This window comes from Blautia hominis (genome assembly GCA_002270465.1).
Taxonomy (GTDB): Bacteria; Bacillota; Clostridia; order Lachnospirales; family Lachnospiraceae; genus Blautia; species Blautia hominis.
On record NQOF01000002.1, the window covers coordinates 57,672 to 115,342 of the forward strand.

The following is a 57,671-nucleotide window of genomic DNA, read 5'->3' on the forward strand; positions in this document are numbered from 1 at the left end:
AAAAAATATTTCAAGACCAGGGAAGTGAGATCCAATGCCGGTCTGGAGGTGCCCATTGTGGCAGTGGGAAAACTGGGATACCCGGATTTGGCGGAGAAAGCCATCCGAGACGGCATGTGCGACCTTGTCATGCTGGGACGTCCCCTTCTGGCTGATCCGGACTGGTGTAAAAAGGCATATGCCGGAGAGGTGGAGCGGATCCGTCCCTGCATCGGATGTCAGGAAGGCTGCATCAATGAGTTTGTGGAGGGCGGCCATCCCCAGTGTGCCGTGAATCCCAGAACCGGATTCGAGGATGTGATCCCCGAGACACTGCCAAGAGCTGAACAGAAAAAGAAGATCGCTGTTGTGGGTGCAGGCCCCTCGGGCATGCAGTTTGCCCTGACCGCGTCAGCCCGCGGACACCAGGTGACTCTCATCGAGCGGGAAAAAGAGCTTGGAGGCAAGGTTGTGCCGGGCAGCAGGCCTAAGATTAAATTTGATTTTAAGAACTATCTGGAATATCTCATCAGAGAAGTCCGTCTGGCAGAGAAAAAAGGCAGTCTTACAGTGTCCACCGGAGTGGAGGCAGATACCTCCTGGCTGAAAGAACAGAACTTTGACGCCATTGTCTACAATATCGGAACCACCAGTGTGGTGCCAAAAATTCCGGGAGTGGACCGGGCACACTGGGTGCAGGCCACAGACCTTCTGGTCGATCCGGGAAAGCTGGGAGAGGCAAAGAAAACCGTAGTCATTGGCGGCGGTGTTGTGGGATGCGAGACGGCATACTGGCTTAAATATGAGAAAGGCTGTGATGTGACGGTGGTAGAGATGCTGCCCTACATTATGAGCGGTGCGTGTACAGCCAACCGCTATCATCTGATCCATTATATGGAAAAGGCCGGTGTCAGGCTTCTCAATTGTGCGAAGGTTACAGGGTTTACAGGGAGCGGAGTCCAGATAGAAAAAAACATCTCAAAAGGCGTACCGGACCCATACAATACCTGGCAGCCCCAGCTTCCCGAGAATATTGCCAATCCACTGGCTAAAAAGATCGGCCCGGAGACAGAGGCTAGGGAGCTTGCCGCTGATCTGGTTGTATTTGCAATGGGCGGAAGGCCGGATGACAGCTTGTATCTGGAGGGGCTTAGAATGCATGCGGCGAAAGAGATGTATAATATTGGTGACAGCTTCTCAGGCGGAAGAGTGCTGGAGGCGGCACGGGCGGCTTATCGTTTGGGGAGGGATATTTAAAGAGAGTGGCTGGTAGGGGGACGGGTTGGAGGGGGAGGCTGCTGTCCTCTTCCGGCAGCCAGCTCCGTTCCCCTTCAACTAATCGCTAACTGCGGCTAAGACGCTCAGCAAAGGCTTCGCGCCAAGTCTCCGTAAGCGATGGATTTTCAGGCTCTCTACCGCAATGTCTCCCGGAAGAGGACAGCAGCCTCCCCCTCCAACCCTGGTGTTCTCTGCCGGAAGATAATAAGAGAATGGCCATACGATAATTTGATAAAAAACAAATATGCACCTCATATGGTTACGGCGTTGTTGTACATGATTTCATCTTATAAGGATATGAGCAAGAATAGAAAAAGCCACAAAAACTGTGGCTAATGAAAAACAGGAAGCGGATGGGGGCGGGGCGGGGTGGGATAAACTTTGAGCGATGTTTCGTGGAGCGCCGCGGAGATCCACCTGCCCCAGTTACTTAATGAAGAGGCCATTGCCGATGAATTTAGGAACTGGGAGCAGGTTAGCTCCGTGGCAGCGGAACGCTTCGCTCAAAGTTTATCCCACCCCCCCCCGCCCCCATCCGCTTCCGTCCGCCTTCTATCCGCCTTCCATCCGCCCTTGATACCATATGATTTTCCGGCATTGATTTTCCAGCATAAAAATTTCTCTTTTAATTTTCATAGGAATTTGGTATAATAACAACCAGGAGATTTTCCTATAGGAGGTTGAAACTATGGCGGAAGACAGAAATATTTATAAGATACATGATAACGGTTCGCTGGGTGAAGTGCAGATTGCTGACGAAGTAGTCGCTATCATCGCAGGACTGGCTGCTACAGAAGTTGACGGTGTTGGCTCCATGGCAGGAAATATCACCAATGAACTGGTAGGTAAGCTGGGCATGAAAAACCTTTCCAAGGGTGTCAAAGTGGACGTGCTTGAGGATGTTGTCTGTGTAGATTTAGCCCTGAATATTGAATATGGTTTCAATATCCTGGAAACCAGCAAAAAGGTGCAGGAGAGAGTAAAATCTGCGATTGAAAATATGACAGGTCTGAATGTTTCCGATGTAAATGTGCGGATTGCCAGTGTGGAGATGGAAAAGACCAAATAAGGTGAAAAACCCTTCAGTACCCTGACAAGTGAAGCACAGCATTTTGAAGTAAAAATGAAAAGGTGTCTTTTACAAAAAGGGCACCTTTTCTTTATAGAAGATTAGAGCGAGTCTGAAATGATTACAAACACAAACGGAGGATAACCATGGGTAGAAGAGAAATGAGGGAGCATATTTTTAAGCTCCTGTTTTTAAGAGAATTTAATCCGTCAGAGGAGATGCCGGATCAGATTCGGATGTATTTTGAATCCCTAGAGGAACTGGCTCCCATAAACGAAGCCTATATGCAAAACAAATACGAGAAGATTCTGGAACATCTGGATGAGATTGACGGCACATTGAACCTGGCGTCCTCCGGATGGAAAGTGAGCCGCATGAGCAAGGTGGATGTGAATATCCTGCGCCTTGCGGTCTATGAAATGAAATACGATGAGGATGTGCCTGTGAAGGTGGCGATCAATGAGGCAGTAGAGCTGGCAAAAAAATTCGGCGGCGATGATTCCTCCTCTTTTGTAAACGGTATTTTAGGAAAGATTGCCAAGGAGCTGTCATGAACAGCGTCTACTCCGTAGGACAGGTGAACACCTACATTAAAAATATGTTCATGCAGGACTTCCTTTTAAATAAAATTTATATAAAAGGGGAAGTATCCAATTGTAAGTACCATACTTCCGGCCATATTTATTTTTCCCTGAAGGATGAGACAGGAGCTATGGCCTGTGTAATGTTTGCAGGAGCCAGAAAAGGCCTGGCCTTCCAGATGAAAAACGGGGACAAGGTAATTGTGGGCGGCAGTGTGAATGTATACGAAAGAGACGGCAAATACCAGCTCTATGCAAAAGAGATCACCCTGGAAGGGGCTGGCCTTTTATATGAGCGCTACCTGGCTCTGAAACGTGAGCTGGAGGAGATGGGTATGTTTGCCCAGGATTATAAACAGACCATACCGAAGCATATCCGTACCCTGGGCGTGGTCACCGCTCCCACAGGGGCAGCCGTGCAGGATATACGGAATGTGGCAGGCAGAAGAAATCCATACGTGCAGATCATCCTTTACCCTGCACTTGTACAGGGGGAAGGCGCCAAAGAAAGCATTGTAAAGGGGATCCGGATGCTGGACCACTATGGCGTGGATGTGATGATCGTGGGAAGAGGCGGCGGTTCCATTGAGGATTTGTGGGCTTTTAATGAGGAGGAAGTGGCGCGTGCCATTTTCAACTGTAAGACGCCTGTGATCTCAGCCGTTGGGCATGAGACAGACACCACCATTGCGGACTATGTGGCAGATCTGCGGGCCCCCACGCCTTCTGCGGCGGCAGAGCTGGCGGTTGGCGATGTGCGTATTTTGTTAAAAACTTTTGAGGATTACCGGGAGAAACTTTCCAGAAGTGTGGAGAACAAGGCTCTGCTTCTTCGGCAGCATCTGCGTCTCTATCAGAATAAACTGCGTTTTTTAAGTCCCGAGAACCAGATTCGGGAAAAACGCCAGCATCTGATGGATCTGGAGGATAAGATGGAGGCTGCCATGAAGAATCAGATCTATATGGCAAGAAGAAGTCTGGATATTTACATTGAGAGGATGAAGGGATTGTCTCCCCTTGAAAAGCTGAATCAGGGATTTTCCTATGTGGAAGATATAAGACACCATGCAGTGACCAGCATAGCGCAGGTAAAGGTGGACGATACTCTGCATATACAGGTCAGCGACGGATGTATATCTGCGGATGTGACATATACGCAGGCTTTGGGCAGAGTTGACCGGGGTGGCTGTGAGAAAGAGCTGCACGCTTGTGCCGCAGGAAAGCCGAAGGAAGATGGTAAATGTGAAACAGACGATACAGAGTAAAAACCGGGAAGAGGTGTGATATTTGGCAGCGAAAAAAGAAGCAGAAGAAAAGACAATCGAAGAATCCTTAAAAGAACTGGACACCATTGTGGAAAAGCTGGAGAGCAGGGAGATTTCCCTGGAGGACTCCTTTACCATGTACCAGCAGGGGATGGAGCTTTTAAAACAGTGCAGCGGCAAAATTGATACTGTGGAAAAAAAGATGCTCAAGATGAATGAGAATGGTGAATTAAGTGAATTTTAAAGAAGAATTACAGAAGAGGACGTATCTGGCTGAACAGGTCATCCGAAAATACCTGCCGGAGGAGTCCGGGTTTTCTAAAAATATGGCTGAGGCAGTGAACTACAGTATGCTGGCAGGGGGAAAGCGCCTGCGTCCTGTTTTTATGTATGAGACATACCGCATGTTCGGAGGCAGGGAGGAACTTGTGGAACCTTTTATGGCAGCTATGGAGATGGTGCATACGCACTCACTGATCCATGATGACCTTCCTGCCCTTGACAATGACGAGTACCGCAGGGGACGAAAAACCACACATGTGGTATACGGGGAATCAGCAGCCATACTGGCAGGGGATGCCCTGCTGAATTATGCCTATGAGACGGCATTTGCCGCTTTTGATATGACCTGCGCATGCGGGGCGCCTATGCAGACCAGAATCGCTCAGGCTCTTAAGATACTGGGCAGAAAAACCGGTATACACGGAATGCTGGGCGGTCAGGGCGTGGACGTGGAAAACGACGGAAAACCCCTTACCAGGGAAATGCTTGACTATATATATGAGAATAAGACATCAGCGCTAATTGAGTGCGCCATGATGATCGGCGCAGTGCTTGCAGGGGCATCCAAAGAGGACGCAGAAAAAATTGAACAGGCGGCAGGCCGTATCGGCATTGCCTTCCAGATCCGGGACGATATCCTGGATGTGACGGGCAGCACGAAAGAGCTTGGAAAAGCTGTGGGCAGCGATGAGAAAAACAACAAGACCACCTATGTGACCCTGGAAGGAATCGAAAAAGCGGGAGAGAAGGTCAGAATTCTGACAGAGGAAGCCATTGGGCTTTTGCAGGAGCTGCCCGGAGAAAAAGAGTTTCTCACAGAATTGCTGATCTCACTTTGCACCCGCAGAAAATAGAGGTGCAGTAAGAAATGCTGTTAGAGCAGATAAAAAAAGAAAATGATATCAAGAGGATCCCCCCTGAGAATTTCCCGCAGCTTGCACAGGAGATCAGGGAATTCCTGCTGGAGCATTTAAGCAGGACAGGGGGGCATCTTGCTTCCAATCTGGGAGCTGTGGAGCTGACGATGGCTCTGCACTATGTCTTTGATTTGCCCAAAGATAAGATTATCTGGGATGTGGGGCATCAGTCCTATACCCATAAGATCCTGACCGGGCGGAAAGAAGGCTTTGACGAACTTAGAAAATTCGGCGGACTGAGCGGATTCCCCAAAAGGTCGGAGAGCTCATGTGACGCTTATGATACAGGACACAGCTCCACTTCCATTTCTGCGGGGGTGGGGTATGTCAGCGCGCGGGATCTGTCAAATGAGGACTACCGGGTAGTCTCCGTCATAGGAGACGGTGCCCTGACAGGCGGTCTGGCTTATGAAGCCCTCAACAACGCAGCGCAGTTAAAAAAGAATTTTATCATTGTACTCAATGACAATAAAATGTCCATTTCCGAAAATGTGGGAGGTATTTCCCAGTACCTGAGTAATCTGCGCACAGCAGACTCCTACACAGGGCTGAAGACGGAAGTAAAGCGCACGCTGAACAAGGTGCCCGGCATAGGACCTGCCATGGTGCATAGGATCCACAAGACAAAGGACAGTATCAAACAACTGATCATTCCGGGCATGTTTTTTGAGGACATGGGGATCAAATACCTGGGACCCATCAGTGGTCATGACTGCGGCCGTATGATCCAGGTGCTCAATGAAGCCAGGAAGGTGGAAGGCCCGGTGCTGGTCCATGTGCTTACAGAGAAGGGCAGGGGATACGAACCTGCCATGCGCCATCCGGCCAGATTTCACGGAACAGCCGCGTTTGACCTGGAACATGGGATTCCCCTGGCTAACAGCGGGAAGGCCAATTACACGGATATTTTTTCCACAGTCATGAGAAAATTCGGCGACAGGGAAAAAAAGGTGGTAGCTGTCACAGCAGCCATGCCGGACGGAACAGGGCTGAAACGGTTCCGCAATATGTTCCCGGATCGCTTTTTTGATGTGGGTATCGCGGAGGAACACGCCGTGACCTTTGCGGCAGGTCTTGCCTTGGGTGGGATGATCCCCGTGGTAGCAGTCTACTCCTCTTTTCTGCAAAGAGCCATGGACCAGGTGATCGAGGATGTCTGTCTCCAGAATCTGCATGTGATATTTGCCGTGGACCGGGCAGGCATTGTGGGAAGTGACGGGGAGACCCATCAGGGATGCTTTGATTTATCCTACCTGTCTATGATTCCCAACATGACGGTCATGGCTCCGAAAAATAAATGGGAGCTTTCCGATATGATGAAGTTTGCGGTGCGCCACAACGGTCCCATTGCAGTCCGCTATCCGCGGGGCGCGGCCTATGACGGCCTGGAAGAGTACAGGGAACCAATGGTGTACGGTAAGAGTGAGATGATCTATAAGGGAAAGGACATTGCACTGCTTCCGGTGGGGAGTATGGTAAAGACTGCGGAGGAAGTATACCATTTGCTGAAAGAGGAAGAGAAAGATCCAACACTGGTAAATGCCAGGTTCGTAAAACCTCTGGATACAAAAATGCTGGACAGCCTGGCTGATGACCACAAGATGCTTGTGACCATGGAGGAAAATGTAAGATCCGGAGGCTTCGGCAGCGCCGTGCTGGCCTATATGCATGAGAGGCATCCTCAGGTACGTGTGGAGATTGTGGCAGTTCCGGATGCGTTTATTTCCCACGGCAGCCCGGATGTGCTGAAAAAAGAAGTGGGTATTGATGCTCTGTCCATATATAAGAAGATCAAGGAGGCATACAAAGGATGAAAGAGCGTCTGGATGTGATGCTGGTAAAACAAGGGCTTGCACCGTCAAGAGAGAAGGCCAAGGCCATAATTATGTCAGGCAATGTCTATGTGGACAATCAGAAAGAAGATAAGGCAGGCTCCATGTTTGCCGATACCGTAAAGCTGGAGGTAAGGGGCAGTACGCTGAAGTATGTAAGCCGCGGCGGACTGAAGCTGGAGAAGGCTATGGAGCGTTTCGGCGTGACCCTGGAAGGCAAAGTGTGCATGGACGTAGGTTCTTCCACAGGAGGGTTTACGGACTGTATGCTTCAGAACGGAGCTGTGAAAGTCTACGCCATTGACGTGGGACACGGACAGCTTGACTGGAAGCTTAGAAATGATGAGCGGGTGGTCTGCATGGAACGGACCAATATCCGCTATGTGGTGCCAAAGGACCTGGGGGAGCGCGCGGGTTTTTCCTCCATAGATGTATCCTTTATCTCCCTGACCAAGGTACTGCTGCCGGTCCGGGAGCTGCTGCTTGAAGGCGGTGAGATTGTCTGCCTGATCAAGCCCCAGTTTGAGGCGGGAAGAGAAAAGGTGGGCAAAAAAGGTGTGGTCAGAGACCCCAAGGTGCATGAAGAAGTGATCGAAAAAGTCATGGAATATGCAAAAAGTATCGGATTTGCTGCTCTGCACCTGGAGTTTTCGCCGATCAAAGGACCGGAAGGCAACATTGAGTACCTTTTGCACTTAAAGAAAAAAGATGGAGAAGAGCCAGCAGAGGATGCCGCTCTGGACGTTCACACAGTGGTAAGCGAGGCGCACAGAGAGCTGGACAAATAGACGAATGGAAAAATTTTTTATCATAGCCAACTGTGAAAAAGACGAGGGACTGAAAATTTCCAAAAAGGCGGAGGCTTATCTCAAGAGCAAGGGAAAAATGTGCACCATCGGGGCAGAGAAATCCTGTGAAAGAGATGCCAATAACCATTATACAGATGCCTCTTCCATTCCGGAAGGGGTGGAATGCGTCATTGTTTTGGGCGGGGACGGTACACTGCTCCATGCAGCCAGGGACGTGGTGGACAGGCAGATCCCTCTTCTGGGTATTAATCTGGGAACCCTGGGATATCTGGCTGAGATCGACCACTCCAATATTGAGTCAGCCCTGAACCACCTGATGTTTGATGAGTATACCATTGAAAAACGGATGATGTTAAGCGGCAGGGTATTCCATGAGGGAGAGCTTGTGGCTAAAGACGTGGCGCTCAATGATATTGTGATCGGGAGAGAAGGCCCTCTGCGTGTCACCCGGTTTCACAATTTTGTAAACGGGGAATTTTTAAACTCCTACACAGCGGACGGCATTATTATTTCCACGGCAACAGGGTCCACAGGATACAGCCTTTCCGCAGGGGGACCCATTGTATCTCCGGAGACCAATATTCTGATCATGACGCCGGTAGCGCCTCATACCCTGAACACCAGAAGCGTGATCTTCCCGGCGGATGACGAGATAACCGTGGAGATCGGTGAGGGCAGGCAGAAAGGTATGGCACGGGCGGTGGCATCCTTTGACGGGGATACCAATGTGATCATGACAACCGGGGACAGGATCGTGATCAGGCGTTCGGTCCGTGATACCCAGATCGTAAAGATCAGCAATATCAGTTTCCTGGAAGTGCTGCGGCGGAAAATGAAGAACTGATAAAATGTTTCGCTGTCTATACGGCTATGGATTGACAGCAGCAGAGTGTTCAAATATATGGAACAAATGAAATTTTATAGAAGGAGGGAACCATGAAGATTGCCAGACATTCAAAGATCATTGATCTGATCAACCAATATGATATTGAGACACAGGAAGAACTGGCTGCAAAACTGCAGGAGGCCGGCTTTGCGGTAACGCAGGCCACCGTATCACGTGATATCCGGGAACTGAAGCTGATGAAGATCGCCAAGCCGGACGGAGGCTCCAGGTATACGGTCATGGGACCCAGGGACAGCCAGAACAGCGAGAAATACATAAGGGTTCTCAAAGATGCTTTTGTATCCATGGAGATGGCACAAAATATTCTGGTGATCAAAACGGTTTCCGGTATGGCAAATGCTGCAGGCGCGGCCCTGGACAATATGAATTACAGCGAAGTGGTGGGCTGTATTGCCGGGGATGATACCATTGCCTGCATCAACAGGAGTACAGATGACACGATCATTTTAATGGATAAGATCAAAAAAATAATCAATGCTTATGAAGAGAGTACAAGGTAAAAAGTATGCTGGTACATTTACATGTAAAAAATCTGGCGCTGATCGACGAGATAGAAGTGGATTTTGCAGAAGGCCTGAATATTCTCACAGGTGAGACAGGCGCCGGTAAATCGGTCCTCATTGGTTCCGTCAATCTGGCATTGGGACAGAAGGCTTCCAAAGAGATGATACGGGACGGCGCGGAATTTGCTTTTGTGGAGCTGGTTTTTGAGGTCAATGAAAAAACAGCGGCACATTTGAAGGCCATGGATATTTTTCCTGAAGATGGGCAGATTATTATCAGCAGGAAAATCACCGGGAGCAGAAGTATCTGCAAGATCAACGGAGAAACCTGTACCGTATCTGTGGTTAAAGAAGCTGCCTCATATCTGCTGGATATCCATGGTCAGCATGAACACCAATCCTTATTATATCCGGAAAAACAAATGGATATTCTGGATGCCTATGGCAGGGAGGATATTTGGCCGGTCAGGGAAAAGACAGCTAAGCTGTACAGAGAATATGCAGATATGAAAAAGGAACTTTCCACCTACCAACTTGACGAGGAACAGCGGAAGCGGGAGATGGATTTTCTTGCATTTGAGATTGGTGAGATTGAGGATGCCCAGTTAAAGGAAGGCGAGGATGAAGCTCTTGAGACAGAGTACCGCCGCCTGATAAACGGTAAAAAGATCACGGAAGCACTGGATGAGATATATGAACAGACCGGATATGAGAGGGATGGAAGCGCGGACAGGATCGGAAGAGCTGTGCGGCGCCTTGCCCAGGTTACGGAATTTGACGAAAATCTTTCCGGGCTGTACGCTTCATTAAGTGATGTGGATGCGCTTTTAAGTGATTTTAACAGGGAACTGTCCTCTTATCTAAATGATTTCTCTTTCTCCCAGGAAGAGTTTTTACAGCTTGAGGAGAGACTGAACTTGGTGAATCATTTAAAGGCAAAATACGGAAAGACCATTTCTGATGTTTTCCTTTATAAAGAAGAGAAAGAAAAAGAACTGGAACGTCTCCGGAACTTTGAACATTACAAGGAGCAGCTGAAACATGAGCTGTCCGGGAAAGCGGAGGCACTCACAAAGAAAAGCGAAGCTCTGACAAGATCCAGAAAAACCTGGGCAGAAAAGCTGGAACGCAAGATAACCCAGGGGCTGAAAGATCTGAATTTTCTGGAAGTGGAATTTCACATTGATTTTGCAAAAAAGGAAGTCTTCACAGAAAACGGTGTGGACCGTATCTGCTTCATGATATCCACCAATCCCGGGGAACCGGTGAAAGATCTGACAAAGGTGGTATCCGGCGGTGAGCTTTCCAGGATCATGCTTGCGATCAAGACCATTCTGGCGGACAAGGACGAGAAGGAGACTCTGATCTTCGATGAGATTGACACGGGGATCAGCGGCAGGACAGCCTGGAAGGTGTCAGAAAAGATGGCGGTCATCGGAAGGCAGCATCAGGTATTGTGCATCACCCATCTGCCTCAGATCGCAGCCCAGGCGGATTTTCATTTTCTGATCGAAAAAAATGTGGAAAATATGGGCACACGGACCAGGATCCAGAAGCTGGGCAGGCAGGAGTCCGTTAGAGAACTTGCAAGGATGCTGGGCGGTGACAGGATCACGGACGCCGTTTTATCCAATGCTTCTGAAATGAAAGATTTGGCACGTCAACAAAAAAATACAAGATTGAAATAGATGAATCATCACATACTAAAAAGGGTACACAAGAGTGTATCCTTTTTTCTTTTTTAAAAAAATTATGAAAGGATGTGATTTTTTGTCGAAAAAGCGTAATTATCGGCGCCTTCTTTTCGTATTCTTAATAGCAGATATTATTGCAGCCGGCACAATGGGATATCAGGAGGTTAAAGACTCCATACCGGACACCTTGTATGTCCGTTCAGGAAATGAGGATGGGATCAGCAAAATGCTGGATAATCCTCTGGTCACTTATCCGGATACCCTGAACGTGGCGGACAGCGGCACCTACCGGATTCCCTGCAGCCTGCTTGGAGTAGTTCCGCTGAAGGATGTGAAAGTGGAGACTGTGGAGGATAAGTGGGTATCTGTGTGCGGTATGCCCATAGGCCTTTATATGGACACACAGGGCGTTTTGATCGTGGATACAGGGGAAATCATAGGCAGTGACGGAATTCCCTGTGAACCGGCCGCTAACATTGCCAAATCAGGGGATTACATCCTGCAGGTGGATGGGGAAGCTGTTTCTTCCAAAAAAGATTTGATTTCCAAGATTCACGACTGTGACGGAAAACCGGTGACGCTTCTTGTAAGACGCGGGGAGGAGGAAGTTCCTATCTCCATTGATCCGGTGTTAGGAGAAGATCAGGAGTATAAGCTGGGAATCTGGGTGAGGGACAATACCCAGGGGATCGGGACTATGACTTATGTGGAGGAGGACGGCAGTTATGGAGCGCTGGGCCATGGGATCAGTGATACGGATACAGGGGAACTTCTCGATATCTCCGGCGGGGAGCTGTATCAGGCACAGATCGTATCTGTATTAAAAGGGACAAAAGGTAATCCCGGTGAACTTTCAGGTTACATTGACTATGATGACAGCAAAAAGATAGGGACCATTGACAGCAATACGGAAAAAGGCATATTCGGCTCTGTCAGTGAGGGATGTATGTATAAGCTTCCTCTGACCTCCATGGAAGTGGGCTACAAACAGGAGGTAGAGACCGGGGAGGCGCAGATTCTGGCAGATCTGGAAGGCGAGGTAAAGGCATATCAGGTAAATATAACAGATATTTACAGAGACCAGGCGGACACAAACAAAGCCTTTGCCATACAGGTGACCGATCCGGAGCTGCTTGCAGCAACCGGGGGGATCGTTCAGGGCATGAGCGGAAGCCCCATTGTTCAGAACGGAAAACTGATCGGCGCTGTGACACATGTTTTTGTACAGGATTCTACCAAAGGCTACGGCATTTTTATTGAAAAAATGCTGGAAGATTAGGCAAAAAAATATCTGCAAAATCAGGTTGAATGTCGAAAAATTGATGAATGTGGCGCAATACGGTGAAAGTTGTAAGATGATTTAGCTTGATTATGAAAACAACTGATAATATAATACAAGTAGTCTTCAGAAATGACGATTCAACAGGGCGCCCGTCATTTACTGAAGAAAAAGAGCAACATGACATGGAGGACGAGTTATGGAAAAGTTAAATGTCGCTATAGCAGATGATAATGAGAAAATGTTGGATTTACTGGGGAATCTCATCAATGAAGATAAAGAGCTGGAATTGGTAGGTCATGCCAACAATGGCGCCGATATATACGATATAATCAGAGAAAAAGAACCTGACGTTGTACTTTTAGATATCATAATGCCGAAAGTGGACGGTTTAAGCGTGATGGAACGTGTCGGAAGGGACGGCAACCTGAAAAAACATCCCGCTTTTATAGTAGTATCCGCTGTAGGGCAGGAACAGATCACAGAGGATGCCTTTAATCTGGGGGCAAATTATTATATTATGAAACCGTTTGACAACAAGATGCTGCTGTCCCGCATCAAGCACATCAGGCAGTCCAGGGACACAAGAGTGAAGGAACTGCGCAAAGTCAATGCATATGAGGATAAGGGTACTTATTTCGAGAGAAATCTGGAAGCAGATGTGACAAACATCATCCATGAGATTGGTGTTCCGGCACATATCAAGGGCTATCAGTACCTGAGAGACGCAATTATCCTCTCTGTCAATGACATGGAAATGCTCAATTCCATTACTAAGATCTTATATCCGACCATAGCCAAAAAACACCAGACAACACCCAGCCGCGTAGAACGGGCAATCCGCCACGCCATTGAGGTGGCCTGGAGCAGAGGGAAAATGGATACCATAGACGAGCTGTTTGGCTATACCGTGAGCACAGGAAAAGGCAAACCGACCAATTCAGAATTTATTGCCTTAATTGCAGATAAAATCAGATTAGAATACAAGAAATAAAAAGCAGCCGCAAAAAAGCACTTTTCATTGCACTGAAAATAGGGTATAATCATTATAATAGGCAGGTTGAGATACTGTCTAAAATATGCAGGCATGGCAGCAGACTTGGGAGGTTTGTGTAAAGTTGCCTGACTGAAGGAGGGTATTTCAGTGAAGAAGATATTGTTTGTGGCTTCAGAGGCCGTACCGTTTATTAAAACAGGAGGGCTGGCTGACGTTGTCGGCGCGCTGCCCAAGTGCTTTGATAAAAATTATTTTGATGTGCGGGTGATTATCCCCAAATACATGTGCATGAAGGAAGAGTTTAAGAACCAGCTTCAGTATGTTACACATTTTTATATGGACATAGGCTACCGCAGAGAATATGTGGGCATCATGCAGATGGAATATGACGGTGTTCAGTTCTATTTCATTGATAACGAATACTATTTTTCAGGATACCAGCCATATGGTGATATCCGTTTTGACATTGAGAAATTTGCGTTTTTCTCAAAAGCCGCGCTTTCCATTCTTCCGGTGATCGATTTCAGGCCCGATGTGATCCACTGCCATGACTGGCAGACAGGACTGATACCGGTTTATTTAAAAGACAGGTTCCAGGAAGGTACCTTTTATCAGGGAATTAAGACAATCATGACCATACATAATTTGAAGTTTCAGGGTACCTGGGATATTAAGACGATCCGAGAGCTGACCGGACTTCCGGCATATTATTTTACCCCTGACAAGCTGGAGTCATTTAAGGATGGCAACCTCTTAAAAGGCGGACTGGTGTATGCGGATGCCATAACAACTGTGAGTAATACCTATGCAGAAGAGATTAAGACAGAATTTTACGGAGAAAAACTGGACGGACTGCTTCGCGCCCGCGCCCATGACCTGCGCGGTATCGTAAATGGAATCGACTATGATGAATACAACCCCGAAACTGACCGTATGATTGCGAAGAATTACAATGCGAAGACATTCCGCAAAGAAAAAGTAAAGAACAAGACAGCTCTGCAGAGCGAACTGGGTCTGAATCAGGATCCAAAGGCTATGATGATCGGTATCGTGTCACGTCTGACAGACCAGAAGGGCCTTGATCTGATCGCTTATGTAATGGATGAGCTGTGCCAGGATGCGATCCAGCTTGTAGTGCTGGGAACTGGTGAAGAACGATATGAGAATATGTTCCGCCATTTTGCATGGAAATATCAAGGCAAGGTGTCCGCCAATATTTTCTATGACAATGCATTGTCTCACAGAATCTATGCATCATGTGATGCGTTCCTGATGCCGTCACTGTTTGAGCCCTGCGGCTTGAGCCAGCTGATGAGCCTTCGCTACGGAACCATTCCCATTGTGCGTGAGACAGGCGGTTTAAAAGACACAGTAGAACCATATAATGAATTTGAAAGTACAGGAACAGGCTTCAGCTTTACGAATTACAATGCCAATGAGATGCTGAGTATGATTCGCTATGCAGAGTCTGTATACTACGATAAGAAGCGCGAGTGGAACAAATTGATTGACCGCGCAATGGCCAAGGACTATTCCTGGTCCAATTCTGCGAACCAGTATGAGGAAATGTACAACTGGCTGATTGGATCATGACAGGCAGCATATAAGTCCTAATGTAAAATTGAGAGTGAACCGGATACGGCAGAGGCTGTGTCCGGTTTTCTAGTATAGCGTTGTATAAGGTTTGCAGAAAGAAGGGATAGAAATGAAAGTTCTTTTGACGGAAGATGATGATAAGCTGCGCACAGAACTGGCACTGTTTTTCAAAATGCACGGGTATGAGACAGAAGAGATCACGGACTACAAACATGCAGTGGAAGCGATCTGTAGTGCAGGGGGCCAAATCCTGCTTTTGGACCTCTCCCTGCCTGAGGCAGACGGAAAATATATCTGCAAAGAGATCAGAAAGCGCTCCCCCATACCCATTCTTATCATCACCAGCCAGAACACAGAGATGAATGAACTTCTCTGTCTCAATTATGGGGCAGATGATTTTATAGCAAAGCCCTTTAATCCCCAGATCCTGCTGGCCCACGTGGAGGCAGTGCTGAAGAGGAGCCAGGGAGCACGGCAGGAGTCAGAGGAGATATCCTGCGGTGACTTCATTCTGGATATTTCGCGGGGAGTGGCAAAAGCTGGGGAGAAGGAGGCAGACCTGACGAAAAATGAGAGCAGGATCCTGTACTGCCTTGCTAAGAATAAGGGGAAGATCGTGTCCAGGGATGTGATGATCAATGACCTTTGGGACAGTGAACTGTTTGTGGATGACAATACCCTGACCGTGAACATTACCAGGCTTAGGGCAAAACTGGAATCCATTGGGCAGAAGGGTGTCATCCACACCAAGAGAGGGCAGGGGTATCTGTTGGAATGAGTCTGAGAGAATATTTAAAAGAGCGCTGGCTGCAGTTTACCCTGCTGCTGGCGGTGCTGACCGTGATCCTCCTTTTTGGGGTGCTGGTCATGATCCCCGGGTTTTATCTGCTGCTGGTGGGATGCGCATTTGTCAGTATCTGGTTTGTTGTATGGTGTACAGATTACATGAGAAAGCGCAGTTTTTACAAAACAGTGGAGAATCATCTGGCACATCTGGACCAGAAATACCTGCTTCCGGAGCTGCTTGAAAGCCCGGGTTTTCTGGAGGGAAGATTCTTGTATGAAACACTTCAGGAAATGATGGAATCCATGAACTGGCGTGTGGGAGAGTATAGGCGCAAGAGCGATGATTACAAGGAATATATTGAACTGTGGGTCCATGAAGTAAAGCTTCCCATTGCCACCGGGAAAATGATTCTTGAAAACAACAGGGACAGCTATAGTGACAGCCTTACGGAGGAATTTGACAAAATAGATGACTTCACGGAACAGGCCCTCTTTTATGCCAGGAGCAATTATGTGGAAAAGGATTACATTCTGAAAAAACTGAACCTGGAAGAATTGGTCCGTGAAGTGATACGAAAAAATAAGAAAGCTCTCATAAAAGGAAAATTCAAGATCGATCTCCATGATTTGGACGTATCTGTGTATTCTGACAGCAAGTGGCTGGCCTATATTCTGAATCAGATACTGGCTAACAGCATAAAGTACCGGAGAGAAGGCAGAACGGAAATTGAGTGGTATGCAGTTACAGAAAAGGAAAAGGTCATCCTCTGTATGAGAGACAACGGGATGGGGATTCCTGTTATGGATCAGGGCCGTATTTTTGAAAAAGGATTTACAGGAGCCAATGGCCGTTCCGGTAAAAAGTCCACAGGTATAGGTCTCTATCTCTGCAAAAAACTCTGTGAAAAAATGGGACACAGGATTTATCTCACTTCCAGAGAGGGAGAAGGATGTGAAGTATTCATAGACTTTCCAAAGGGAAGCATGACCGGCTTTCTGGAGTGAGAGACCAAAAAAGGGCGGAACCGCCAAAGCGGCCCGCCCGTATTTTATTATTTTTATCACATCAAAGGAACAGGGGTGTAAATACCACCGCCACAATGGTCATCAATTTGATCAGTATATTGATGGAAGGCCCGGAAGTATCCTTAAAGGGATCGCCCACCGTATCACCGACAACCGCTGCTTTATGGGCTTCGCTGCCCTTGCCCCCGTGGGCGCCTTCTTCAATAAATTTCTTGGCATTATCCCAGGCTCCGCCGGAATTTGCCATAAATACAGCCATTAACACACCGGTAACCAGCGCTCCCGCCAACAGCCCGCCCAGTGCTGCCGGCCCAAGGACCAGTCCCACAAGCAGCGGAGCCGCCACAGCCATAATGCCGGGAACCATCATTTCTCTCAAAGCCGCCTGTGTGGATATCTGCACACAGGAAGAATAATCCGGCTTCCCTGTCCCTTCCATAATGCCGGGGATTGTCTTAAACTGCCTGCGTACTTCCTCGATCATCTTATTCGCCGCCTTGGAAACTGAATCCATAGTCAGGGCGGAGAACAAAAACGGCAGCATACCGCCGATAAACAATCCGACAATGACCTGCGGGTTCAAAATATCAATGGTATCCAGATTTACCGCTTCCGCGTAAGAGACAAACAGGGCCAGAGCGGTGAGTGCTGCGGAGCCTATGGCAAAACCCTTGCCCATGGCAGCCGTGGTATTACCCACAGAATCCAGCTTATCCGTAATATTCCGCACAGATTCGTCCAGTCCTGCCATCTCCGCGATACCACCTGCATTATCTGCAATCGGTCCGTAAGCATCAATGGCAATGGTAATACCTGCAGTGGAAAGCATCCCTACCGCTGAGAGGGCGATGCCGTACAATCCGCTGAAATGATAAGCAGCCAGTATGCCCACTGCAATAAAAAGAATGGGAAGCATGGTGGAACGCATTCCTACAGACAGGCCGCTGATGATAGTAGTCGCTGCTCCTGTCTCAGACTGGGCTGCAATTTTCTGCACCGGTTTATAATCACCGGAAGTATAGTATTCTGTCATGATACCGATCAGCAGTCCCACAACAAGTCCGCTGATAATGGCAATAGCCGCTTTAAAATCACCAAAGAACATATGGCTTAACACAAGGGAAAGGGCCAAAACCACCACACTGGAGCCATAGGTCCCCACTTTCAGCGCCTTACCCGGGTCCGCACTGCTGCTGGCTTTTACCAGGAAGGTTCCGGCCATGGAGGCCAGGATCCCCACGCCTGCCAGTACCAGCGGGAACACCGCGCCGGAGCCTTTAAAATAAATAAGACCCAGCGTGATGGCTGACACCAGAGAACCTACATAGGATTCAAACAGATCGGCACCCATACCTGCCACATCTCCTACATTATCCCCTACATTATCGGCAATAACAGCCGGATTTCTGGGATCATCCTCGGGAATCCCGGCCTCCACCTTTCCCACCAGGTCAGCACCCACATCCGCGGCTTTTGTATAGATACCGCCGCCCACACGGGCAAAGAGGGCGATGGAGGAGGCTCCCAGGCCAAAACCGGAGATAATGCCTGCATCCTTTGTCACAAGATATACCAGGCTGACGCCCAGAAGTCCCAGGCCGGTCACACACATTCCCATCACAGAACCACCTGAAAAAGCAATGGAGAGTGCCTGTTTCATGCCGGATTCCTTTGCCGCACCGGCTGTGCGCACATTGGCTTTTGTGGCTACCTGCATGCCGCAGTAACCGGATATGGAGGAGAAAAGTGCCCCCATAAGAAAAGCGGCGGCTGTCATCCAGCTTTTCAGTGCAATCCCCAGTATCAGGAAAAATACCACAACGAAAATAACCAGTATCCGGTACTCAGCCATCAAAAAAGCCTGTGCCCCCTCATGAATATAGGAGGCGATCTCCTTCATCCTGTCATTTCCGGCCTGCTGTTTTTTTATGGTGCAGGTTAGAAAGAAGGCGAAGAGAAGTCCCAGTATCCCTATAACAGGGACAAGATAAAGCAGTTGTTCCATAATATAATTCCCTTCCTTTCCCTGTGAGGACATTTGACTGTGCAGGGGTGCGGAGGAGTTTCACCCGGCGCGGACGTATGTCCTGTCACAAATAAGTTTTTATAATATCATTATATAACAAATATGTCTAAAATACATAAAAAAACTTAAAAAAATAAGAAATTTTTCGGTGAATCGCTAATTTTACTAAAAATGTTTGGGAAACCTTACAAATCTGCAAGATAAATGTAAGTGAAATCGATGGGATGGAACTTTAAATGGCCGTATAATAAAATCATCCTAATTATTCAGCAGGTCCGTGCATCCGCTGCACTGCCCGTAAGAATGCGTTCGCAGTGAAGCAAAAATCCTATCACCAAAGACGATTCTGCCTGTGACTGTGAAGGTACTGAACAATTACGGATCATTGATCAAGAAAGGAGCTGCCATTATGAATACAGTATTAGAAGTAGCAAATGTGGAAAAATATTATGGAAATAAAAGTAATCTGACAAAAGCCCTGGACGGAATCAGTTTTTCCGTGGAGGAAGGGGAGTTTGTGGGAATCATGGGAGCCTCAGGAAGCGGGAAGACAACGCTGCTGAATTGTGTCTCTACCATAGACCGTGTGACAAGCGGAAAGATCATTGTCAATGATATAGACGTGACAAGACTCAAAGGAAATCACCTCAATCAGTTCAGGAGAGAGGAACTTGGTTTTATCTTTCAGGATTTTAATCTTCTGGATACGCTGACAGCCTATGAAAATATATCCCTGGCCCTTACCATCCAGCGGGTCAGCCCGGCAAAAATCCACAAATCGGTAAATGAGATCGCAGACAAGCTGGGTATTGAGGATATTTTAGAAAAATATCCCTATCAGATGTCAGGCGGACAGAAGCAGCGTGTGGCCTGTGCAAGGGCCATGATAACCAATCCCCAGATCGTTATGGCGGATGAGCCTACCGGTGCCCTGGATTCCAAATCGGCCAGAATGCTTTTGGAGAGCTTCCAGTATTTAAACCAGCAGATGGCAGCCACGATCCTCATGGTCACACACGATGCCTTCACTGCCAGTTATGCCAACCGGATCCTCTTTATCAAGGACGGAAAGCTGTTCAATGAGCTGGTGAAGGGAAGAGACACCAGAAAAGAGTTTTTTAACCGTATCATTGAGGTGGTTACTCTCCTGGGAGGTGAGCTGAACGATGTTATTTAAACTTTCGGTTAAGAATATCAGAAAGAGTCTGAAGGATTATGCCATTTATTTTATGACACTGATCCTGGGGGTTGCTATCTTCTATATTTTTAATTCCCTGGATTCCCAGCAGGCCATGACAGACCTGACGTCCTCCAAAAAAGAGATCATTTCACTTATGATTACCATGCTGAGCGGCGTTTCTGTATTTGTCTCCTGTATCCTGGCCTTTTTGATCGTTTATGCCAACAATTTTCTGATCAAAAGAAGGAAAAAAGAATTTGGCGTGTACATGACACTGGGCATGGGAAAAGGGCAGATATCCAGGATCCTTGTAGGGGAAACCTTCCTCATCGGCCTTCTGTCTCTGGCGGTGGGGCTGTTTATAGGTGTACTGGGAGCACAGTTTATGTCTGTGCTGGTGGTAAAGATGTTTGAAGTGGATATGGAGTCTTATGTCTTCGTATTTTCCAAAGCGGCTTTTTTCAAAACAATCTTATATTTTGGGATCATGTATCTGGCTGTGCTGGTATTCAATACGGTCAGTATCTCCAAATGCAGTCTGATAGACCTTTTGTCCGCAGGAAAGAAGGCGGAACAGATTAAGATGAAAAAGCCTGCGGTCTGTATGGTATTATTTCTTTTTTCTGTAGCCCTTCTGGGCGTCCTTTACTATCTGGTGGCCTGTATTCCCACTAAACTGGATACAGGCACGTACGGGATCATTATTGCACTGGGCTGTCTGGCCACCTTTCTTTTTTTCTGGTCCCTGTCAGGCTTCCTTCTGCATATGATGCAAAGAAACAGAAAATACTATCTGAAGGATCTGAATGCTTTTGTCCTCAGGCAGATCAACAGCAAGGTCAACACTACGGTAGTTGCCATGACGATCATCTGCATTATGCTTTTTATGACTATTACAGTCCTGTCAAGCGGACTGGGGATCAACCACTCTTTCCGGGAATCTTTAATGGAACTGACACCGGTGGATGTGAATGTGGAATATATGCCTCCAAGCGGAGAGAGCGCCGGGACTCCTGTTTCAGATAAACTGCAGGATGCAGGTTTTGATCTGCGTGTATTGCAGGAGGATTATGTGGAAATGGGGATCTATAGTACCGGGCAGCTTACTATGGGCCTGACCCTAGGGGAGAATATGTCGGAAGTGTCAAAAAACTTTATGTTCTTGAATGCCGAACTGGAGGAGGATATGATCCGGCTGTCTGATTACAACCGGCTGGCAAAGCTTTACGGGAATCCTCAGTATGACTTGAAGGATGACGAATATCTGGTACTGTGCAATATGGATGATGTAAAGATACAGAGAGATAAAATGCTGAAAAAAGGGGAGAAGATCCAATTAGACGGTATATCCTATTCACCGAAATACGGGGAGTGCCAGGATGGATTTCTCCAGATGATGACAAACCGCATAAATCCGGGCATTTATGTGCTTCCTGACCACGCTGTGAAAGAAGAGTGGAGGAACCGGGGATTTTTGGCAGCCGATTATGCCAGACAGGACAAAAAAGGTGTGGAGGATGCGGATGCTAAGATAAACGCGATTCCCAGGGAACTGGGGATATACAGCAACACCAGGACAGATATTGTGTCTGCAAGTATGGGGCTTTCCACCATCATCACTTTTGTAGCCATCTACCTGGGTATCATATTCCTTATCTCAGGGGCAGCCATACTGGCTCTCAAAGAACTTTCCGAGAGTTCTGATAACAGGGACCGGTATGAGGTGCTGCGGAAGATTGGTGCGGATGAGAGAATGATAAACCGCTCTCTTTTCAAACAAATTGGAATATTCTTCCTGATGCCGTTAAGTCTTGCCGTGGTGCATTCCATTTTTGGCTTGCAGTTTGTCAGGGTCATGATGATAACAATGGGAGAAGTCAACCGTTTTGGTTCCATCCTCACTACAGCGCTGATCCTGCTAGTGATCTACGGCGGCTATTTTCTGACCACATATCTGGGCAGCAAGCGAATTATTCAGGGGAAATGAGAATAAGAAAAACCTTGCAAAGCCATACTATTTCTGTAGACAAAACGGTGTTAGAACCACCAAAAACAGAAATAGGAGGAAAATGTCATGACAGAACTTTCAGTACTTGACTTACAGAATCTGCGCCATTTGATCGGCGGATTTGAGACCAGCCACTGCAAAATGCAGGATTATGCACACGAGGCACAGGATCCCCAGGTGAAACAGTTCTTCCAGAAAGCTGCACAGTCAGCAATGGAAAGCAAACAGCAGCTTATGCAGTTTTTACAGTAGGAGGTAAGAAGAGATGACAGATAAGACAATGGTATCCGATACCCTGGTAGGTATCAACGGTGAACTGGGACATTACGGTGCAATGATCCCTCAGACAGAAAATGCTCAGTTAAAACAGACTTTAAAACAGATGAGAAACCAGGCAGAAATGTCACAGGAAGAGATTTATCAGATCGCTAGAGCAAAAAGCTATTACGTTCCTGCTGCAAAAGCGACTCCGGAAGAGGTCAGCCATGTAAAGAATGTACTGACACAGTTATCTGCTCAGTAAAAAGCCAATTGACAGAATAGCAAAGGCCGCGGTTCACAGGAAAGCGACTCGTGAACCGTAACGGCAAAGGGCATCGGATGCTTATCCGGTGTCCTTTTTTCTTGACAAATACGGCCGGATGCTACATACTTAACACATACCGTCAAAGGCAGTTCTGTCTTTTTATCTATTCAAGCAGCATTCCGCTGCGCCGGTATCCCCATTAAAAAAAGAACGCGCAGAAAGGATGTGATGCGTATTGCAGGCAGGAAAATAACAGTTGACAAGGAAGAAAAAGTGTACTATTATGATAACAGTAATACGAACATAAGTTCGTGAGTATGACAGAAGAAGAAATCATGAGATCAATCAAATAAAGGAGATAACAAATGGTCAAAGAAGATAAATTAAAAGCCCTGGACGCGGCTTTGGGTCAGATTGAAAAGCAGTTTGGAAAAGGCTCTGTTATGAAACTGGGCGATTCCTCTTTACATATGAATGTGGAGACTGTACCAACAGGCTCCCTGAGCCTTGATATTGCCCTGGGACTGGGCGGAATCCCCAGAGGAAGGGTAGTAGAAGTCTACGGACCGGAATCCAGCGGTAAGACCACAGTGGCGCTGCATATGGTAGCAGAGGTGCAGAAGAGGGGCGGAATCGCAGGCTTTATTGATGCGGAGCACGCTTTGGACCCTGTATATGCCAGACATATCGGTGTGGATGTGGACAACCTCTATATCTCCCAGCCGGATAACGGTGAGCAGGCTCTGGAGATTACAGAGACTATGGTTCGCTCCGGTGCTGTGGATATTGTGATCGTGGACTCTGTTGCGGCTCTGGTTCCAAGGGCGGAGATCGAAGGCGATATGGGAGATTCCCATGTGGGCCTCCAGGCGCGTCTGATGTCACAGGCTCTCCGTAAACTGACAGCGGTCATCAGCAAATCTAACTGTATCGTTATCTTTATCAATCAGCTTCGTGAGAAGGTGGGCGTAATGTTCGGGAATCCTGAGACCACTACAGGCGGACGTGCCCTGAAGTTCTATTCCTCCATCCGTCTGGATGTGAGAAGGATCGAGGCCCTGAAGCAGGGCGGTGAGATTGTGGGTAACCGTACCAGGATCAAAGTGGTTAAGAATAAGATCGCGCCTCCGTTTAAAGAGGCGGAGTTTGATATCATGTTCGGCCAGGGAATCTCAAAAGCCGGGGATATTCTGGATTTGGCAGCAAATCTGGGAATCATAAACAAAAGCGGAGCCTGGTATGCATATAAGGATGGAAAGATTGGCCAGGGACGCGAGAATGCCAAACAGTATTTGAAAGAGAATCCGGAGGTGGCAGAAGAAGTGGAAGCAAAAGTCCGGGAACACTACGGACTCACAGAAGGAAAGACAGAAGAAGAGAGCAGCAAAGATACAAAAGAAAAGAAAGCTGACGCCAAAGCTTCTGCAGCCAAAGCACCGGATCTGAAAGCCGCAGAGATATCTGCTGCCCAGGGTACAAAGAAAGAAAATGAGGAGTAACTATTGACCGGGTCAGCGCATTAATTGCGCTGACCGTAAAGAAACGTTCAGGAGTCATGCAAAATTTCATCACCGAAGACGATTCTGTATGGATTTTTGCCTGTAACCTTGTAGGTACTGAACGGTCACAATGAGGAAGTATAATGCTTGTCACAAAAATACAGGCTGTAACAAAACAAAAATATAGAATCGAACTTGACGGACAGCCCGCCTTTGTTGTATACAAAGGCGAGCTGTCTCGCTATGGAATAAAAGAGGGGCATGAAATCTTGCAGCCGGTTTATGAGGAGCTTGTGGGCCAGGTGCTCACAAAGCGTGCAAAACTGCGTGCCATGCATCTTTTGGAAAGCATGGACCGGACCAGGGCAGAGCTGGAGAAAAAGCTGCAGTCAAGTGAGTATCCCAGGGAAGCCGTGGCGGAGGCTCTTGCGTATGTGGAATCATTTGGATATCTGGATGACAAAAGATATGCCAGACATTATGTGGAGTGTAAAAAAGAGGGCAGAGGGAAAGCACGGCTGAAAATGGAACTGGCCCAAAAAGGTGTGGACAGAAACATCATAGAGGAAGTCCTTGATGAGGCAAAATTGGATGACTGCAGGGACACCATCCGGGAGCTGGTGAGGAAGAGAAGAAGGGGTGACGGCCCCATGGATGACAGAGAACGGCAGAGAATTTACGGCTATTTAATGAGAAAAGGTTTTTCGTCCTCTGATATTTTGTCCGTATTAAAAGAAAAAGAAGATTTTTGCTGAAAAATCTTGGACAGATTTCACATACTTGTCTTTTAGAAAAAAAGGTTTTATGTTGACTTTTCAGTAAAAACAGTATAAAATTAAACTGTTGTATTTGTACAATGAAAACTAAATAAGGAGGTGCTCCTGTGGCAATCTATGTAATAGTTGCAATTGTTGCTGTGGTAATCACGCTGCTGATTGCGGTTCCTGTTACAGCCAACATTTCAGTTAAGAAAAAAACGGAAAAAGACGCTGAAACAATCGGAACAGCAGAAGTAAAAGCAAGAAGCATTATAGATGAAGCATTGAAAACTGCCGAAACGAAGAAACGTGAAGCTCTCTTAGAAGCAAAAGAAGAAAATCTCCGTACGAAAAACGAGTTGGAGAAAGAGACAAAAGAGAGACGTGCAGAACTTCAGAAGTATGAGAAGCGTGTTTTATCCAGAGAAGAAGCAGTAGACAAAAAGGCCGATGCCCTGGAAAAACGAGAAGCAGATTATACAGCAAAAGAAACTGAGCTAAAAAAGAAAGAAAAGAAAGTCGATGAATTACATGACCAGAGAGTACAAGAACTGGAAAGAATTTCCGGTCTGACCTCCGAACAAGCAAAAGATTATTTGTTAAAAACTGTTGAGGACGAAGTAAAGATTGACACTGCAAAGCTCTACAAGGAATTGGAGAGCAAGGCAAAAGAGGAAGCCGATAAGAAGGCCAAGGAATACGTGGTGACAGCCATTCAGAAATGTGCGGCAGACCATGTGTCGGAAGCTACAATTTCTGTTGTACAGCTTCCAAGTGATGAAATGAAAGGCCGTATTATCGGAAGGGAAGGACGCAATATCCGAACTTTGGAAACACTTACGGGTGTAGATCTTATTATTGATGATACCCCGGAAGCAGTCGTATTGTCCGGTTTCGATCCGATCCGGCGTGAAGTAGCACGTATTGCGCTGGAAAAACTGATTGTGGACGGAAGAATCCATCCGGCCAGAATCGAAGAGATGGTAGAAAAAGCACAAAAAGAAGTAGAGACCATGATGAGAGAAGAAGGTGAATCCGCTGCCCTGGAAGTTGGCGTACACGGTATTCATCCGGAATTGATCCGTCTGCTGGGACGTATGAAATTCCGCTCCAGCTACGGCCAGAATGCATTAAAGCATTCTATTGAGGTGGCACAGCTTGCCGGCCTTTTGGCGGGTGAAGTTGGGACAGACATTCGCATGGCAAAACGTGCAGGTCTGTTACATGACATCGGAAAATCCATCGATCATGAAGTGGAAGGTTCCCATATTCAGATTGGTGCTGACTTATGTAGAAAATATAAAGAGTCCCAGGTGGTTATCAACGCCGTGGAATCCCATCACGGGGACACGGAACCCACATCTCTGGTGGCTTGTATTGTACAGGCTGCTGATGCGATCAGCGCAGCAAGACCTGGTGCTAGAAGAGAAACTTTAGAAACATATACCAACAGATTAAAACAATTAGAAGACATAACAAACTCTTTCAAAGGAGTGGACAAATCTTTTGCTATTCAGGCAGGTAGGGAAATTCGAGTGATGGTAGTACCGGAACATGTAACAGATTCCGATATGGTGCTGCTGGCGCGGAGTATTTCAAAACAGATTGAAGCTGAACTGGAGTATCCGGGACAGATTAAGGTTAATGTGATTCGGGAGAGCCGCGTTGTAGATTATGCAAAGTAGGCTGGACTGAGAGAGGTGCAGAATGCTGCGATGATATTTTTTTATGTCATTGCGGGGTTCTGTACTTTTTTTGTTTGGGGAGGGACGGTGAACGGGTCGGTGTGGTGGGGGAATGCGCGTGGAGGACGGGAGCGGCGGCCTGGGGGAGGGCAGATGGGATACAGGATGGCTCCTGGCTCCGTTCCCCTCAGCTAACTTGGCGTTCGCACTAAGTTCATCAGGAGAGCCTTCTTCACTAAGTGCTCACAGCCAGTGGATCTTCGGCTCGCTCCGCTTGACACTCGCCATCCTGTATCCCATCTGCCCTCCCCCAGGCCGCCGCTCCCGTTTCTCCACGCGCATTCCCCCACCACACCGACCCGTTCACCTGAGAGCGTCCGCGGAAGGAGAAAAGCAGTTAATCTGAAAGTATCTGCGGAAAGAGAAAAGCAGTTTACTTGAAAGTGTTTGCGGAAGGAGAAAAGCAGTTAATCTGAAAGTATCTGCGGAAAGAGAAAAGCAGTTTACTTGAGAGCGTCCGCGGAAGGAGAAAAGCAGTTAATCTGAAAGTATCTGCGGAAAGAGAAAAGCAGTTTACTTGAAAGTGTCTGCGGAAGGAGAAAAGCAGCTTATCTTAGAGCGTCTGTGGAAGGAGAGAAGCAGTAGAAGGAGGTGGGTACTAATTGTGGGGGGAGGGGCATAGAATATATAGGGTGAGATTATGAAAAAATATTTGAATGTGTTTTTCCTTCTGTATTTGGGGGGATTTGTGGTGGGGGTGCTGTGTAGTAATTTTTTGAGAAATTATGCGGGGTATCAGACCAGTCTGCTTGGGGTTTATATGGCGGATCGGGCGGCGGGGAGTATTTCGGGGAGCGGGATCTTTCTGCGGCTGTTTGAGAGAAGAGGGGTTTGGTTTCTGCTTTATATGATCAGCGGTGTGACACCTTTTGGGATTCCCTTGGTATTGGGAGGGCTGCTTTGGCTGGGTTTCTTGGGCGGGAATCTGATGACGGTGTTTTTGATGGAGTATGGGATTCGGGGGATTGGAGCGGCACTTGCCTGTTTTTTTCCTCAGGGGATTTTTTATGTGCCTTCTGTGCTGCTGTTTTTTTTCTTTATTGTGCAGATGAGCCAGAAGTATTGGGGGAAGGGAATCCGGGTGAGGGCGGATTATAGAGCGTATCTGTTTTTTATGACAGGCATTGGTATCTTATTCCTGCTTGCCCTTTTTATGGAAAGTTATGTAAATCAAAACGTGTTGAGTTTTGTGATTGAGAGGTTTTTATAAAAAATTAACAAAAAATTAACAATTGGAATTTTACCACATCTGGTAGACATAATTAGTGCTTTTTCGATATGTTGTGGAAATGTAAAAAAAGCCTGAAAAACAAGAAAAACTTTGGAAAAATCCGTTTGCTTTTTCTATGGAAGTTGATATATAATTTCATTATGATTTGGAAAGGTGTGGCCTTTTTCATGGAACAGCGGGTTAAATGCTGTGTCATTCCGGGAAAACTTATGGACTTGGAATGCGGAATGAAATAAAAAACTTAACGAGGGATAATCATACATGAAGTGCGAGATTGAAGAGTTTATAGCCTATTTACATAACACCAAAGGCACTTCCAAAAATACAGAAGTATCCTATGAACGGGATTTGCGAAAGATGGAACAGTTTCTGGGGAATGAAGGAGTGGACAGGGTCCAGAATGTGACCGCCACGAATCTGAATTCTTATGAGATGTATCTGGAGCGGGAGAAATTTGCCGCTTCCACTATTTCCAGGAGTATCGCGTCAATGCGTGCTTTTTTTCAGTATTGCTGTCAGCAGGGATTGCTTTTGGAGAATCCGGCAGATATACTGAAGGCGCCTAAGATTGAAAAGAAGATGCCTGGGATTCTTACTGTAGAAGAAGTCGATTTGTTGTTGAACCAGCCAAAGGAAAATACAGCCAAGGGAGTCCGGGATAAAGCAATGCTGGAACTTTTATACGCTACAGGAATCCGGGTGAGCGAACTGATTGGACTGAAGCTGGAAAATATAAATTTAAAACTGGGATATATCACCTGTGAGGCCAGCGAGAAGGAGAGGGTAATACCTTTTGGAAACGCGGCGAAAAAGGCGGTGAAGGAGTATCTGGAGCAGGCAAGGGAGGAGCTTTTAAGCCATAAAGAAAGCGACTGCCTGTTTGTTAATTGTTCCGGAAAACCCATGAGCAGGCAGGGATTTTGGAAGGTGCTGAAGACATACGCAGCCTCTGCAGGGATTCAGCAGGATATTACACCTCATACACTGCGGCATTCCTTTGCAGCCCACCTGGTGCAGAACGGTGCGGATTTAAAGAGTGTACAGGAGATGCTGGGGCATTCCGATATATCAACAACCCAGATTTATCTGAATATGAATGTGAACAAGATCAGAGATGTGTATCTGAAGGCACATCCGAGAAAATAGAGGACCCGAAAAGAGATGAGTTTTCGGATCCTTTCTTTTTGGGAAAAATTTACAAAAAAGGCATTTGTATCCCTATTTTAAAGTTGGATACAAATGCCTTTTGTTTATGTCCGAAGAACATTTACGGAGCCTGCTTTCTATGGTTTAGCACAGCTCTGCAATGGTATAGAGGAGTTTTTCTGTTTCCTCCCATCCAAGGCAGGGGTCTGTGATGGATTTTCCATAAATATGATCAGGACCGATTTTCTGGCAGCCGGATACCAGATAGCTTTCAAGCATGACACCTTTCACCAGATGGCGGATATCACGGGATACCAGGCGGCTGTGCAGCACTTCTTTTACAATGCGGACCTGCTGTTCGTATTTCTTGCCGGAGTTGGCATGGTTGGCATCAATAATGACAGCCGGATTTTCCAGGTCTCGGTCATTGTACATTTCCAGAAGGAGCTGCAGATCCTCGTAATGGTAGTTGGGAAGCGTGTTGCCGTGTTTGTTCACCGCACCACGCAGAATGGTGTGGGTGAGCGGATTCCCTTCTGTCTTGACTTCCCATCCCCTGGAGATGAAGTCATGGCCCTGCTGTGCTGCAACTACGGAGTTGAGCATAACAGAGAAATCCCCGCTGGTGGGGTTCTTCATACCAACAGGAACATCCAGGCCGCTTACCATAAGACGGTGTTCCTGATTTTCCACAGAACGGGCGCCGATCGCCACATAGGAGAGCAGGTCAGACAGATAGTGATAGTTGTCCGGGTAAAGCATCTCGTCCGCGGAGCTGAGTCCTGTCTCCTGCAGGGAGCGGATATGCATATGGCGGATGGCAAGGATGCCTGCCAGTACGTCCGGTTTTGCCTCCGGGTCCGGCTGGTGGAGCATACCCTTGTAACCCTCTCCCGTAGTACGTGGTTTGTTGGTATAAATACGGGGAACCAGTACCAGGCGGTCTTCTACCTTGTTCTGGATCTTTGCGAGACGGTTGGTATAGTCGCATACAGAATCTTCATTGTCTGCGGAACAGGGGCCAACAATGACAAGAAATTTGTCAGAAGCACCTGTGATGACGTCGCAGATCATTTTGTCTCTTTTAGCTTTTATCTGTTTCAGCTCTTCGGATACCGGGGCCTGTGCCTTGATCTCATCCGGAGAGGGCAGTTGTTTTACGAATTTGAAGCTCATAGTTATCTCCTTTGTTTGACTTTCTAGTTGAATATTATAATACAAAACCTTCCAGTTGTCGACAGTTTTGAATAATTTTTTGCTTTAAAGCGTTTAAGTGGTGAAGATTAGAACTGCAAGGAGTAAAACTCTGTGGACAGGGAGGTGGTGAGAGGAGCAGTTTTGCCAGGCGGAGCCGGGGCCTCCGGGACCGGGCAGTATTGTATTTTACGGAAAGGATCAAATGCCGGAACACGTGGCGATCAGTCTGGGAGACGGCAAAGTGGTGCATGCCAGCAACGCCAGAGAGGGCGTGAAAATTTCACCGCTCAGGTATAGGGAAATATGTAAAGTGATTGATATCCCATACCAGATAAGATAGTTGTTAAAACAGCGCCGGGTTTATTCGCCCGGCGCTGCTTTCATGTAATCTTTTAAGAAATACAGAGTGAGAAGGGTGATTGCCAGTTCACTGACCAGCAGACCCCACAGATATCCCAGAATGCCAAATTTTGGAACAATGAAGAATACAAAAAGCAGACGGATGGAAAGGCCAAGCAGATTCTGGGCAAAATATTTTCCTGTCTCCCCCAAACCGTTCAGAATCCCGCTGAGCGTGCTGGAGAGATACAGGCAGGGACAGATAAAAGAGAGCGTCTTGATAAAGGTTCCCGCAAACTCATTTTTAAATAGAAACAGCCCCATAAAATCTCCGGTAAAATAAAAAACAGCTGTGGAGAGAAAGCCCAGAAGCAGGCAGTAACGGGTTGTAGTGAAGATAAGACTCCGTATTTTTTTATAATTTCCCATTGCCTGGTTTTCTGCCACGGAGGGCAGGAGCATGGCTGAGACAGCATTGGTGATGGCAGAGGGGAAAAGTATAAGCGGCAGCGCCATGCCATTCAGTACACCATAGACAGAGAGTGCCGAGGCGCTGTCCATGCCGAAAAGCCGCAGATGGCCGGGTATCAGTACAGATTCCATGCTGTGAAGGATATTGATAAACAGCCTGTTGCCTGTTAGCGGCAGGGACAGGGAAACAATGTCTTTTAAATCTTTTCCGGGCGCATGGATATTGCTGATCTGGTAATGATACTTTCTGTAATCCCAAAGAATAAATAGCAGGGAAAAAAGCATAGAGACCAGTTCTCCTGCAAAAAGTCCCACAACAGCCAGCATAGGTGTGAGCGGGTGCCCCTCCCCGGTCCATACCAGATAGAGAAGATACGTGGCACTCATGCGGGCGGTCTGTTCCACAAGCTGGGACCATGCGGGGATCCCGGTCTTCTTCCTGGCAATATAATAGCCGTAGGCGCAGGAATGGAAGGTGCCCATAGGAATGGACAGGGAGGAGACGCGCAGCAGATCGGTACACTGCTCCTCCAGCAGGATATGTACGGCAAACCAGGAGGCATGGCGGTACAGCAAAAAGGTGACGGCAAAGGATATAGCCATGGACAGGGAAGTGGCGATCAGAAAAATATCCCGGGCACCCTGTTCATCCTTCAGAGCGACCCTGGCGGCCACGAAGCGGGAGATTGCTGTCTGGATTCCTCCTACTGTCAGTGCAAAACAGAGGGTGTGGATGGGAAAGATAAGCTGGTAGATACCCATCCCCTGTGCACCAATTGTCTGCGACAGGAATATTCTATAGAGAAACCCAAGGATTTTTGTCAGGAAACCGGCCAGAGTCAGGATAAGTGTTCCTTTCAGCAAAATATGTTTGTTATCCATAAGAAGTCCTTTATAGTTACCAGTGCCCCGGCGACGCACAGCTTGCCGAAAGCAACTTTCAAACACGCTCTAGCAGCAGAGAAAGCAACAGTAACTTTTATAGCCTTTTTCACAATATATTCCAAAAAGTATCTTGACAGAACAGGATAAGAATGATATTCTACAGTTAAATCCGAGTAAAACAGTCGGAATTTAAAAAGGATGGTGATGATTTGAAATTATCAACCAAAGGTAGGTACGGCTTGAGAGCCCTGATTGATTTGGCTTTGTACAGTGAATCAGAGGCTGTTTCCATACAGAGCATTGCAACCCGCCAGAATATTTCTGACAGTTATCTGGAACAGCTGGTGCGCAAGTTAAAGAGTGCCGGGTTGGTAGTAAGTGTCCGCGGTGCGCAGGGCGGATATAAGCTTGCCAGACCTGCCGGTGAGATTTCCGTAGGGGATGTCCTTCGGGCACTGGAGGGCAGTCTGGATGCCGTTACCTGTAATGGAGGAGAAAAACATAGCTGTCAGGGTGCTGACTTATGTGTCACCCGATATGTATGGCAGCGTATCAATAATAGTATAAAAGAAACTGTAGATTCCATCATGCTGGACCAGCTCGTAGAGGAAAGCCGCATTATGCGGGATAAGGGGCAGATTCAGGTGCAAAAATGTGACAATTAGGAGAGAGGAAATATGAAGACAACAATATATCTGGATAATGCAGCAACAACAAAGACAGCACAGGAGGTTGTAGATGCCATGCTTCCGTATTTCACGGAAAGCTATGGAAATCCATCCAGCATCTATGAGATTGGACAGAGGAGCAAGGAGGCCATCACCAAAGCCAGAGGACAGATCGCAGAAGTGCTGGGTGCAAAAGCAGAAGAGATCTATTTTACCGCAGGCGGCAGCGAAGCAGATAACTGGGCGCTGAAAGCGGCATTTGAGGCATATAAAAATAAAGGAAACCATATTATCACCACAAAGATTGAGCATCACGCCATTCTGCACACCTGTGAATATCTGGAGAAACGTGGTGCAAAGGTGACATATCTGGATGTGGATGAGAACGGTATCGTAAAAATGGATGATCTGTTAAAAGCCATCACACCGGAGACGATCCTGATCTCTATTATGTTTGCCAACAATGAGATTGGTGCCGTCCAGCCGATCAAAGAGATTGGTATGATCGCAAAAGAACACGATATTTTATTCCACACAGATGCGGTACAGGCATTCGGACAGGTTCCGATCGACGTGGATGAGATGAATATCGACATGCTGAGTTCCAGCGGCCATAAGATCAACGGACCAAAGGGGATCGGTTTCCTATATATCCGCAAGGGCGTGAAAATCCGCAGCTTTGTACATGGCGGTGCCCAGGAGCGGAAGAGACGGGCAGGAACAGAGAATGTGCCGGCTATTGTGGGATACGGTGTGGCAGCAGAGCGCGCAGCCAGGACTATGGAGGAGCGCACAAAGAAAGAGATAGAGCTCAGGGATTATTTTATCGGCAGAATTTTAAATGAGATTCCTTATGTACGCCTGAACGGCGATGCAAAGAGGCGTCTGCCAAATAACATTAATGTCAGCTTCCAGTTTATTGAGGGAGAATCCCTTCTGATCATGCTGGATATGAAGGGAATCGCAGCGTCCAGCGGTTCTGCTTGTACCTCAGGTTCCCTGGACCCGTCCCATGTACTGCTTGCCATTGGCCTGCCTCATGAGATCGCCCACGGTTCCCTCAGAATGACCATCAGCGAGGAGACAACAAAGGAAGATCTGGATTACACACTGGATCAGATAAAGGAGATTGTAAACCGTCTGCGTGAACTTTCTCCGCTGTTTGAGGATTTCGTAAAAAAACAGAAACAAAAACAGAGCAGAGCCTGAGAAAATAATAAAACAGACAAATTATGGAGGAAATATATTATGTACAGTGAAAAAGTAATGGACCATTTTCAGAATCCGAGAAATGTGGGAGAGATTGAAGGCGCCAGCGGTGTGGGAACCGTAGGCAATGCCAAGTGCGGAGATATCATGAGAATGTATCTGGATATTGACGAGAACGGCATTATCCACGACTGCAAATTCAAAACCTTCGGCTGCGGCGCCGCAGTGGCAACCAGCAGTATGGCTACAGAACTTGTGAAGGGAAAAACCATTCAGGAAGCCCTGCAGGTGACAAACAAAGCGGTTATGGAAGCCCTGGACGGACTTCCTCCCGTGAAAGTACACTGCTCCCTGCTTGCGGAGGAGGCTATCCACGCAGCTCTCTGGGATTATGCGGAAAAGCATGGGATTAAGATTGAGGGTCTGGATAAGCCCAAGAGTGATATCTCCGAAGAGGAAGTAGAGGAAGAGTATTAATGAAAAAAAAGAAGGTAGTTGTGGGGATGTCCGGCGGTGTGGACTCCTCTGTGGCGGCCTATCTGCTGAAAGAACAGGGATATGATGTGATTGGAGTCACCATGCAGATCTGGCAGGATGAGGACAATGCAGCACAGGAGGAGAACGGCGGCTGCTGCGGTTTAAGCGCAGTGGATGATGCCAGAAGAGTGGCGAATATGCTGGAGATTCCCTACTACGTGATGAATTTTAAGAATGAGTTTAAGGAAAACGTCATTGACTATTTCATCGGGGAATATCTGGACGGCCGGACGCCTAACCCCTGTATTGCCTGCAACCGCTATGTGAAGTGGGAATCCCTGCTGAAAAGGAGTATGGAAATCGGAGCAGACTATATCGCCACAGGCCATTACGCCAAAATCGTGCAGACAGACAGCGGCAGATACTCCCTGAAAATGTCAGATGCCACAGGGAAGGACCAGACATATGCCCTGTACAATCTGACCCAGTTCCAGCTCTCACACACACTGATGCCTGTGGGTGTCTATGAAAAAGATGAAATCAGAAAGATCGCAGAACAGATTGGCCTTCCGGTGGCGAAAAAAAAGGACAGCCAGGAAATCTGCTTTGTGCCGGATAAGGATTACGCCGGGTTTATAGAAGAAAATACGCAGAATAAGATTGAAGAGGGCAATTATGTGCTGGCAGACGGTACGGTGATCGGCCGCCATAAGGGGATTACCCATTATACCATTGGACAGCGGAAAGGCCTGGGCCTTGCAATGGGACATCCTGTCTTTGTAACAGAGATCCGCCCCGAGAGCAATGAGGTGGTGATCGGGGAAAATGAGGATCTGTTTCAAAGAGAGCTTGTCTGTGACAGAATCAATTTTATGTCCATTCCCGATCTGCGGGAGGATATGCGTGTTATGGCAAAAATAAGATATAATCACAGAGGTGCTCCCGCTGTCATCCACAGGGAGGATGAGGATAGGATTCGGGTGATCTTTGAGGAACCTCAGAGAGCCGTTACGCCCGGGCAGGCAGTTGTTTTCTATGATGGAGAATATGTTGCCGGGGGCGGTATTATTTTATAATGATCTACATGGGTTACTGTTCACGGACCACTGTACCGGGAGGTGTTTTCATGCCGGAAGCATGAAAATCCCCAGGCAGCCAGCGCGATATGGGGCAGAATGCTCCATATCTGTGTATCGCGAAGCGTTTACTGGACACGGAGTGAGCAGTAACCTACATAGTAAACCTGCCTGGGAAACAGACTTTTTAGCTTTCTGTTTTCCGGGCAGTTTTTAGATTCGTGTCCACAAAGTTTGTAATCAGCTTAATAGGCGGGACATGCTGGGGACGTAACCCATATTTTTTACATGGAGGGAAAGAAAAACTTGAAAGTGAAAGCAGAATTGCTGGACGAGGAGAGAATCCGGTATATATATAAAAGCTATATGAAAAAGGATTTTCCAAGGGCAGAGCTTAAACCGCTGAAAAGTATGTTGATGCTCATAGAGCAGAACAGAGGTGAAGGGTACGGGTTTTATAATGAAAGGGAACTGGCAGGTTACGCATTTTTGATAAAGGCACCATCGGGCAGGGCATATCTCATTGATTATCTGGCTGTGCTGCCGTCCCTGAGAGACAGAGGATATGGCAGCGCGTGTCTTCGGGCACTTCAGGATGTATTTGGGGAGAATCTGGTCATGGTAGAATCTGAAGAACCATCTTTTGCAGCCCGGGAGACGGAAAGACAGGTTCGCAGAAGAAGAATCAGCTTTTATGAAAAGAACGGCTTTTTTGATTCCCGGAATATATGCCGCCTGTTTGGCGTGGAATACAGGATTTTGGGAAAGGCGGACTGTATGGAGGAAGAGCATAGACAAATGCGCTGCAGGGAAGAACTGGACAGTATTTATCGCACTGTGATACCTAAGATCGCATATGGCAGCCAGGTGAAATGGCTGTGATAAAAACAGCACCAGTACAGGCAGCCGCGCAGAACAATACCCTGTGGGAACCGTTGGCGGGCAGGAAAGGCTGCCGGCCTGATGCTTTTTGGGACCGGGATTCTTTTATAAAGGAAGAAATTCCGGTTTTCTGTTTTTAAAAACAGTATAATATTTGAAGCCGCATTCCTTTAAAAGCGCTCCGGCACGTTCAAAATCATAGGCGATATGTTCCGGTGCGTGGGCGTCGGAACCGATGGTCAGGATTTCGCCGCCCAGTTCCCGATAACGGATCAGTATGTTCTCTGTGGGATTGGGGTGGCCCAGGCCGTATTTGAAGCCGGCTGTATTGCACTCCAGACCAATGCCTTTCTGCACCAGCACACGAAGGATCTCGTCCAGGATATCCCTGTATTTTTCGTAGGAGTAGTACAGATTACGGTTGGGGCCGTAGCGCACCACATAGTCAATATGACCGCATACATCAAAGCAGGAAAGGACTTTCAGGTTTTCAAGAAGACAGGTAAAGTAACTGCGGTAGGCCTCCTCCTCACTGCGGTTTTCAAAGAATATCCTGTCATAGGGGTCACATCCGTCCGCAACATGTACAGAGCCGATGATAAAGTCAAAGGGAAAGCTGGCGGCAAAGGAGGGCAGTTTTCCGGTCAGATGGGGCTGAAGTCCAAGCTCCATACCGAAATATATCTCTATTTTATCCTCATACTTCTTTTTGAGTTCCATCAGTTTCTCCCGGTAGGTCGGCATATCCACCAGAAAATCAAACTCTCCGGGAGGAAAATCGAAATCCATATGTTCCGTGAAGCAAATGCTGGGCATATTTCTGTGAATAGCCCCAAGGACCATATGCTCCATAGGGGCTTCGCTGTCACTGGAAAATGACGTGTGCATGTGATAATCTGCGTACATAGATGACATCTCCTTTTCTTTTGCTGCCCTAATTATATAGGAAAGAAAGGGAATTGTACATAAAGAGAATGTAAAACTGGTACGATTTTTCATTTTATGCTTGAATTTTTGTCTCAGATTAGGTACAATATCAAATAGGTTGATGTTTCTTTAACAATCTTAATAGAAACCTCACGGAATACAAACACTTTTAGGAGGAATGAATAACATGGCAGTAAAAGTAGCAATCAATGGATTTGGACGTATTGGACGTCTTGCTTTCAGACAGATGTTTGGAGCAGAAGGATTTGAAATCGTAGCGATCAATGATTTAACATCTCCGACAATGTTAGCTCACTTACTGAAATATGACTCTACACAGGGAAGATATGCACTTGGCGATACAGTAACAGCAGGTGAAGATTCCATCACAGTTGATGGAAAAGAGATCAAGATCTACGCAAAAGCAAAAGCAGAAGAACTTCCTTGGGGAGAGATCGGTGTAGATGTAGTTCTGGAATGTACAGGTTTCTATACATCCAAAGATAAAGCAGAAGCACATATCAAAGCAGGCGCTAAGAAAGTTGTTATTTCCGCTCCGGCTGGAAACGACCTTCCGACCATCGTTTACAATGTAAACCATGAGACACTGACAAAAGATGATAACATCATCTCAGCTGCTTCCTGTACAACAAACTGCCTGGCTCCAATGGCAAAAGCATTAAACGACCTGGCTCCGATCAAATCCGGTATCATGTGCACGATCCACGCTTACACAGGTGATCAGATGACACTGGACGGACCGCAGAGAAAAGGTGATTTAAGAAGATCTCGTGCAGCAGCAGTTAATATCGTTCCGAACAGCACAGGTGCTGCAAAAGCCATCGGTCTGGTTATTCCGGAACTGAACGGCAAATTGATCGGATCTGCTCAGCGTGTTCCGACCCCGACAGGTTCTACTACAATTCTGACAGCAGTTGTTGACGGAACTGTAACTGTAGATCAGGTTAACGCGATCATGAAAGAGCAGGCTACAGAGTCCTTCGGATACAACACAGATGAAATCGTATCCAGCGATGTTATCGGTATGAGATATGGTTCTCTGTTTGATGCAACTCAGACAATGGTTATGCCGTTAGACAATGGCACAACAGAAGTACAGGTAATTTCCTGGTATGACAATGAGAATTCTTACACAAGCCAGATGGTAAGAACAATCAAATACTTTGGAAAATTATTAGAGAAATAATCATTAAGAATAAAGATAACCATTCAGCCGGGCCTGCGTATTTACTGAGCAGACCGTGCATAAGAGTGGCGGCAGCAGGTATTCGTTCCATCGCAGAGCGATTTTAACGGGCGGATACTCGTAACTGCTCCATGGATGGAATAGTTATGAATAATGACTCATTAAGGGGTCCGGTCTATTTTGGACCGGGCTTCTTTCGTCCATTCGTGAAATGGGAAGTATTATTTGATAAGAACAAGTAACGATTCAGCAGGTCTGCCCATTTACTGAGCTGGCCGTAAGGAAAACATTCCGCAGCCAGGTAAAATCCCATCACCAAAGGCAATTCTGCATGGATCTTTGTCTGCAGATGTGGGGATACTGAACCGTTACAAGAACAAATATTAAAGGAGGCATCATCCAATGCTCAACAAAAAATCAGTTGATGACATCAACGTAAAAGGTAAAAAAGTTTTAGTCCGCTGTGATTTCAACGTTCCCCTTCAGGATGGTAAGATCACAGATGAAAATCGTCTGGTAGCAGCTCTTCCAACTATCAAGAAGCTGATCGCTGACGGCGGAAAAGTGATCCTGTGTTCTCACCTGGGCAAACCCAAGGGAGAGGCAAAACCGGAATTATCTTTAGCACCTGTTGCAAAGAGAATGTCAGAATTACTGGGACAGGAAGTAAAATTTGCCGCTGACCCGGAAGTAGTCGGACCAAATGCAAAGGCTGCTGTCCAGGCAATGAAAGACGGAGATGTTGTTTTACTGGAAAATACACGTTACCGTGCAGAAGAGACGAAGAACGGAGAGGCATTCAGCAAAGAGCTGGCATCTCTGTGCGATGTATTTGTAAATGATGCATTTGGTACTGCCCACAGAGCACACTGCTCCAATGTTGGTGTGACACAGTTTGTAGATACCGCAGTTGTCGGATATCTGATGCAGAAAGAGATCGACTTCCTGGGAAATGCAGTGGACAATCCTAAGAGACCTTTTGTTGCGATCTTAGGCGGCGCTAAAGTTTCCAGCAAGATTTCTGTTATCAACAACCTGCTTGACAAAGTGGACACCCTGATCATCGGCGGCGGAATGTCCTACACATTCTCAAAGGCTATGGGCGGACACATCGGTACATCTCTCTGTGAGGATGACTATCTGCAGTATGCACTGGATATGATGAAAAAAGCAGAAGAAAAAGGCGTAAAACTTTTACTGCCGGTGGACAACCGTATTGGTGATGACTTCTCAAATGACTGCAACATCCAGGTGGCAAAACGCGGTGAGATTCCGGACGGATGGGAAGGCATGGATATCGGACCTGAGACAGAGAAAATTTTCTGTGAAGCTGTCAAAGATGCCAAGACTGTAGTATGGAACGGACCAATGGGATGTTTTGAGATGCCGAATTTTGCTCATGGAACAGAAGAAGTTGCAAAAGCACTGGCTGATACAGACGCTACCACCATTATCGGCGGCGGTGATTCAGCAGCAGCTGTCAATATCCTGGGATATGGGGACAAGATGACACACATCTCCACAGGAGGCGGTGCTTCCCTGGAATTCCTGGAAGGCAAAGAACTGCCGGGTGTGGCAGCAGCGAACGATAAATAAAATATCCCGCCGCTTGCGGGAAGATAGAAAGAAGGAAATCGGATCATGGCAAGAAGAAAAATTGTTGCTGGTAACTGGAAGATGAACATGACTCCCAGCGAGGCAGTTGAATTAGTAAACACATTAAAACCTCTGGTAGCAAACGAAGAAGTGGACGTAGTATTCTGCGTACCTGCAATTGATATCATCCCGGTCGTGGAGGCTTGCAAAGGCACAAACATCCAGGTTGGCGCTGAGAACATGTACTATGAGGAGAAAGGTGCCTACACAGGCGAGATCGCTCCCAACATGCTCACAGACGCAGGTGTAAAATATGTTGTTTTAGGTCATTCTGAGAGAAGAGAATACTTCGCAGAGACAAATGAGACGGTAAACAAAAAAATGCTGAAAGCATTTGAACACGGAATCACTCCGATCATGTGCTGCGGAGAGACTCTGGAGCAGAGAGAACAGGGTGTGACCATGGACTTTATCCGTCAGCAGGTTAAAGTTGGATTCCAGGGTGTGACAGCAGACCAGGCAAAGACAGCGGTTATCGCTTATGAACCGATCTGGGCTATCGGAACAGGAAAAACAGCTACGACAGAGCAGGCACAGGAAGTTTGTGCAGACATCCGTGCATGTATCGCTGAAGTCTATGACCAGGCAACTGCAGAAGCTATCCGTATCCAGTACGGCGGATCTGTAAATGCTAAGACAGCTCCGGAACTGTTCGCTCAGAACGATATCGACGGCGGTTTGGTAGGCGGCGCTTCCCTGAAACCGGATTTTGGACAGATCGTCAATTATAAATAATCTATTGAAGCATTAGAAAAGCCTTCCCTGTAAAAGGGAGGGCTTTTTTGTCAGGGATGACCCGGGGCCTAGATTCCCTCAAGGTCAAAAGGCGGGGTATATTCCTCTTTGGCACTGCTCTTTTCCTGCATATATCCGTCTGTGAGGCCAAGGCGGATGGCTTCGTTCAGTACACTTTCATATTCATATGTGGTAATTCTGCGGTTGAGCTTTGGATGCTCGCTGCTTTTATAGAAAGGAGTAAACTGGCTCAGCAGGCTGATGAGATAGTGGTCATCCGGAAGCGTTTCCTTTATCCAGTGCAGCAGACGGAGGGAGTCTTTTCGGCTGCCGGGAAGAACCATGTGCCGGATGATGACACCGCTTCTCAAAAGGCCGTCTTTGTCAAAGACGGGTGCACCCTTCTGTTCTATCATAACTTGAATGGCTTTGGAAGCCACGGAAAAATAATCGGCGGCTCCGGAGTAACAAGCGGACAGTTCACTGTCATGATATTTTAGATCCGGCAGATAGATATCCACATAGCCATCCAGAAGCGCTAAGGTTTCCTGTTTTTCATATCCTCCGCAGTTGTAGACAACCGGTATATGAAGACGGCTTTTTACCCGGTCAAGAGCAGGGAGGATGGAGGGCAGATATTGAGTGGGTGTCACCAGATTGATATTGTGGGCCCCGGCATCCTGCAGCTCCAGGAAAATTTCAGACAGTCTGTCCGGAGAGATTTCTTTTCCAAACCCCTGGCTGCTTATGGAATGATTTTGGCAAAAGCAGCAGCGGAGTGTACAGCCTGTGAAAAAAATAGTGCCGCTGCCCTTTGTACCGCTGATACACGGCTCCTCCCAATGGTGCAGGGCAGCTCTGGCAGCCATCAGTTTGTCGGTACATTGACAGTAGCCTCTGCGCAAATGACGGTCAACATGGCAGTTCCTTGGGCAGAGTGAACAATTTTTATATTCGTCCGTCTGGTTCATCAGCGATTTTCCTCCAAACATTTCATTTCTTTACCAAAACTGTTTCGTTTTATTAACATCATAATGAAAATTTCCTAAAATTTCAAGTGTATGCCTGAAACCTCTTCCTTTTTGTCGTATTTTGCGTTAAAATAATCCGTGTGAAACTTTTTAGGGGAGAAATGCGTCTAATAATTAAAGGGTGTGAAAATGAGTAAAAAAACAAAAGAAAACAAAAAAACAGAAAAAAAGAATAAGGGAAAAAGCAAGGTTGTCAAAAGAATACTGATAGCATTGCTGATCGTGCTGCTGCTGGCAGTGGTAGGAATTTACTGTGCGGTAGGGTATTATTACCAGGATAAATTCTACAGCGGAACCACCATCAATGGATATGACTGCAGTGAAAAATCGGTGGACTACATCAAGGAGATCATCAAAAAGGAAGCGGAAACTTATGCATTGACCATCAAAGAGCGGGATGACAAGCAGGATGTGGTACAGGCTGCTGACATCAAGCTGACTTATAAGGATGACGGAGAACTGGAACAGCTTTTGAAGGACCAGAATTCCTGGCTGTGGATATTCAGCCTGGCAAAAAATAAGAATTATGAGGTGAGCCTGGATAATTCCTATGATGAGGCAAGTCTGGATACGGTTATCAGCAGCCTGGCCTGTCTCAAGCCGGAAAATATGACAGCGCCGCAGGATGCTTATCTGGAGGATACCGGGGAAGCATATCAGATTGTCCCTGAGGTGGAAGGCAATACCCTGGATCAGGAAAAGACAGTGAAGGCGATCAAGGATGCTGTGAACGGAAGGAAAGGGGAAGTCTCCCTGGAGGAGTCAGGCTGTTATCAGGCGCCTGCTGTACGGCAGGATGACGCGGCTCTGACCCAGGAAAGAGATAAGCTGAATGCATTGACCACCATGCAGATCGTTCTGGATTTCGGTCATGGGCAGGAAACGATCACCAGAGACCTTTTGAAATCCTGGCTGAAGAAAGACGACGCTGGCAATTATTATTTTGACGAGCCTACGGTGAAGCAATATATTATTGACCTTTCCACAGTATACAACACTAAAGGAAAAGCTAGAGACTTTGTTACTACAGGCGGAAGTACGGTTCATCTTACCGGAGGCGACTATGGCTGGCAGTTGTGGCAGGATAAGACCACAGAGTCCCTGATGAACACGCTCAATGCCGGACAGAGTACAACTTTGGAAGTGACCTGGCTGTACAAGGCACAGAAACATGACGGCAATGAGATTGACGGCACTTATGTGGAGATATCCATTTCCCAGCAGCATATGTGGTTCTATAAAAACGGCAGCCTTGTTGTGGATACTCCGGTAGTGACTGGTAATCCAAACACAGGACATGCAACACCGGCAGGAGGTGCCTGGAATCTGAAAGACAAAAAGAGTCCTTTCACCCTTGTGGGGAAAAAGCCGGACGGAAGTATTGATTATGAAGAGCCGGTTACCTATTGGCTGCCATTCAACGGCGGCGTGGGCATCCACGACCTGGTGAAGAGGGATGCGTTCGGCGGTGATATCTATCTGAGCAATGGTTCTCATGGCTGTGTCAACACGCCGATTGATGCGGTACAAATGATTTACAATAATATTGAAGTGAATACACCGATTGTAGTGTATTAGGAAAACAGCCGGAGTTTATATGCTCCGGCTGAAACTATGTCCAGAAATCAGGATTTTGCCTTTATACCCATAAAACAGCAGTGCTGTGACGCGGGAAGGTGTAAACGCGTGTATTGTTTTTGCGGTTTTCTGTTGAAATTTGCGTGTAAAACTGATATAATGCTAATCAGTTGAATAAAAATACATAATATACATTAATAATGCATAAAAATGAATGCATAAGGAGAGAGGAATATGAAAAAATTAGCAGCAGCAGCTTTAGTAGCTGCCATGGTACTGTCTCTGGCAGGATGCGGCAGCAGCACAAAGAAAATTGAGTCAAAAGAGGATCTGAAGGATGCCGTTATCGGCGTACAGCTTGGAACAACAGGTGATACTACGGTATCAGAACCTTCTGTGGGGGCCAAAGAAGTAAAGCGCTATAACAAAGGCGCTCAGGCAATCCAGGCGCTGAAAAAAGGCCAGATTGACTGTGTGGTGATCGATACAGAGCCGGCCAAGAAATTTGTTGAGCTGAATGACGACCTGAAGATGATCGAGGACCAGTTTGATGATGAGCAGTATGCCATCAGTATGAAAAAGGGAAATACAGAGTTGAAAGATGCCTTCAACAAAGCTCTGGGAGAACTGGAAGAGGAAGGTGTTCTTTCCGATATCATAAACAATTACATTGGCGATGAGGCGGGCAAAAACCCATATGAATCACCTGCGGATGCTGACCGTTCCAAAGGCAAACTGGTAATGGCGACCAACGCGGAATTTGAGCCGTGGGAATACCACGACGGTGAATCTATTGTGGGTATCGACGTAGATATTGCTCAGGCTATCTGTGACAAACTGGGATATGAGCTGGAAGTTTCCGATATGGAATTTGACGCGATCCTTCCTGCAGTGCAGTCCGGAAAAGCAGACTTTGGTGCAGCCGGTATGACTGTAAATGAAGAACGTCTGGAAAGTGTTGATTTTACGGATACTTATGCAAATGCAAGCCAGGTTATCATAGTAAAGAAATAAAGAGGACCCTTGAAAAGAAAAGCTGCTGACAATCCTGCCGGCAGCTTTCCTTGCGGGAGAAAGTAAGACAGGTGGAAAAATGTGTGTATTAGGGATTTCACAACAGCTTTATAACAACTTTATAAAAGATGACCGGTATATGTGGCTGCTGGAAGGTTTGAGAAATACACTGCTCATCACACTTCTGGCAGTGATCATCGGTATCATCATCGGATTTTTGGTAGCCATTGTGCGTTCCAGCCATGACAAAAACGGTTCTTTTAAGATCCTGAACGGGGTATTTAAAGTTTATCTGACGGTTATCCGCGGTACGCCAACCATGATTCAGTTATTGATCATGAATTTTGTTATTTTTGGCAGCTTTTCCATCAACCCTGTGCTGGTGGGCGGCCTTGCTTTTGGTATTAACTCAGGAGCGTATGTGGCGGAGATTGTCCGTTCCGGTATTATGTCAGTGGACCAGGGACAGTTTGAAGCCGGGCGTTCTCTGGGGCTTAACTATTCCCAGACCATGAAGTCCATTGTTATGCCCCAGGCATTTAAAAATGTGCTTCCTGCACTGGTCAATGAAATGATCGTGCTCTTAAAAGAGACTTCTATTGTGGGCTACATCGGTATGATGGATCTGACAAAGGGCGCTATGCTGATCCAGAGCCGTACTTATAATGCGTACCTGCCCCTGCTGGCAGCCGCCCTGATTTATCTGGTACTGGTTATGATTTTAACAGCATGTATGAATAAGCTGGAAAGGAAGTTGAGAACCAATGAGCGATAACAACATTTTACTGGAAGTACAGGGGCTTAAGAAAGCTTTTGGAGAGAATAACGTGCTGGACGGCATAACAACGGATATCCGTCAGGGTGAAGTGGTTGCGGTCATTGGTCCTTCCGGTTCCGGTAAATCCACATTTCTTCGTTCCCTGAACCTGCTGGAAGTGCCCACAGGCGGCAGGATTTTGTTTGAGGGTACAGATATTACGGACCCAAAGGTTGATATCAACCGTCACCGCCAGAAGATCGGCATGGTATTCCAGCAGTTTAACCTTTTTCCGAACATGACAGTAAAGGAAAATATTATGCTGGCCCCTGTGAAGTTAAAACTCATGACACAGAGCGAAGCGTCACAGAAAGCGGATGAGCTTCTGGCAAGAGTCGGGCTCCCGGAAAAAGCAGACACATACCCGGACATGCTCTCAGGCGGCCAGAAACAGAGGATTGCTATCGCAAGAGCACTGGCTATGAACCCGGATGTTATGCTGTTTGACGAACCCACTTCCGCCCTGGACCCTGAAATGGTGGGGGAAGTGCTGGAGCTTATGAAAGAACTGGCAGAGTCCGGAATGACCATGGTGGTTGTCACCCATGAGATGGGATTCGCCAAAGAGGTGGCATCCAGGGTGATCTTCATTGATGAGGGAAAGATCCAGGAGGAAAACCATCCAAAGGAATTTTTTGAAAACCCGAAAAATCCCAGATTAAGAGAATTTTTATCAAAAGTATTATAATGACCGGGGACAGGACAGGAGAGATGGATCTAAGATCTTCCTGTCCTTTGCTGTTTAGTCCCCGGTTTTCTGCTATTATCCACTGTACAGCGGAGCCAAAATGCATTATAATTTCTGTCATTTTTTTAACAAAAACCGTCCAAATCTTGTAATTAGGATTGAAAAATTCTGGATTTCTGTTAAAATAAAAAAGGTATAAGACGCAGAAATGGAATTTGACATATAAAGGAGAGAAAATATGAGTAAAAAACCAACCGTATTAATGATTCTCGATGGATATGGCCTGAACGACAATTGTGAGGCGAATGCCGTATGCGAGGCAAAGACCCCTATTATGGACCAGTTAAAATCCCAGTGCCCCTTTGTAAAGGGCAATGCAAGCGGAATGGCAGTAGGCCTTCCGGAAGGTCAGATGGGAAACTCCGAGGTGGGTCATCTGAATATGGGTGCAGGCCGCATTGTCTACCAGGAGCTGACGAGGATCACAAAAGAGATTGAAGACGGTGATTTCTTTCAGAACGAAGCGCTGCTGAAAGCAGTACGCAATGCAAAAGCAAATGATTCCGCACTGCATTTATTCGGACTTCTTTCTGACGGTGGTGTGCACAGCCATAATACTCATGTATATGGTATTCTGGAGCTGGCTAAGAGAGAAGGGCTTTCCAAAGTATTTGTACACTGCTTCCTGGACGGACGTGATACTCCTACCACAGCGGGCAAAGAATATATCAAAGAGCTGAATGACAAGATGAAAGAGCTGGGTGTAGGCCAGGTAGCATCTGTTATGGGACGCTACTATGCCATGGACCGTGACAACCGCTGGGACCGTGTGGAGAGAGCATACAATGTTATGACAAAAGGGGAAGGAAATCAGGCAGAGTGCCCAGTTTGCGCGGTGAAAGATTCCTATGCGGCAGAGAAGACAGATGAATTTGTAGAGCCGACAGCCATTGTAAAGGACGGTCAGCCGGTTGGGATCATCAAAGACAAAGATTCTGTGATCTTCTTTAACTTCCGTCCTGACAGAGCCCGTGAGATCACAAGAGCTTTCTGTGATGACGAGTTTACCGGATTTGCAAGAGATAAGAGGCTGGATCTGACATATGTATGCTTCACTGAGTATGATCCCACCATCCCCAATAAAGACGTGGCCTTCCATAAGGTAGCTATCAGTAATACGTTCGGTGAATTCCTGGCTGCCAATGGCATGACGCAGGCACGTATCGCGGAGACGGAGAAATATGCACACGTTACATTCTTTTTTAACGGCGGTGTGGAGGAGCCAAACAAAGGGGAGGACAGAATCCTGGTGAAATCCCCCAAGGTTGCCACATATGACCTGAAACCGGAGATGAGCGCATACGAAGTTTGCGACAAGCTGACAGAGGCCATTCGTTCCGGCAAATACGATGTGATCATCATCAACTTTGCAAATCCGGATATGGTAGGCCATACAGGTGTGGAAGATGCGGCTATCAAAGCCGTGGAAGCCGTGGATGCATGTGTGGGCAAAGCCGTGGATGCTGTGAAGGAAGTGGACGGACAGATGTTCATCTGCGCGGACCATGGAAACGCGGAGCAGCTGAAAGACTATGTGACGGGCGAAACCTTTACTGCTCACACAACAAATCCGGTGCCGTTTATCCTGGTCAATGCAGAACCGGGTTATGGTCTGAGAGAGGGCGGATGCCTGGCAGATATTGCACCTACATTGATTGAAATGATGGGGATGGAACAGCCGAAAGAAATGACCGGAAAATCCCTGCTGATCAAGAAATGATCCGCTAAATACAACGGAATGTTAAAGAGCGCTGTTCTTGCAGCCGGTTTACAGCAGCCGGCGGGGAACAGCGTTCTTTTTGTGCTGCGGAAAAGTTCGGTCAAACTTTCTTATGCGGCAGGATGCAGATCAGGGGTTACTATTCAGCCTTCCGGCTTCATAGCAACAAAAGCATGCACAGTACTGCCCTTCAGGGTACAGACTGCATAAACCGCAGTCTGGCGCGTGGCTGTCTCGGGATTGCCTTGCAATTGCAAGGCAACACCTCACGGGACAGAGGAAGGCTGAACTGTTACGATCATGGAAACTTCTGAAATCCGGAAGGGTCAAAGAATTTGCGGTAAACAGCAGGAGTGAAATCCAGGTCTTTTTTAAATGCCCGGATAAAGTGTGAGGTACTGGAAAAGCCGCATTCTGCCGCTATGGCGTCTATGGAGAGTGTAGTTTCCATGACCAGCTCCCTTGCATGCCGCAGGCGGAGGGTGGACAGGTACTCATGAGGGGAGGAGCCGGTCTCGGCCTTAAAAACCCTTGAAAAGTGATATTTGCTCAGGGCTGTTTGGCGTGCTGCATCCTCCACGGTAACGGGTTCCTGAAAGTGTGTTTCCAGATAGCGGCAGGCTTTTTGGATGGATGGGCTGGGAGGCTTCCGGATCTTGGCAGCAAGGGAGCCCAGTAAGGTGTGGACCATGGAAGACAGGCGGTGGTCATCAGGCTGGGGAAGGCGGAGCTGGTCCAAAATCTGCTGGAAGGTTAAGGCGGCCTCGGATTTATTCCGGAATAAGGCACCGTTTTTCCGGTAGAGGTATTCACAGTAGTCCGGGGTGATGTTCCCGTCAAAGTGAAAGAACTGGAATCTGACCTGTCTTGGGGTATAATAGTGGTGCGGGTGCATACAGTCCAGAAGGACAATATCTCCTGTTGCGGCTGTGAAGGCGTGCTCTCTGTATGTAAAGTGCAGTTCTCCTGACAGGATGCAGAAGAAAAGGTAAGAGTGCAGACCACTCCGCCGGACCTGGTAGGGCGGCGCACAGAGATATTCAGCGCCCCAGTAGACGCAGAAGAGATATTCCTTGGCAAAGGGGGAAGGAGAGTGGAAGTAAATCCCTTTTTTGCTCATGATTCCCCGCTCTCCCGGGATCATACCTTCCTCGTGTATTTTTTCCAGTATCATAGGCAGCCTCCTTATAGCACAAAATGTATATTAATGAGCATGAATGAGTAGTGAAAAAACTATAAGAATAGTATATATTAGGAGTTAGAAACAAGCAAGACGGAAATGTGGAGACTTGTGGGTAATTATTATCTGCGCACGTTTTGTTTATTATGAGGCATTGTGTGCTTAGGATGTACAGTAAAACAGGGTAAAGTATTTTGCTGATGGGTGTACAGCAATAGAAAGCTTATAACTGTTGTCAGCAGTTATGGTTACCAAGTGTTTTGGGTATCTGCGCAGGTGGATTTCAATTTTGGGGGATGCTTTCTATACTGTGAGAAAGGAGAAGTGTTATGACATCAAGAGAAAGAGTTCGGGCGGCGTTTGAACACAGGCAGCCGGATAAGGTGCCGGTAGATTTTGGGGGTATGTGCTGTTCCATGATCAATGCCATTGTGCTGAAGGACCTGCGGGCATATTATGGGCTGGAGTACCGTCCGCCGAAAATCAATGACATGTCCACCATGACAGCTTTTGTGGAGCCTGATCTTGCAGACTGTCTGGGATGTGATGTGCAGCAGCTTTATAATTATGGAGATACTTACGGACATATTAATACAGACTGGAAAGAGTGGAAATACCGCGGTGAGACAGTTCTGATCCCATCCAACGCAGTTGTAAAGGATGACGGTAAGGGTGGTTATTTTGTATATCCGGAAGGGGATGACACCCTGCCGCCGTCCGGTCATATGCCGGCCAATGGATTTTATTTTGACAATCTGACACGTACACCGGAATTTGATGAGGATGAGGCCAATCCCGATGACAATGTGGAAGATTATACCCATGTGACAGATGAACAGATTGCCTACCACAAAAAAGTTCTGGCAGAAGTGAGAGGCTCACAGAGAGCCATTCAGGTGGGGCCTGGCTATTTTGGACTGGGTGACGCTAATAATATACCGGGACCGAATCTGAAGAATCCCAGGGGGATCCGAAGTATTCAGGAGTGGTATATGGCCCCCCTTCTCTATCCTGAATATGTGGAGGAGGTTTTTGAGAAGGGAACAGAGATTGCCATTGAAAGTTTCAGGAAATACTGGGATGCATTCGGTTCAGATATTGATATCCTGTTTATCTGCGGTACGGACTTTGGAACCCAGAGAGGGCCTTTTATGAGTCCGGAAGTATTCCGGGACCTGTATATGCCTTATTATAAAAAGATGAATGACTGGGTGCATGCGCACACAACATGGAAAACACTGAAACACTGCTGCGGCGGTATTTTCCCTATCCTGCCCTACATGATCGAGGGCGGATTTGACGGGATCAATCCGGTACAATGTTCCGCGGAGGGAATGGATCCCAAAACGCTGAAGGATACATACGGCAAAGATATTGTGTTCTGGGGCGGCGGTGTGGATACGCAGCAGGTACTGCCCTTTGGCAGGCCGGAGGAAGTGCGCAGGCAGGTCCTGGAGCGGCTGGAGATATTCTCTAAGGACGGAGGATATGTTTTCAACACCATACATAATATTCAGGCCAACACACCCATTGAAAATATAGTTGCTATGATTGATGCGGTAAAAGAGTTCAACGGGGATAAGTAAAAATATTTGTACAAAATTGCAGGGTAAAACAAGGCGGGAATTTGTGAAAGTTTCCGTCTTGTTTTTGCGAATTTCCTGTGCTATGATTTATCTACATTTCAAATCTCGGAATGATTCCGAAAATCTGAAAAGGCCATTCGGCCGAAATTTCCAAATGTAAAGAAAAAGCAGAAGGGGTAAAAATGCCTTTATAGGGGATTTTATGCCCTGATGCGGAAAGGGGCGTTATTTTATGAAAAAATGGAAGAAGGTTCTGGCAGCAGGGCTTCTTACGGTCCTTTTTTCCAATGCTGTCTGTGGACAGGCGGTTTCTGCCGAAAAAGGCGGGGAGATTCTGTATGCAGATGCAATGGGGCAGGCTATCCGGACCGCTTCGGAGGGAAAAGGCCCTCCATTCAGGGCAGGCAGAGTACAGGAACGCGGACTGCAGTCCGTAGAAAAGGAGAAAATCGCATATCATAAGGAGGAAGCAGAGCATGGTAACAGTCAGAAAAGGAGATTGTGCAGCACCACAAAGGAGGATGCAGAGCATGTTAACAGTCAGAAAAGGAGATTGTGCAGCACCACAGGGGAGGAAGCAGAATATAGTTCCGGTATCAAGACAGGTGATAAGGGAACGTCAGGTTATGAAAAAGACATGGAATCCGGGCAGATGTCAGGAACAGGCCAGAATTCCGGTCTGGAGACAGGGGGAAGGGAAAAGTCTGTCCCCGGTACATCTGCAGGATCACAAAAAGTCTCCGGTCATTCAGGTTTGGAAACAGAAGGAATGCAGAAGGTTTCCGGTCGGCCAGGAGTGCTGCGATCAGGGGCGCTCTGTATATCCGGTCAGGAGGCTGTACAAAAGAGCGCAATCCTCCAAAATTCTGTCGTGGAATCCAAATATAAACAGAAAAACAGGGAAAATATTTGTGCGAAAGCCAAGGTCGATCTGATGACTGCACAGATACAGAAAAAGACAGAGGAAGGAAGGTCTGTGAAGATACGGAAAAAGACAGAAGAAGGAAGGTCTGCACAGATACGGAGAAAGACAGAAGAAGGAAGGCCTGTGCAGATACAGAGAAAGACAGAAGAAGTAAGATCTGCGCAGATACAGGAGAAGGCAAAAGCGCAAAAGGCAGAGCAGAATCCGGATGATTTAAATGGAACGGCAGATTCAGAGCCTCATGTTGATTCGGAAAGTCCGGAAGACCCAGGCAGTCTCAAGGAGCCGGAACGTTCGGATAATGCGGAAACCGGCACTGGGGAAAAACAGCCCGATAATTCTTTCGGAAGCGGCAATACGGAAGTAAGCCAGGGAAACGAGCAGGAGGAAGAAAACAAGGAGGAAGAAAACAAGGAGGAAGAAAACACAGAGGAAGAAAACAAGGAGGAAGAAAACCAGAAGGAGGAAGAGCATAAGGAGGAGGAACAGGATACATTGGAAAAGGCGCTGGAGGAACCGGTACCGGGTCAGTATTCCAGAATTTCCGATATGCACATGAGAAGTGCAGTGACCAGTACCATACAGGTTGGCTGGAAGGAATCCTTGGGTTCTATAGATCCCGGACTTTTAAGTCTGGATGACCCTTATAACGTATCTATCAAGTATGTGGACTCCAGCGATACCGGCAACCCGGATATGCGGGGAAAGTGGCGTCTTCTATACTGTGTGCAGTATCAGCATAATGCGCCGGAAGGGCAGATCACCTGGGATGGGGCAGGGCGTGTCTCACCGTCTATTGCATATCTTATGTACTGGGGCTGCCGATACTGGGGGAAAGAGAGTCTGTGGCCGAATTACAGGACAGGATACGGCTGGAAATACGATGCGCTGGCCACTCAGTATGCGATTCATATAGTCAACGGGGAATTCTCCCTGAACACTCTGTACAATCATCTCAAAGGATCAAAAAAAGAGCAATTCTATAACATCATAAACAAGATGGTGAACGATGCAAATCATCCCCCCTATTATACACCTTTTGCCGATGGCTGGCGAAGCTTTGACTATACCTTGTCCGAGACAAGTGTTACATGGACCGCGCAGGCTTATAATGGCAAAGAGGGATTTATAACAAAATGGATAAACCAGAATTTGTCAGACGGAATCACAGACTGCAGTGAGTATATCACTTCAAAAAAAGGAACCGCGGACAACGGTGCCACAGTTATCTGGAAAGACAGCGGTGACGCGTCAGCGTTCAGAATCTGGATTCCCAAATCACAATATCTGCTGCTGCAGGAAAAAGGTGCTAAGGTCACAGCTTCCATATCAGGCGAACATTCTCTGTATCTGGCGGGCTGGGTCTATAAAAGCAATAATTCCAAATACCAAATGGTGACCATGCTGGAGGGCGGTGGGGGTTCTGCAGCCCACAAAAAAACAGTCACGGCACAGATTCCCAAAAAGGCAGTGAGCTGCTACATAGATCTCCAAAAAGCGGACAAGGAGACCGGTGAGACAAAACCGCAGGGAAATGCTGAGTTTTCCGGTGCGGTATATGAGGTAAAAAATAAGGCCGGCACTGTGGTTGATAAAATGACCACAAATACATCAGGAAAAGCAACCAGTGTTCCACTTGCCACAGGGACCTATACGGTAAAGGAGATCACTGCCCCAAAAGGGTATGAACTGGATAAAAAAACCTACACAGTGACCTTTACAAATACAGATTTGACTCAGAGTGTGTACCGTAAAAGCGTACGGTCAGAAGAGCCTGTGAAAAAGGGAAGTGTGACGCTGAAAAAAATATCTTCAGGGTCTGGCAAAACCTTAAAAGGGGCGGTCTTTTATCTGTATACAGGCAAAAACCAAAAAGTAGGAGAGTATACCACGGACGAGGAGGGGTGTATCATCGTCAAGGATTTACCCTGGAACAGTTACTTCTTTATTGAACAGACGGCTCCGGATGGATATGAGCTGTCTGATAAAAAGATTGAGTTTGCCATAAATAAGGAATCCACCGGCAAAACAGTGGAGCTTACCGCAGAAAATACGCCGAGGACCGTAAAGATCATATTGGAGAAGGAGATAAATGCCGATGAAATAAATTTTGCAAACGGTAATCCTATTTTTCTGTTTGAAGTAGAAGGGGTGGATTTGGAAGGAAACTCCCATATTTTTCACGGCATTACGGAATTTACAAAAGAATATGTGGAACAGGAGAAAAACAATGATAATAAAGTCCGCAGGACCATCACATTTTTGGAATTGCCAGCCGGCACATATACCGCTCGTGAGATGAAAATCATGCGGTATTCACTGAAAGACATTACAGAAATTTCAGGAGGTGTCAGAGCACTGGATACCGTGGAATTTGATCTGATCCAAAACGATGCAGGTCATGCAGTCTTTATTAACCGGAAAGATGAATGGCAGGACTGGTCAGATACATCTGTCTGTGAAAATATTATTTTGAAGAGGGAAAAGGTAGAAAATGAGTGAAGTCAGGAAAAGAGAGATGCGGAGAGAAGCTGCGGCACTGCTGCTGCTGATCCTTCTGCTGACAGCAGCCGGGTTAGCGGTGGGCGTGGGGAGTGCCTATTTCAGTGACCAGGACGCGCGCAGCAACCGGATCAAGCCGGGAGACAGCAATCTGGAGATAACAGAGGAATTCCATCCACCGGATGAACTGAAGCCCGGTGAGATCATAGCAAAAAGTGTGCAGATCACCAATAAAGGTAAATCCAGCTGTTTTGTGCGGTGCAGGCTTCTTCTGGATGACGAGGGTATCCTGCCATATCTGAACCTGGGACTGGACACAGAAAACTGGGTAAAAGCGGAAGACGGATATTATTATTATAAAAGTGCGCTGGAGATAGGTGAGATCACAACAGAACTTCTGAAACAGATTGAAGTGGCAAAAGATGCCCCGGAAGAACTGCTAAAGCGCGGCTTCTCTCTGAACGTCTATGCGGAATCCTACCAGCAGGGGCAGTTTTTAAAAGAGGCCTGGCAGGAAGCGTGGAAACATTTTGAAAAGAATCAGAAGGCGTGGAATGAGGAGGGGAGTGTATGAGGAGAAAGCGATATTTTCAGACATTGTGTTTCTTCCTTCTGCTTTTGGGATTAAGCCTGCCCCGCCTTGTCTTTGCCGGACAGACAGGATTGGAGAAGGCAAAGGGAAAGGTGGACATCAGGCTTGAAGAGTTTACTCTGGATAAAAAAGGCCGGGAGGTGACATGGCAAGACTTGGAGGCTGTGATGCCGGGACAGGAAATTGTGAAGATCCCCAGAGTCACCAATCTGCAGAATACATGTGAGATCAGGGCTAAGATTGAAGTTTCCATGGGGAAGAAAGTGGAAATCCCTGTCACGGAGGATATGATAAAGGGAATGCCAAAGGGCTGGAAAAAGCATGAGGATGGCTGGTATTACTATGAGAAAAAATTAAAAAAAGGTGAGAAAACAGATATCTTCCGTTCTTTCACGATTCCCCCAAATTGGAATACAAAATATGACGATAAAGGGAATATCAGAAAATATTATACGGAAAACAGTCTGGATATCGTGGTGACGGTGGAGGCTGTGGGGGATGGGGACTGGTCAAAAGAGGTACAGACGGTGCACTCCCCGAAAACAGGGGATGATGCACCGATCATTCTGACGGCAGTCCTGTGTCTGGGATCTTTAGCCGGAGCTTTCGCAGCCTGGAAATGGAGAAAGTCATGAAAAGGGCATGTTATCTGGCCGGGGAGATCGTTTACTGGGCACTATGCCTGGTATTGATACTCAACCTTCTGTTATGCATCATAGGGATACGCCCTTTTATTGTGGTCAGCGGTTCCATGGAACCGGCTATAAAAACGGGAAGTATATCCTGGGTAAATCTCCATGCAGATGCCAGCTGCATGGAACAGGGGGATATTCTGGCTTTTAAGAGAAACGACGGGGAATTGGTCCTGCATCGGATCATCCGAAAGACAGAAGCAGGAATGGTGACTAAGGGGGATGCCAATCAAACACCGGATCCGGCTTTGGTGAGAGAACACCAGATAAAAGGACGGGTTTTGTTTACGGTTCCGTATGTGGGAAAAGCATTTATGAGAAATGCCGGAGAGTTTGCCGTATTTTTTACAGTGGGCAGTGTGGTTTTATTTATACTACTAAAAACAGTGAAATTTTCAGGAGGAAAATACCATGAGAAAAATAACAATGAAAAATAAGAAACAAGCAGTGATCTTATGCCTGGCACTGGCAGCTATATTTTTGATTGGAAGTGCAGCAGCCTATTTTACGGATACAGAACAGGTGAAAAACCATCTCACCATCGGTAAAGTGGATATCACACTGACAGAACCCAAGTGGGACGCAGTACCGGACAAGGAAAAACAGGATATTACGCCAAATAAAAAACTGATAAAAGATCCAAAAGTGACAAACGTAGGAATAAATGACGCCTTTGTCTTTGTCACAGTCCAGGTGCCTGTTGCCAATGTTATCACTGCAAATCAGGATGGCAGCAGAAACCCAAAGGCACTTACGGAACTCTATTCCTGGACGGTCAACAGCGGCTGGACGAAAATGGGAAATGCTGCAGAAGTAAAAAATGAGAGTAATGTAGTTGTGGCACATGAGTATAAATATGTATACGGAACAGATTCAGTCTGTACTGCACTGGCAAAAGGAGTAACAACACCGGAGCTGTTCAGTTCCGTGACATTTGCCAATGTGATTGAAGGGGAAAAGATGCCGGACGGAACTTCCATGGAGGAGGCGGAGACGGATATTGATCTGAAGGCTTTTGCAATCCAGACCACAGATCTTACGGAAAAGGATGTGACAGACCCGGCAAATGTATGGAAAATTTTTGAAACACAGAATAAATCCTGACAACGTAAAATAATTTGTCAAGGCATATTTTTACTTCAGCCAGACAATACTAGTTTTGTATGAAGAAATTGCAGGAGGTAATGCCATGTATCGTTATTTGCCAATACGAAAGGTATACGCCAGAGAAGTATTAGACTCCAGAGGAAATCCGACCGTGGAAGTTGAAGTGACAGTCGGTGAAGGAATAGTGGGAAAAGACGGGGTGACAGGCAGGGCAATCGTTCCTTCCGGTGCATCCACGGGAAGATTTGAAGCAGTGGAACTTAGAGACGGAGAAAAGAGGTATCGAGGCCTGGGTGTCCAGAAGGCTGTGAACAATGTCAATGTAAAACTGGCAGATGCGGTTCTGGGAGAAAATGCCCTGAAGCAGTGCCATATTGACAGCCTTCTTCTGGAGGCAGACGGAACAGACAACAAAGAGCATATAGGTGCCAATGCAGTTCTGGGCGTATCACTGGCTGTAGCAAAGGCGGCTGCTAAAGCACTGAAGCTTCCTCTCTATCAATATCTGGGAGGCTGCCATGCAAAAAGAATGCCGGTACCTATGATGAACATTTTAAATGGTGGAAAACATGCAGATAATACGGTAGATTTTCAGGAATTTATGATCATGCCTGTGGGAACAGAGAGTTTTCATGAAGGGCTGCGCATGTGTACGGAGATTTATCAGGCATTGAAAAAAATACTGAAAGATAAAGATTTGTCTACAGGCGTAGGCGATGAGGGTGGTTTTGCACCAAATTTAAGCAGTGCCACGGAAGTTTTTGAAATTCTGAATCAGGCTGTGGAAAAGTGCGGATATGCACCGGGAGAACAAATCTGTTATGCCATGGATGCTGCAGCAAGCGAACTGTATGACCAGGAAAAAGACTGTTATTATTTCCCTGGGGAATCCCAGATGAGCGGCAGTGAAGTACAGAGGAGTTCCAGAGAGATGGTGGAATACTACAGGGAACTGCTTGATCAGTTTCCCATTGTTTCGATCGAAGACGGTTTAAATGAAGATGACTGGGATGGATGGCAGCTCATGACCCAGGAACTGGGTGAAAAAGTACAGCTTGTGGGAGACGATTTGTTTGTCACAAATGTTAAAAGGCTTAAATGCGGTATTAAACTAAATGCGGGAAATGCCATACTAGTCAAGGTAAATCAGATCGGTACACTGACAGAGGCCATGGATGCTGTGGAGATGGCACAGAAAGCAGGGTACAGAGCAGTGATCTCACACCGTTCCGGTGAGAGTGAAGATACGTTTATCGCTGATTTGGCGGTAGCAGTGAATGCAGGACAGATTAAAACAGGGGCCCCGTGCCGCTCAGAACGTACAGCAAAATATAACAGGCTTCTTAGAATTGAGGATTCTCTCGACGCACAGGCCTGCTACGAGACACCATTTGAGAGATAAAAGATGTGCAGCAGCTCACAATATGCTGAAAGCGTAGTTTTTTGTTCAGTAACACGCTTTGCGCGGCTTCCCGTGGGGAAAACGCCTTTTGGGACGGCTGCTTGCGAACCGTAACAAAATATTTCCAGA

The 57,671-nt window shown here is 46.9% G+C and carries 51 protein-coding genes and 1 pseudogene (1 of these 52 only partly in view); 46 read left to right on the plus strand and 6 right to left on the minus strand.

The features are described from left to right. From CI595_RS06305 to CI595_RS06385, 16 genes are all read left to right on the plus strand, one after another. Window positions 1-1,236: the 3' portion of an oxidoreductase gene (locus CI595_RS06305; RefSeq protein WP_243135114.1), read on the plus strand. The gene continues 1,047 nt to the left of window position 1, outside the view; only the last 1,236 of its 2,283 coding nucleotides appear in the window; its start codon lies off the left edge, out of view; its stop codon occupies window positions 1,234-1,236. 709 nt (window positions 1,237-1,945) lie between these two features. Next, window positions 1,946-2,326: an Asp23/Gls24 family envelope stress response protein gene (locus CI595_RS06315; RefSeq protein WP_095172461.1), complete on the plus strand. Its 381-nt coding sequence runs from the start codon at window positions 1,946-1,948 to the stop codon at window positions 2,324-2,326. A 146-nt stretch (window positions 2,327-2,472) separates the two neighbouring features. Continuing rightward, a complete protein-coding gene (nusB, locus tag CI595_RS06320) occupies window positions 2,473-2,880 on the plus strand; it encodes a transcription antitermination factor NusB (RefSeq protein WP_095172462.1) in 408 nt (135 codons plus the stop codon). Next, window positions 2,877-4,172, plus strand: a complete 1,296-nt coding sequence (gene xseA, locus CI595_RS06325; protein ID WP_243135115.1) for an exodeoxyribonuclease VII large subunit — start codon at window positions 2,877-2,879, stop codon at window positions 4,170-4,172. The genes nusB and xseA overlap by 4 nt, the downstream gene beginning before the upstream one ends. A 22-nt stretch (window positions 4,173-4,194) precedes the next feature. Beyond that, window positions 4,195-4,416 carry an exodeoxyribonuclease VII small subunit gene (xseB, locus tag CI595_RS06330; protein WP_095172463.1) on the plus strand — a complete coding sequence of 74 codons (222 nt, stop codon included), beginning with the start codon at window positions 4,195-4,197 and terminating at the stop codon, window positions 4,414-4,416. Then, the gene (locus CI595_RS06335) at window positions 4,406-5,308 is read left to right on the plus strand and encodes a polyprenyl synthetase family protein (protein ID WP_095172464.1); all 903 of its coding nucleotides are present in this window, start codon (window positions 4,406-4,408) and stop codon (window positions 5,306-5,308) included. The genes xseB and CI595_RS06335 overlap by 11 nt, the downstream gene beginning before the upstream one ends. A 14-nt stretch (window positions 5,309-5,322) precedes the next feature. Then, a complete protein-coding gene (gene dxs, locus CI595_RS06340) occupies window positions 5,323-7,185 on the plus strand; it encodes a 1-deoxy-D-xylulose-5-phosphate synthase (protein WP_095172465.1) in 1,863 nt (620 codons plus the stop codon). Further along, complete coding sequence (locus CI595_RS06345; RefSeq protein ID WP_095172466.1) at window positions 7,182-7,991, plus strand: TlyA family RNA methyltransferase; 810 nt, start codon at window positions 7,182-7,184, stop codon at window positions 7,989-7,991. The genes dxs and CI595_RS06345 overlap by 4 nt, the downstream gene beginning before the upstream one ends. A 4-nt stretch (window positions 7,992-7,995) precedes the next feature. Beyond that, window positions 7,996-8,856 carry an NAD(+)/NADH kinase gene (locus CI595_RS06350; RefSeq protein ID WP_095172467.1) on the plus strand — a complete coding sequence of 287 codons (861 nt, stop codon included), beginning with the start codon at window positions 7,996-7,998 and terminating at the stop codon, window positions 8,854-8,856. 92 nt (window positions 8,857-8,948) lie between these two features. Then, window positions 8,949-9,419: an arginine repressor gene (argR, locus tag CI595_RS06355; protein ID WP_095172468.1), complete on the plus strand. Its 471-nt coding sequence runs from the start codon at window positions 8,949-8,951 to the stop codon at window positions 9,417-9,419. Window positions 9,420-9,424: 5 nt separating this feature from the next. Further along, entirely contained in the window at window positions 9,425-11,110 is a 1,686-nt protein-coding gene (gene recN, locus CI595_RS06360) for a DNA repair protein RecN (protein WP_095172469.1), read from the plus strand. A gap of 82 nt (window positions 11,111-11,192) precedes the next feature. Continuing rightward, the gene (gene spoIVB, locus CI595_RS06365; protein WP_243135116.1) at window positions 11,193-12,395 is read left to right on the plus strand and encodes a SpoIVB peptidase; all 1,203 of its coding nucleotides are present in this window, start codon (window positions 11,193-11,195) and stop codon (window positions 12,393-12,395) included. Window positions 12,396-12,594: 199 nt separating this feature from the next. Continuing rightward, on the plus strand, window positions 12,595-13,389 hold the full coding sequence (spo0A, locus tag CI595_RS06370) for a sporulation transcription factor Spo0A (protein WP_033141185.1): 795 nt from the start codon (window positions 12,595-12,597) through the stop codon (window positions 13,387-13,389). 150 nt (window positions 13,390-13,539) lie between these two features. Beyond that, window positions 13,540-14,985, plus strand: a complete 1,446-nt coding sequence (gene glgA, locus CI595_RS06375; RefSeq protein WP_095172471.1) for a glycogen synthase GlgA — start codon at window positions 13,540-13,542, stop codon at window positions 14,983-14,985. A 112-nt stretch (window positions 14,986-15,097) separates the two neighbouring features. Beyond that, a complete protein-coding gene (locus CI595_RS06380; RefSeq protein WP_095172472.1) occupies window positions 15,098-15,766 on the plus strand; it encodes a response regulator transcription factor in 669 nt (222 codons plus the stop codon). Continuing rightward, a complete protein-coding gene (locus CI595_RS06385) occupies window positions 15,763-16,779 on the plus strand; it encodes a sensor histidine kinase (protein WP_095172473.1) in 1,017 nt (338 codons plus the stop codon). The genes CI595_RS06380 and CI595_RS06385 overlap by 4 nt, the downstream gene beginning before the upstream one ends. A 61-nt stretch (window positions 16,780-16,840) precedes the next feature. Here CI595_RS06385 and CI595_RS06390 read toward each other — a convergent pair whose 3' ends face one another. Then, the gene (locus CI595_RS06390) at window positions 16,841-18,805 is read right to left on the minus strand and encodes a sodium-translocating pyrophosphatase (protein WP_095172474.1); all 1,965 of its coding nucleotides are present in this window, start codon (window positions 18,803-18,805) and stop codon (window positions 16,841-16,843) included. Window positions 18,806-19,235: 430 nt separating this feature from the next. Between CI595_RS06390 and CI595_RS06395 the strand changes: the two genes are divergently transcribed. The 9 genes from CI595_RS06395 (at window position 19,236) to xerD (ending at window position 28,919) form a co-directional block, all read left to right on the plus strand. Then, a complete protein-coding gene (locus tag CI595_RS06395) occupies window positions 19,236-20,003 on the plus strand; it encodes an ABC transporter ATP-binding protein (protein ID WP_095172475.1) in 768 nt (255 codons plus the stop codon). Next, window positions 19,993-21,993 carry an FtsX-like permease family protein gene (locus CI595_RS06400; RefSeq protein ID WP_095172476.1) on the plus strand — a complete coding sequence of 667 codons (2,001 nt, stop codon included), beginning with the start codon at window positions 19,993-19,995 and terminating at the stop codon, window positions 21,991-21,993. The genes CI595_RS06395 and CI595_RS06400 overlap by 11 nt, the downstream gene beginning before the upstream one ends. An 87-nt stretch (window positions 21,994-22,080) precedes the next feature. Continuing rightward, complete coding sequence (locus tag CI595_RS06405; RefSeq protein WP_065541187.1) at window positions 22,081-22,266, plus strand: hypothetical protein; 186 nt, start codon at window positions 22,081-22,083, stop codon at window positions 22,264-22,266. A gap of 13 nt (window positions 22,267-22,279) precedes the next feature. Continuing rightward, window positions 22,280-22,537 (plus strand): spore coat protein, encoded by a 258-nt coding sequence (locus CI595_RS06410; RefSeq protein ID WP_065541188.1) that lies wholly within the window; start codon window positions 22,280-22,282, stop codon window positions 22,535-22,537. A gap of 368 nt (window positions 22,538-22,905) precedes the next feature. Further along, a complete protein-coding gene (gene recA, locus CI595_RS06415) occupies window positions 22,906-24,039 on the plus strand; it encodes a recombinase RecA (RefSeq protein ID WP_095172477.1) in 1,134 nt (377 codons plus the stop codon). Window positions 24,040-24,182: 143 nt separating this feature from the next. Then, the gene (locus CI595_RS06420; RefSeq protein ID WP_095172478.1) at window positions 24,183-24,794 is read left to right on the plus strand and encodes a regulatory protein RecX; all 612 of its coding nucleotides are present in this window, start codon (window positions 24,183-24,185) and stop codon (window positions 24,792-24,794) included. Window positions 24,795-24,922: 128 nt separating this feature from the next. Further along, complete coding sequence (gene rny / locus CI595_RS06425) at window positions 24,923-26,482, plus strand: ribonuclease Y (protein ID WP_095172479.1); 1,560 nt, start codon at window positions 24,923-24,925, stop codon at window positions 26,480-26,482. Between the two features lie 700 nt (window positions 26,483-27,182). Next, entirely contained in the window at window positions 27,183-27,752 is a 570-nt protein-coding gene (locus CI595_RS06430) for a stage II sporulation protein M (RefSeq protein WP_065541192.1), read from the plus strand. A 282-nt stretch (window positions 27,753-28,034) separates the two neighbouring features. Next, window positions 28,035-28,919, plus strand: coding sequence for a site-specific tyrosine recombinase XerD (xerD, locus tag CI595_RS06440; protein WP_095172481.1), 885 nt, complete (start codon window positions 28,035-28,037; stop codon window positions 28,917-28,919). 144 nt (window positions 28,920-29,063) lie between these two features. Here xerD and CI595_RS06445 read toward each other — a convergent pair whose 3' ends face one another. After that, window positions 29,064-30,095: a 3-deoxy-7-phosphoheptulonate synthase gene (locus tag CI595_RS06445; RefSeq protein WP_095172482.1), complete on the minus strand. Its 1,032-nt coding sequence runs from the start codon at window positions 30,093-30,095 to the stop codon at window positions 29,064-29,066. A gap of 193 nt (window positions 30,096-30,288) precedes the next feature. Between CI595_RS06445 and CI595_RS06450 the strand changes: the two are divergent. Further along, window positions 30,289-30,456, plus strand: a pseudogene (locus tag CI595_RS06450) (NlpC/P60 family protein); the annotation flags it as partial. Between the two features lie 20 nt (window positions 30,457-30,476). Here the strand turns inward: CI595_RS06450 and CI595_RS06455 are convergent. Continuing rightward, window positions 30,477-31,808, minus strand: coding sequence for a polysaccharide biosynthesis protein (locus CI595_RS06455; RefSeq protein WP_095172484.1), 1,332 nt, complete (start codon window positions 31,806-31,808; stop codon window positions 30,477-30,479). A gap of 212 nt (window positions 31,809-32,020) precedes the next feature. Between CI595_RS06455 and CI595_RS06460 the strand changes: the two genes are divergently transcribed. From CI595_RS06460 to CI595_RS06480, 5 genes are all read left to right on the plus strand, one after another. Further along, on the plus strand, window positions 32,021-32,476 hold the full coding sequence (locus tag CI595_RS06460) for an RrF2 family transcriptional regulator (RefSeq protein WP_065541198.1): 456 nt from the start codon (window positions 32,021-32,023) through the stop codon (window positions 32,474-32,476). A 12-nt stretch (window positions 32,477-32,488) separates the two neighbouring features. Then, window positions 32,489-33,688 (plus strand): cysteine desulfurase NifS, encoded by a 1,200-nt coding sequence (gene nifS, locus CI595_RS06465; RefSeq protein ID WP_095172485.1) that lies wholly within the window; start codon window positions 32,489-32,491, stop codon window positions 33,686-33,688. Window positions 33,689-33,727: 39 nt separating this feature from the next. Beyond that, window positions 33,728-34,165, plus strand: coding sequence for a Fe-S cluster assembly scaffold protein NifU (nifU, locus tag CI595_RS06470; RefSeq protein ID WP_065541200.1), 438 nt, complete (start codon window positions 33,728-33,730; stop codon window positions 34,163-34,165). Then, window positions 34,165-35,241, plus strand: coding sequence for a tRNA 2-thiouridine(34) synthase MnmA (gene mnmA / locus CI595_RS06475; protein ID WP_095172486.1), 1,077 nt, complete (start codon window positions 34,165-34,167; stop codon window positions 35,239-35,241). Before nifU ends, mnmA begins: the two co-directional genes overlap by 1 nt. Window positions 35,242-35,553: 312 nt before the next feature. Continuing rightward, entirely contained in the window at window positions 35,554-36,123 is a 570-nt protein-coding gene (locus CI595_RS06480) for a GNAT family N-acetyltransferase (protein ID WP_243135139.1), read from the plus strand. A 105-nt stretch (window positions 36,124-36,228) separates the two neighbouring features. On the opposite strand, the gene CI595_RS06485 is transcribed toward CI595_RS06480, so the two are convergent. Continuing rightward, the gene (locus tag CI595_RS06485; protein ID WP_095172488.1) at window positions 36,229-37,029 is read right to left on the minus strand and encodes a histidinol-phosphatase HisJ family protein; all 801 of its coding nucleotides are present in this window, start codon (window positions 37,027-37,029) and stop codon (window positions 36,229-36,231) included. A 208-nt stretch (window positions 37,030-37,237) separates the two neighbouring features. On the opposite strand from CI595_RS06485, the gene gap reads away from it, so the two are divergent. From gap to tpiA, 3 genes are all read left to right on the plus strand, one after another. Further along, window positions 37,238-38,257, plus strand: coding sequence for a type I glyceraldehyde-3-phosphate dehydrogenase (gap, locus tag CI595_RS06490; RefSeq protein WP_065541203.1), 1,020 nt, complete (start codon window positions 37,238-37,240; stop codon window positions 38,255-38,257). A gap of 402 nt (window positions 38,258-38,659) precedes the next feature. Then, a complete protein-coding gene (locus CI595_RS06495) occupies window positions 38,660-39,853 on the plus strand; it encodes a phosphoglycerate kinase (RefSeq protein ID WP_095172489.1) in 1,194 nt (397 codons plus the stop codon). 45 nt (window positions 39,854-39,898) lie between these two features. Further along, window positions 39,899-40,648 carry a triose-phosphate isomerase gene (gene tpiA, locus CI595_RS06500; RefSeq protein WP_065541205.1) on the plus strand — a complete coding sequence of 250 codons (750 nt, stop codon included), beginning with the start codon at window positions 39,899-39,901 and terminating at the stop codon, window positions 40,646-40,648. A 68-nt stretch (window positions 40,649-40,716) separates the two neighbouring features. Here the strand turns inward: tpiA and CI595_RS06505 are convergent, their stop codons facing one another. Next, window positions 40,717-41,619, minus strand: coding sequence for a radical SAM protein (locus CI595_RS06505; protein WP_167388448.1), 903 nt, complete (start codon window positions 41,617-41,619; stop codon window positions 40,717-40,719). Between the two features lie 189 nt (window positions 41,620-41,808). Between CI595_RS06505 and CI595_RS06510 the strand changes: the two genes are divergently transcribed. The 5 genes from CI595_RS06510 (at window position 41,809) to gpmI (ending at window position 47,556) form a co-directional block, all read left to right on the plus strand. Further along, window positions 41,809-43,257 carry a L,D-transpeptidase family protein gene (locus tag CI595_RS06510; RefSeq protein ID WP_095172491.1) on the plus strand — a complete coding sequence of 483 codons (1,449 nt, stop codon included), beginning with the start codon at window positions 41,809-41,811 and terminating at the stop codon, window positions 43,255-43,257. Between the two features lie 234 nt (window positions 43,258-43,491). After that, window positions 43,492-44,271 carry a transporter substrate-binding domain-containing protein gene (locus CI595_RS06515; RefSeq protein WP_095172492.1) on the plus strand — a complete coding sequence of 260 codons (780 nt, stop codon included), beginning with the start codon at window positions 43,492-43,494 and terminating at the stop codon, window positions 44,269-44,271. Window positions 44,272-44,350: 79 nt separating this feature from the next. After that, window positions 44,351-45,046 carry an amino acid ABC transporter permease gene (locus CI595_RS06520; protein ID WP_095172493.1) on the plus strand — a complete coding sequence of 232 codons (696 nt, stop codon included), beginning with the start codon at window positions 44,351-44,353 and terminating at the stop codon, window positions 45,044-45,046. Then, entirely contained in the window at window positions 45,036-45,776 is a 741-nt protein-coding gene (locus CI595_RS06525; protein ID WP_095172494.1) for an amino acid ABC transporter ATP-binding protein, read from the plus strand. Before CI595_RS06520 ends, CI595_RS06525 begins: the two co-directional genes overlap by 11 nt. Window positions 45,777-46,014: 238 nt before the next feature. Beyond that, window positions 46,015-47,556 (plus strand): 2,3-bisphosphoglycerate-independent phosphoglycerate mutase, encoded by a 1,542-nt coding sequence (gpmI, locus tag CI595_RS06530; protein ID WP_095172495.1) that lies wholly within the window; start codon window positions 46,015-46,017, stop codon window positions 47,554-47,556. A gap of 298 nt (window positions 47,557-47,854) precedes the next feature. Here gpmI and CI595_RS06540 read toward each other — a convergent pair whose 3' ends face one another. Continuing rightward, on the minus strand, window positions 47,855-48,730 hold the full coding sequence (locus CI595_RS06540; protein WP_095172497.1) for a helix-turn-helix domain-containing protein: 876 nt from the start codon (window positions 48,728-48,730) through the stop codon (window positions 47,855-47,857). Window positions 48,731-49,065: 335 nt separating this feature from the next. On the opposite strand from CI595_RS06540, the gene CI595_RS06545 reads away from it, so the two are divergent. The 7 genes from CI595_RS06545 to eno all read left to right on the plus strand — a co-directional run bounded on the left by CI595_RS06545 (window position 49,066) and on the right by eno (window position 57,542). Continuing rightward, window positions 49,066-50,322, plus strand: a complete 1,257-nt coding sequence (locus tag CI595_RS06545) for a uroporphyrinogen decarboxylase family protein (protein ID WP_095172498.1) — start codon at window positions 49,066-49,068, stop codon at window positions 50,320-50,322. 232 nt (window positions 50,323-50,554) lie between these two features. Next, entirely contained in the window at window positions 50,555-53,749 is a 3,195-nt protein-coding gene (locus tag CI595_RS06550) for an MSCRAMM family protein (protein WP_095172499.1), read from the plus strand. Further along, window positions 53,742-54,323, plus strand: a complete 582-nt coding sequence (locus CI595_RS06555; RefSeq protein WP_095172500.1) for a hypothetical protein — start codon at window positions 53,742-53,744, stop codon at window positions 54,321-54,323. Before CI595_RS06550 ends, CI595_RS06555 begins: the two co-directional genes overlap by 8 nt. Then, window positions 54,320-54,976 carry a hypothetical protein gene (locus tag CI595_RS06560; RefSeq protein WP_095172501.1) on the plus strand — a complete coding sequence of 219 codons (657 nt, stop codon included), beginning with the start codon at window positions 54,320-54,322 and terminating at the stop codon, window positions 54,974-54,976. The genes CI595_RS06555 and CI595_RS06560 overlap by 4 nt, the downstream gene beginning before the upstream one ends. After that, the gene (locus CI595_RS06565) at window positions 54,973-55,470 is read left to right on the plus strand and encodes a signal peptidase I (protein ID WP_158661699.1); all 498 of its coding nucleotides are present in this window, start codon (window positions 54,973-54,975) and stop codon (window positions 55,468-55,470) included. Before CI595_RS06560 ends, CI595_RS06565 begins: the two co-directional genes overlap by 4 nt. Beyond that, a complete protein-coding gene (locus CI595_RS06570) occupies window positions 55,445-56,137 on the plus strand; it encodes a TasA family protein (RefSeq protein ID WP_095172503.1) in 693 nt (230 codons plus the stop codon). Before CI595_RS06565 ends, CI595_RS06570 begins: the two co-directional genes overlap by 26 nt. Before the next feature lie 85 nt (window positions 56,138-56,222). After that, window positions 56,223-57,542 carry a phosphopyruvate hydratase gene (gene eno / locus CI595_RS06575; protein ID WP_095172504.1) on the plus strand — a complete coding sequence of 440 codons (1,320 nt, stop codon included), beginning with the start codon at window positions 56,223-56,225 and terminating at the stop codon, window positions 57,540-57,542. The last annotated feature ends 129 nt before the right edge of the window (window positions 57,543-57,671 follow it).

Bases quoted from the DNA above. Each gene is read 5' to 3' on its own strand.
- argR (WP_095172468.1), top strand. From the start codon at position 8,949: ATGAAGATTGCCAGACATTCAAAGATCATTGATCTGATCAACCAATAT.
- eno (WP_095172504.1), top strand. From the start codon at position 56,223: ATGTATCGTTATTTGCCAATACGAAAGGTATACGCCAGAGAAGTATTA.
- tpiA (WP_065541205.1), top strand. From the start codon at position 39,899: ATGGCAAGAAGAAAAATTGTTGCTGGTAACTGGAAGATGAACATGACT.
- CI595_RS06400 (WP_095172476.1), top strand. From the start codon at position 19,993: ATGTTATTTAAACTTTCGGTTAAGAATATCAGAAAGAGTCTGAAGGAT.
- CI595_RS06405 (WP_065541187.1), top strand. From the start codon at position 22,081: ATGACAGAACTTTCAGTACTTGACTTACAGAATCTGCGCCATTTGATC.
- CI595_RS06445 (WP_095172482.1), bottom strand. From the start codon at position 30,095: ATGAGCTTCAAATTCGTAAAACAACTGCCCTCTCCGGATGAGATCAAG.
- CI595_RS06560 (WP_095172501.1), top strand. From the start codon at position 54,320: ATGAGGAGAAAGCGATATTTTCAGACATTGTGTTTCTTCCTTCTGCTT.
- CI595_RS06345 (WP_095172466.1), top strand. From the start codon at position 7,182: ATGAAAGAGCGTCTGGATGTGATGCTGGTAAAACAAGGGCTTGCACCG.
- dxs (WP_095172465.1), top strand. From the start codon at position 5,323: ATGCTGTTAGAGCAGATAAAAAAAGAAAATGATATCAAGAGGATCCCC.
- nifS (WP_095172485.1), top strand. From the start codon at position 32,489: ATGAAGACAACAATATATCTGGATAATGCAGCAACAACAAAGACAGCA.
- CI595_RS06380 (WP_095172472.1), top strand. From the start codon at position 15,098: ATGAAAGTTCTTTTGACGGAAGATGATGATAAGCTGCGCACAGAACTG.
- CI595_RS06390 (WP_095172474.1), bottom strand. From the start codon at position 18,805: ATGGAACAACTGCTTTATCTTGTCCCTGTTATAGGGATACTGGGACTT.
- CI595_RS06430 (WP_065541192.1), top strand. From the start codon at position 27,183: ATGAAAAAATATTTGAATGTGTTTTTCCTTCTGTATTTGGGGGGATTT.
- CI595_RS06495 (WP_095172489.1), top strand. From the start codon at position 38,660: ATGCTCAACAAAAAATCAGTTGATGACATCAACGTAAAAGGTAAAAAA.
- CI595_RS06540 (WP_095172497.1), bottom strand. From the start codon at position 48,730: ATGATACTGGAAAAAATACACGAGGAAGGTATGATCCCGGGAGAGCGG.
- recN (WP_095172469.1), top strand. From the start codon at position 9,425: ATGCTGGTACATTTACATGTAAAAAATCTGGCGCTGATCGACGAGATA.
- CI595_RS06505 (WP_167388448.1), bottom strand. From the start codon at position 41,619: ATGAACCAGACGGACGAATATAAAAATTGTTCACTCTGCCCAAGGAAC.
- gap (WP_065541203.1), top strand. From the start codon at position 37,238: ATGGCAGTAAAAGTAGCAATCAATGGATTTGGACGTATTGGACGTCTT.
- CI595_RS06455 (WP_095172484.1), bottom strand. From the start codon at position 31,808: ATGGATAACAAACATATTTTGCTGAAAGGAACACTTATCCTGACTCTG.
- nifU (WP_065541200.1), top strand. From the start codon at position 33,728: ATGTACAGTGAAAAAGTAATGGACCATTTTCAGAATCCGAGAAATGTG.
- CI595_RS06545 (WP_095172498.1), top strand. From the start codon at position 49,066: ATGACATCAAGAGAAAGAGTTCGGGCGGCGTTTGAACACAGGCAGCCG.
- CI595_RS06510 (WP_095172491.1), top strand. From the start codon at position 41,809: ATGAGTAAAAAAACAAAAGAAAACAAAAAAACAGAAAAAAAGAATAAG.
- nusB (WP_095172462.1), top strand. From the start codon at position 2,473: ATGGGTAGAAGAGAAATGAGGGAGCATATTTTTAAGCTCCTGTTTTTA.
- spo0A (WP_033141185.1), top strand. From the start codon at position 12,595: ATGGAAAAGTTAAATGTCGCTATAGCAGATGATAATGAGAAAATGTTG.
- CI595_RS06550 (WP_095172499.1), top strand. From the start codon at position 50,555: ATGAAAAAATGGAAGAAGGTTCTGGCAGCAGGGCTTCTTACGGTCCTT.
- CI595_RS06485 (WP_095172488.1), bottom strand. From the start codon at position 37,029: ATGTACGCAGATTATCACATGCACACGTCATTTTCCAGTGACAGCGAA.
- xerD (WP_095172481.1), top strand. From the start codon at position 28,035: ATGAAGTGCGAGATTGAAGAGTTTATAGCCTATTTACATAACACCAAA.
- CI595_RS06315 (WP_095172461.1), top strand. From the start codon at position 1,946: ATGGCGGAAGACAGAAATATTTATAAGATACATGATAACGGTTCGCTG.
- CI595_RS06565 (WP_158661699.1), top strand. From the start codon at position 54,973: ATGAAAAGGGCATGTTATCTGGCCGGGGAGATCGTTTACTGGGCACTA.
- recA (WP_095172477.1), top strand. From the start codon at position 22,906: ATGGTCAAAGAAGATAAATTAAAAGCCCTGGACGCGGCTTTGGGTCAG.
- CI595_RS06385 (WP_095172473.1), top strand. From the start codon at position 15,763: ATGAGTCTGAGAGAATATTTAAAAGAGCGCTGGCTGCAGTTTACCCTG.
- CI595_RS06395 (WP_095172475.1), top strand. From the start codon at position 19,236: ATGAATACAGTATTAGAAGTAGCAAATGTGGAAAAATATTATGGAAAT.
- gpmI (WP_095172495.1), top strand. From the start codon at position 46,015: ATGAGTAAAAAACCAACCGTATTAATGATTCTCGATGGATATGGCCTG.
- CI595_RS06525 (WP_095172494.1), top strand. From the start codon at position 45,036: ATGAGCGATAACAACATTTTACTGGAAGTACAGGGGCTTAAGAAAGCT.
- CI595_RS06570 (WP_095172503.1), top strand. From the start codon at position 55,445: ATGAGAAAAATAACAATGAAAAATAAGAAACAAGCAGTGATCTTATGC.
- CI595_RS06420 (WP_095172478.1), top strand. From the start codon at position 24,183: ATGCTTGTCACAAAAATACAGGCTGTAACAAAACAAAAATATAGAATC.
- CI595_RS06520 (WP_095172493.1), top strand. From the start codon at position 44,351: ATGTGTGTATTAGGGATTTCACAACAGCTTTATAACAACTTTATAAAA.
- CI595_RS06410 (WP_065541188.1), top strand. From the start codon at position 22,280: ATGACAGATAAGACAATGGTATCCGATACCCTGGTAGGTATCAACGGT.
- CI595_RS06350 (WP_095172467.1), top strand. From the start codon at position 7,996: ATGGAAAAATTTTTTATCATAGCCAACTGTGAAAAAGACGAGGGACTG.
- mnmA (WP_095172486.1), top strand. From the start codon at position 34,165: ATGAAAAAAAAGAAGGTAGTTGTGGGGATGTCCGGCGGTGTGGACTCC.
- CI595_RS06555 (WP_095172500.1), top strand. From the start codon at position 53,742: ATGAGTGAAGTCAGGAAAAGAGAGATGCGGAGAGAAGCTGCGGCACTG.
- CI595_RS06515 (WP_095172492.1), top strand. From the start codon at position 43,492: ATGAAAAAATTAGCAGCAGCAGCTTTAGTAGCTGCCATGGTACTGTCT.
- xseA (WP_243135115.1), top strand. From the start codon at position 2,877: ATGAACAGCGTCTACTCCGTAGGACAGGTGAACACCTACATTAAAAAT.